Annotated in this window: 46 protein-coding genes and 1 tRNA gene (1 of these 47 only partly in view); 19 read left to right on the top strand and 28 right to left on the bottom strand. The window is 71.7% G+C overall.

Annotation, left to right across the window (positions count from 1 at the left end; genetic code table 11):
* Positions 1-150: 150 nt before the first annotated feature.
* Together AB0K02_RS08650 and AB0K02_RS08645 are read right to left on the bottom strand one after the other, a co-directional pair.
* Complete coding sequence (locus tag AB0K02_RS08650) at positions 151-1212, bottom strand: slipin family protein (protein WP_365991608.1); 1062 nt, start codon at positions 1210-1212, stop codon at positions 151-153.
* A 72-nt stretch (positions 1213-1284) separates the two neighbouring features.
* Positions 1285-1452 (bottom strand): hypothetical protein, encoded by a 168-nt coding sequence (locus tag AB0K02_RS08645; RefSeq protein WP_365991607.1) that lies wholly within the window; start codon positions 1450-1452, stop codon positions 1285-1287.
* A gap of 112 nt (positions 1453-1564) precedes the next feature.
* On the opposite strand from AB0K02_RS08645, the gene AB0K02_RS08640 reads away from it, so the two are divergent.
* Complete coding sequence (locus tag AB0K02_RS08640; protein ID WP_365991606.1) at positions 1565-1822, top strand: DUF6343 family protein; 258 nt, start codon at positions 1565-1567, stop codon at positions 1820-1822.
* Between the two features lie 51 nt (positions 1823-1873).
* Here AB0K02_RS08640 and AB0K02_RS08635 read toward each other — a convergent pair whose 3' ends face one another.
* The 4 genes from AB0K02_RS08635 to rpsA form a co-directional block, all read right to left on the bottom strand.
* Positions 1874-2242, bottom strand: coding sequence for a tetratricopeptide repeat protein (locus AB0K02_RS08635; RefSeq protein ID WP_307716037.1), 369 nt, complete (start codon positions 2240-2242; stop codon positions 1874-1876).
* Positions 2243-2319: 77 nt separating this feature from the next.
* Entirely contained in the window at positions 2320-2925 is a 606-nt protein-coding gene (gene coaE, locus AB0K02_RS08630; protein WP_365991604.1) for a dephospho-CoA kinase, read from the bottom strand.
* A gap of 47 nt (positions 2926-2972) precedes the next feature.
* Positions 2973-3911, bottom strand: a complete 939-nt coding sequence (locus tag AB0K02_RS08625) for a PAC2 family protein (protein WP_365991603.1) — start codon at positions 3909-3911, stop codon at positions 2973-2975.
* Positions 3912-4136: 225 nt separating this feature from the next.
* The gene (rpsA, locus tag AB0K02_RS08620; RefSeq protein ID WP_031072721.1) at positions 4137-5630 is read right to left on the bottom strand and encodes a 30S ribosomal protein S1; all 1494 of its coding nucleotides are present in this window, start codon (positions 5628-5630) and stop codon (positions 4137-4139) included.
* 352 nt (positions 5631-5982) lie between these two features.
* Here rpsA and AB0K02_RS08615 point away from each other — a divergent pair, with 352 nt between their 5' ends.
* Positions 5983-6813, top strand: coding sequence for a methyltransferase domain-containing protein (locus AB0K02_RS08615; RefSeq protein WP_365991602.1), 831 nt, complete (start codon positions 5983-5985; stop codon positions 6811-6813).
* Between the two features lie 287 nt (positions 6814-7100).
* Complete coding sequence (gene hrpB, locus AB0K02_RS08610) at positions 7101-9758, top strand: ATP-dependent helicase HrpB (RefSeq protein WP_365991601.1); 2658 nt, start codon at positions 7101-7103, stop codon at positions 9756-9758.
* A gap of 76 nt (positions 9759-9834) precedes the next feature.
* On the opposite strand, the gene AB0K02_RS08605 is transcribed toward hrpB, so the two are convergent.
* From AB0K02_RS08605 to AB0K02_RS08595, 3 genes are all read right to left on the bottom strand, one after another.
* Positions 9835-10836, bottom strand: a complete 1002-nt coding sequence (locus AB0K02_RS08605; RefSeq protein ID WP_365991600.1) for a DUF3068 domain-containing protein — start codon at positions 10834-10836, stop codon at positions 9835-9837.
* Between the two features lie 10 nt (positions 10837-10846).
* Positions 10847-10984 (bottom strand): SPW_0924 family protein, encoded by a 138-nt coding sequence (locus tag AB0K02_RS08600; RefSeq protein WP_365991599.1) that lies wholly within the window; start codon positions 10982-10984, stop codon positions 10847-10849.
* A 166-nt stretch (positions 10985-11150) separates the two neighbouring features.
* Positions 11151-12857, bottom strand: a complete 1707-nt coding sequence (locus tag AB0K02_RS08595; RefSeq protein ID WP_365991598.1) for a lytic transglycosylase domain-containing protein — start codon at positions 12855-12857, stop codon at positions 11151-11153.
* A gap of 221 nt (positions 12858-13078) precedes the next feature.
* Here AB0K02_RS08595 and AB0K02_RS08590 point away from each other — a divergent pair, with 221 nt between their 5' ends.
* Positions 13079-13882: a DUF4184 family protein gene (locus tag AB0K02_RS08590; protein ID WP_365991597.1), complete on the top strand. Its 804-nt coding sequence runs from the start codon at positions 13079-13081 to the stop codon at positions 13880-13882.
* 45 nt (positions 13883-13927) lie between these two features.
* On the opposite strand, the gene polA is transcribed toward AB0K02_RS08590, so the two are convergent.
* Positions 13928-16636 carry a DNA polymerase I gene (polA, locus tag AB0K02_RS08585; RefSeq protein WP_365991596.1) on the bottom strand — a complete coding sequence of 903 codons (2709 nt, stop codon included), beginning with the start codon at positions 16634-16636 and terminating at the stop codon, positions 13928-13930.
* A gap of 143 nt (positions 16637-16779) precedes the next feature.
* Here polA and AB0K02_RS08580 point away from each other — a divergent pair, with 143 nt between their 5' ends.
* The 8 genes from AB0K02_RS08580 to AB0K02_RS08545 all read left to right on the top strand — a co-directional run bounded on the left by AB0K02_RS08580 (position 16780) and on the right by AB0K02_RS08545 (position 26660).
* Positions 16780-19059, top strand: a complete 2280-nt coding sequence (locus AB0K02_RS08580; RefSeq protein WP_365991595.1) for an FdhF/YdeP family oxidoreductase — start codon at positions 16780-16782, stop codon at positions 19057-19059.
* A gap of 49 nt (positions 19060-19108) precedes the next feature.
* Positions 19109-19567, top strand: coding sequence for a hotdog fold thioesterase (locus tag AB0K02_RS08575; RefSeq protein WP_365991594.1), 459 nt, complete (start codon positions 19109-19111; stop codon positions 19565-19567).
* Positions 19568-19823: 256 nt separating this feature from the next.
* On the top strand, positions 19824-20225 hold the full coding sequence (locus AB0K02_RS08570; protein ID WP_365991593.1) for a hypothetical protein: 402 nt from the start codon (positions 19824-19826) through the stop codon (positions 20223-20225).
* Between the two features lie 525 nt (positions 20226-20750).
* Positions 20751-21986, top strand: a complete 1236-nt coding sequence (locus tag AB0K02_RS08565) for a branched-chain amino acid ABC transporter substrate-binding protein (RefSeq protein ID WP_365991592.1) — start codon at positions 20751-20753, stop codon at positions 21984-21986.
* Positions 21987-22121: 135 nt separating this feature from the next.
* Positions 22122-23054, top strand: coding sequence for a branched-chain amino acid ABC transporter permease (locus tag AB0K02_RS08560; protein WP_365991591.1), 933 nt, complete (start codon positions 22122-22124; stop codon positions 23052-23054).
* Between the two features lie 5 nt (positions 23055-23059).
* Positions 23060-24910 carry a branched-chain amino acid ABC transporter permease gene (locus tag AB0K02_RS08555; protein WP_365991590.1) on the top strand — a complete coding sequence of 617 codons (1851 nt, stop codon included), beginning with the start codon at positions 23060-23062 and terminating at the stop codon, positions 24908-24910.
* A gap of 5 nt (positions 24911-24915) precedes the next feature.
* Entirely contained in the window at positions 24916-25947 is a 1032-nt protein-coding gene (locus AB0K02_RS08550) for an ABC transporter ATP-binding protein (protein WP_365991758.1), read from the top strand.
* Positions 25944-26660, top strand: coding sequence for an ABC transporter ATP-binding protein (locus AB0K02_RS08545; RefSeq protein ID WP_365991589.1), 717 nt, complete (start codon positions 25944-25946; stop codon positions 26658-26660). Before AB0K02_RS08550 ends, AB0K02_RS08545 begins: the two co-directional genes overlap by 4 nt.
* Positions 26661-26722: 62 nt before the next feature.
* Here AB0K02_RS08545 and AB0K02_RS08540 read toward each other — a convergent pair whose 3' ends face one another.
* On the bottom strand, positions 26723-27379 hold the full coding sequence (locus AB0K02_RS08540; protein WP_177148793.1) for a response regulator: 657 nt from the start codon (positions 27377-27379) through the stop codon (positions 26723-26725).
* 99 nt (positions 27380-27478) lie between these two features.
* Here AB0K02_RS08540 and AB0K02_RS08535 point away from each other — a divergent pair.
* A tRNA-Leu gene (locus AB0K02_RS08535) sits at positions 27479-27551 on the top strand.
* 63 nt (positions 27552-27614) lie between these two features.
* Here the strand turns inward: AB0K02_RS08535 and pyk are convergent.
* Both pyk and AB0K02_RS08525 read right to left on the bottom strand, forming a co-directional pair.
* Positions 27615-29042, bottom strand: a complete 1428-nt coding sequence (gene pyk / locus AB0K02_RS08530) for a pyruvate kinase (RefSeq protein ID WP_365991588.1) — start codon at positions 29040-29042, stop codon at positions 27615-27617.
* A gap of 146 nt (positions 29043-29188) precedes the next feature.
* Complete coding sequence (locus AB0K02_RS08525) at positions 29189-29887, bottom strand: SIMPL domain-containing protein (RefSeq protein ID WP_365991587.1); 699 nt, start codon at positions 29885-29887, stop codon at positions 29189-29191.
* Positions 29888-29981: 94 nt separating this feature from the next.
* On the opposite strand from AB0K02_RS08525, the gene AB0K02_RS08520 reads away from it, so the two are divergent.
* Positions 29982-31793 (top strand): 5'-nucleotidase C-terminal domain-containing protein, encoded by a 1812-nt coding sequence (locus AB0K02_RS08520; protein ID WP_365991586.1) that lies wholly within the window; start codon positions 29982-29984, stop codon positions 31791-31793.
* Positions 31794-31826: 33 nt separating this feature from the next.
* Here AB0K02_RS08520 and AB0K02_RS08515 read toward each other — a convergent pair whose 3' ends face one another.
* From AB0K02_RS08515 to AB0K02_RS08495, 5 genes are all read right to left on the bottom strand, one after another.
* A complete protein-coding gene (locus AB0K02_RS08515; RefSeq protein WP_365991585.1) occupies positions 31827-33260 on the bottom strand; it encodes a SidA/IucD/PvdA family monooxygenase in 1434 nt (477 codons plus the stop codon).
* Positions 33257-34630: an aminotransferase class V-fold PLP-dependent enzyme gene (locus tag AB0K02_RS08510; protein WP_365991584.1), complete on the bottom strand. Its 1374-nt coding sequence runs from the start codon at positions 34628-34630 to the stop codon at positions 33257-33259. The genes AB0K02_RS08515 and AB0K02_RS08510 overlap by 4 nt, the downstream gene beginning before the upstream one ends.
* Before the next feature lie 786 nt (positions 34631-35416).
* Positions 35417-37906 (bottom strand): aminopeptidase N, encoded by a 2490-nt coding sequence (gene pepN, locus AB0K02_RS08505; protein WP_365991583.1) that lies wholly within the window; start codon positions 37904-37906, stop codon positions 35417-35419.
* A gap of 115 nt (positions 37907-38021) precedes the next feature.
* Positions 38022-38348, bottom strand: coding sequence for a chorismate mutase (locus AB0K02_RS08500; RefSeq protein ID WP_365991582.1), 327 nt, complete (start codon positions 38346-38348; stop codon positions 38022-38024).
* 11 nt (positions 38349-38359) lie between these two features.
* Positions 38360-39247, bottom strand: a complete 888-nt coding sequence (locus AB0K02_RS08495; RefSeq protein WP_365991581.1) for an AraC family transcriptional regulator — start codon at positions 39245-39247, stop codon at positions 38360-38362.
* Between the two features lie 137 nt (positions 39248-39384).
* Here AB0K02_RS08495 and AB0K02_RS08490 point away from each other — a divergent pair, with 137 nt between their 5' ends.
* A complete protein-coding gene (locus AB0K02_RS08490; RefSeq protein WP_365991580.1) occupies positions 39385-41193 on the top strand; it encodes a beta-galactosidase family protein in 1809 nt (602 codons plus the stop codon).
* 230 nt (positions 41194-41423) lie between these two features.
* Here the strand turns inward: AB0K02_RS08490 and AB0K02_RS08485 are convergent, their stop codons facing one another.
* Positions 41424-42143 (bottom strand): serine protease, encoded by a 720-nt coding sequence (locus AB0K02_RS08485; protein ID WP_365991757.1) that lies wholly within the window; start codon positions 42141-42143, stop codon positions 41424-41426.
* Positions 42144-42404: 261 nt separating this feature from the next.
* On the opposite strand from AB0K02_RS08485, the gene AB0K02_RS08480 reads away from it, so the two are divergent.
* Positions 42405-43313, top strand: a complete 909-nt coding sequence (locus AB0K02_RS08480; protein WP_365991578.1) for a hypothetical protein — start codon at positions 42405-42407, stop codon at positions 43311-43313.
* Between the two features lie 23 nt (positions 43314-43336).
* Positions 43337-44962 carry an ankyrin repeat domain-containing protein gene (locus AB0K02_RS08475; protein ID WP_365991577.1) on the top strand — a complete coding sequence of 542 codons (1626 nt, stop codon included), beginning with the start codon at positions 43337-43339 and terminating at the stop codon, positions 44960-44962.
* A 24-nt stretch (positions 44963-44986) separates the two neighbouring features.
* Here the strand turns inward: AB0K02_RS08475 and AB0K02_RS08470 are convergent, their stop codons facing one another.
* The 4 genes from AB0K02_RS08470 to AB0K02_RS08455 all read right to left on the bottom strand — a co-directional run bounded on the left by AB0K02_RS08470 (position 44987) and on the right by AB0K02_RS08455 (position 48421).
* On the bottom strand, positions 44987-45373 hold the full coding sequence (locus AB0K02_RS08470) for a barstar family protein (protein WP_365991576.1): 387 nt from the start codon (positions 45371-45373) through the stop codon (positions 44987-44989).
* A 50-nt stretch (positions 45374-45423) separates the two neighbouring features.
* Complete coding sequence (locus AB0K02_RS08465) at positions 45424-45816, bottom strand: ribonuclease domain-containing protein (RefSeq protein WP_365991575.1); 393 nt, start codon at positions 45814-45816, stop codon at positions 45424-45426.
* A 684-nt stretch (positions 45817-46500) separates the two neighbouring features.
* Positions 46501-48129, bottom strand: coding sequence for a DEAD/DEAH box helicase (locus AB0K02_RS08460; protein ID WP_365991573.1), 1629 nt, complete (start codon positions 48127-48129; stop codon positions 46501-46503).
* Positions 48130-48217: 88 nt separating this feature from the next.
* On the bottom strand, positions 48218-48421 hold the full coding sequence (locus tag AB0K02_RS08455) for a cold-shock protein (protein ID WP_020871138.1): 204 nt from the start codon (positions 48419-48421) through the stop codon (positions 48218-48220).
* A 214-nt stretch (positions 48422-48635) separates the two neighbouring features.
* Between AB0K02_RS08455 and AB0K02_RS08450 the strand changes: the two genes are divergently transcribed.
* Entirely contained in the window at positions 48636-49478 is an 843-nt protein-coding gene (locus tag AB0K02_RS08450) for a hypothetical protein (protein ID WP_365991571.1), read from the top strand.
* 119 nt (positions 49479-49597) lie between these two features.
* Here the strand turns inward: AB0K02_RS08450 and AB0K02_RS08445 are convergent, their stop codons facing one another.
* From AB0K02_RS08445 to AB0K02_RS08435, 3 genes are all read right to left on the bottom strand, one after another.
* Entirely contained in the window at positions 49598-50071 is a 474-nt protein-coding gene (locus AB0K02_RS08445; RefSeq protein ID WP_365991570.1) for a pyridoxamine 5'-phosphate oxidase family protein, read from the bottom strand.
* 160 nt (positions 50072-50231) lie between these two features.
* Complete coding sequence (locus tag AB0K02_RS08440; protein WP_365991569.1) at positions 50232-50807, bottom strand: HutD family protein; 576 nt, start codon at positions 50805-50807, stop codon at positions 50232-50234.
* Positions 50804-51547 carry a VWA domain-containing protein gene (locus AB0K02_RS08435; protein WP_365991568.1) on the bottom strand — a complete coding sequence of 248 codons (744 nt, stop codon included), beginning with the start codon at positions 51545-51547 and terminating at the stop codon, positions 50804-50806. The genes AB0K02_RS08440 and AB0K02_RS08435 overlap by 4 nt, the downstream gene beginning before the upstream one ends.
* Before the next feature lie 131 nt (positions 51548-51678).
* On the opposite strand from AB0K02_RS08435, the gene AB0K02_RS08430 reads away from it, so the two are divergent.
* Complete coding sequence (locus AB0K02_RS08430) at positions 51679-53247, top strand: MFS transporter (protein WP_365991567.1); 1569 nt, start codon at positions 51679-51681, stop codon at positions 53245-53247.
* A 566-nt stretch (positions 53248-53813) separates the two neighbouring features.
* Here the strand turns inward: AB0K02_RS08430 and AB0K02_RS08425 are convergent.
* Together AB0K02_RS08425 and gltB are read right to left on the bottom strand one after the other, a co-directional pair.
* A complete protein-coding gene (locus AB0K02_RS08425) occupies positions 53814-55274 on the bottom strand; it encodes a glutamate synthase subunit beta (RefSeq protein WP_365991566.1) in 1461 nt (486 codons plus the stop codon).
* Positions 55267-57671, bottom strand: partial view of a glutamate synthase large subunit gene (gene gltB, locus AB0K02_RS08420; protein ID WP_365991565.1) — the 3' portion only. It continues 2155 nt past the right edge of the window; 2405 of the gene's 4560 nt are visible here — the last part of the coding sequence; its start codon lies off the right edge, out of view; the stop codon is at positions 55267-55269. The genes AB0K02_RS08425 and gltB overlap by 8 nt, the downstream gene beginning before the upstream one ends.

Here is a 57671-nt window from a genome sequence, read left to right as displayed (position 1 = left end):
GTCACTGGATCCACGACCTTACGGGTGAGGTCTGACAATCGCGGCCGCTACCGCCCTGACCTGTGCATTCGACCCTACGTCGGCGGCCGTGGGGTGACCGGTCCGCAGCCGGCAACGCGCCCCGCCCCCACCGGAGCACCGTGCCTGCGCTCAGCCGGCAGGGGTGTGCGTCGTGGGCGGTGGGGCCTCGCTGCCGAACGGCTCCTCGGCCGGCGGAGCGCCGCGCTGCTCCTGGACCTGGCCGTCCGCCGGGCCGGACACGTCGGTCGGCTCCTCGGTCACACCGGGCACAGGGAGCCCGCCCGAGACGTCGGGGGCGGCGGAGCGGTCGGAGGCGTCAGAGCCGTCGGCGGCGCCCGGCCCGCTCGCCACGTCCGGTCGGACCGGCTCCGGCCCGGTGCCGCCTGCCGTCACCTCCGGCTGCGGCGCAGCGGCCGGGGCCGCAGCACCGGACTGCTGGGCCCGCTCCAGGAAGCGCAGCAGCTCCACGGGGAACGGCAGAACCAGCGTGGAGTTCTTCTCCGCCGCGACGGCGACCACGGTCTGGAGCAGTCGCAGCTGGAGGGCGGCGGGCTGCTTCGACATCTCCCCCGCGGCCTCGGCCAGCTTCTTCGACGCCTGGAGTTCGGCGTCCGCGTTGATGACCCGGGCCCTGCGCTCGCGGTCGGCCTCGGCCTGCCGCGCCATCGACCGCTTCATGGCCTCGGGCAGCGACACGTCCTTGATCTCCACGCGGTCGATCTGGACGCCCCACCCGACGGCCGGGCTGTCGATCATCAACTCGAGCCCTTGATTGAGCTTTTCGCGGTTGGAGAGCAGATCGTCGAGGTCGCTCTTGCCGATGATCGAACGCAGTGACGTCTGTGCCATCTGTGACACCGCGAAGCGGTAGTCCTCGACCTCGACGACGGCGTTGATCGCGTCGACGACCCGGAAGTAGACAACCGCGTCGACGCGCACGGTCACGTTGTCGCGGGTGATGCCTTCCTGAGCGGGTACGGGCATGGTCACGATCTGCATGTTCACCTTGTGCATCCGGTCGATCGCCGGAACGATCATGGTGAACCCCGGCGCCCGCACTTCCCTGCGCAGCCGCCCGAGCCGGAGGACCACTCCCCGCTCGTACTGCTTGACCACCTTGGCAGCCGCCATCGCATACGCAGCGCATCCGGTCAGGACCGCAACGCCGGCCACCACCAGCTCCTCGACCATGGGGACACCCCCTGCCGTCGGGCCGCAGATTGCATTACCACGGTATGACCGTTATGCCCCGAGGACGAGCCCTCATCCACGGCTGCCGGGCGACGGCCTGCGCAGCAGGGCGGCGACCAGTCGCGCCGTCCGGTCGCGGCGGACGCGCGCCACGATCGCGAGGAGGGCGAGGAGGATCACGGGGGTGATCGCGTACGCGCCGTCGAACACGGTGATCCGTGCGACGAAGGCCCCGATCATGAGGCCCCTCAGGGCTGGCGCGGACTCGTCGGCTTCGCCCCGCGTTCTCGGGCCGTCGCGTTGACACCTGTTCCCCGGGCGGGTGCACGCTGGAGGTGGAGATGCGACTGCCATGCGTACTGGGAATGAACCGATCACCGCACGAAGCCCTCTGCGTCTGCGGCTCTGGCTCGGCATCTGGGGCCTGATCTGGACGGCCTCGGGCACCGCCGCGTTCGCCTGGGCGGGGCGTCCGGGCTGGGCCGCCGCGTGCGGCGCGCTGTTCCTGGTCGTCGCCGTGGACGTGGTGATGATCGTCCGGCACATCCGCCAGGGACCGCACTATCAGCCAGGGCGGGACGTTCCTCCCTACGAACCGGACCACGGCTGACGTACGGCGCCGACGGTGCCGCGGACAGGCGTCGGCGGTCGGGACCGACGGTCAGGAATCGCCGTCGAAGCGCGCGGCCCGGAGGTACTCGGGATTGGGGTCCAGTGCCGCCGCCAGACGGAAATGGCGCTTCGCCTGCTCGGGTCGTCCTGAGCGCTCGAAGGTGCGGGCCAGGGCGAAGTGGGCGAAGGCGTTGTCCGGCTCCCGCTCCAGTACGAGTTCGAATTCAAGCTCGGCGGGCCGCAGTTGCGCAGCGGCGAAGAACGCCCGTGCGCGCAGCAGCCGGGCGGCGGTGTTCTCCGGGTGGGCGGCGATCACCGAGTCGAGGAGCTTCACGGCGCCGCGCGGATCCCGCGCGGCCAGCAACTGCTCGGCCGCGCGATAGTCGATGACGTGCGTCTCCGGGTTGCTGTTGGGCACGCTGCGATCCTTCCCCTTGCTGTCCGCTTCCAACACCGCCTGAGACAGCGGTATTCCGGACAGCGGGCTGCCGGCGCCTACCCCTCGGCGGACGCCCTGCGGGTCAGTTCGTCCCACACCTTGCGGACCTGTGGTTCCAGCTCCTCGATCGGCCCGTCGTTCTCGATCACGAGGTCGGCGATCTCCCGTCGCTGTTCGCGGGTCGCCTGCGCCGCCATCCGCGCCCGCGCATCGGCCTCGCTCATACCCCGCAGCCGTACCAGCCGGTCGAGCTGTGTCTCGGGCGTCGCGTCCACGACGACGACCAGGTCGTACAACGAGGCCAGTCCGTTCTCGGTGAGCAGCGGTACGTCGTGGATCACCACGGCGTCCGGGCCTGCGGCGGCCTCGAGCTCACGGGAGCGTGCGCCGACCAGCGGGTGGACGATCGCGTTCAGGGTGGCGAGCCGCTCGGGGTCGTTGAAGACGATCGCCCCGAGCCTGGGCCGGTCCAGCGTGCCCTCGGGCGTCAGGATCTGCGCCCCGAAGGCGTCGACGACGGCGGCGAGCCCCTCGGTGCCCGGCTCGACCACCTCGCGTGCGATCTTGTCGGCGTCCACGAGCACCGCGCCGTACGAAGCGAGAAGCCGGGACACTTCGCTCTTCCCGGCGCCGATTCCACCGGTGAGGCCCACTTTCAGCATGCGCGCAGCCTACGCGAGCGTCGCGTGCCTGCCCCTCGGGCCCCCGGTTACGCATCCCCCTCCCGCTCGGCGAGGAACCGCTCGAATTCGCGGCCGATCTCGTCGGCGGAGGGCAGCTCGACAGGCTCGGCGACCAGGCTGCCCCTGGTCTCGGCACCGGCCATCGCGTCGTACTGGTGCTCAAGTCCCCGGACGAGTGCCACGAGCTCCTCGTCGCCCTCGCCGATCTGCCTCTCGATCTCCGTCTGGGTGCGGTGCGCCTCGGTCCGAAGCGAGTGCGCGACTCCGGGGAGCACCAGACCGGTCGCGGCGGTGATCGCCTCGAGGGCGGTCAGCGCGGCGTCCGGGTAGGCGGAGCGTGCGACGTAGTGCGGGACGTGGGCTGCGACCCCGAGCACGTCGTGGCCCGCCTCCATGAGGCGGTACTCGATGAGCGACTCGGCGCTGCCCGGCACCTGGGCCTCGTCGAAGGGGCTGCGGTGGCCCGGCATGAGGTCCGTGCGGTTGCCGTGCGGGGTGAGGCCGACGGGACGGGTGTGGGGAACGCCCATGGGGATGCCGTGGAAGTTGACGGAGAGGCGTACGCCGAGCCGTTCGACGATCTGCCCGACCGCCGCCGCGAAACGCTCCCACTCGACGTCCGGCTCGGGCCCGGACAGCAGGAGGAACGGGGCGCCCGTGGCGTCCTGGACGAGCCGCACCTCCAGGGAGGGCGTCTCGTATCCGCTCCAGCGGTCACGGCGGAAGGTCAGCAGCGGGCGGCGGGCGCGGTAGTCCACCAGCCTGTCGTGGTCGAACCGTGCCACCACCTGGTGGGGAAGCGATTCGAGCAGGCTGTCGACGATCTGCTCGCCGGTCTCACCCGCGTCGATGTAGCCGTCGAAGTGGTACAGCATGACCAGGCCGGCCGACTCCTGCGCGAGCGCCACGTCGACGACCGCGAGGCCCTTCGGCTCCCATTCGTACAAACCCTGCGGATCAAGCACGGTTACCGCTCCTCCTCGTGTCCGTGAGGAAGAACGCCTGCCGGTCTCCGGTCATTCCCGCTCCTCCTGTGAACGGTGCGCGGGGAGCGGTCAGTTCACAGCACGTCGAGGGCACCTCCCCCGCACTGGTCTCGTCCGAACCGACCGGTCCCGGAACGCGGTAAGGCCCGCCCCCCATGGGGAGCGGGCCTTACGTCAGCTGTTCAGCAGCGCGGGGTCAGAGCCTCAGCTCTGGCCGCCGGCCAGCTTCTCGCGCAGGGCGGCCAGCGCCTCGTCCGACGCCAGGGCGCCGGAGTTGTCGTCCGACTCCGAGGAGTACGAACCGCCGGTCGGCGCGGCGGCCGGAGCGGCGGCGCCACCCTCGGCAGCAGCGGCCTCGTCGGCCTCGCGGGACTTGATGACCTGAGCCTGGTGCTGCTCGAAGCGCTGCTGCGCCTCGGCGTACTGGGTCTCCCACGCCTCGCGCTGGGCCTCGTAGCCCGGCAGCCAGTCGTTGGTCTCCGGGTCGAAGCCCTCGGGGTAGATGTAGTTGCCCTGGTCGTCGTAGGACGCGGCCATGCCGTACAGGGTCGGGTCGAACTCGACCGAGGCCGGGTCGGCACCGAAGGACTCGTTGGCCTGCTTCAGCGAGAGGCTGATGCGACGACGCTCGAGGTCGATGTCGATGACCTTGACGAAGATCTCGTCGTTGACCTGGACGACCTGCTCCGGGATCTCCACGTGGCGCTCGGCCAGCTCGGAGATGTGGACCAGACCCTCGATGCCCTCGTCGACGCGGACGAACGCACCGAACGGAACGAGCTTGGTGACCTTACCCGGGACGACCTGACCGATCTGGTGGGTCCGGGCGAACTGCTGCCACGGGTCCTCCTGCGTCGCCTTCAGCGACAGGGAGACGCGCTCGCGGTCCATGTCCACGTCGAGAACCTCGACGGTGACCTCCTGGCCGACCTCGACGACCTCGGACGGGTGGTCGATGTGCTTCCAGGACAGCTCGGAGACGTGGACGAGACCGTCGACGCCGCCCAGGTCCACGAAGGCACCGAAGTTGACGATCGAGGAGACGACGCCGGAGCGGACCTGGCCCTTCTGCAGGGTGGTGAGGAAGGTCTGGCGAACCTCGGACTGGGTCTGCTCGAGCCAGGCACGGCGGGACAGGACCACGTTGTTGCGGTTCTTGTCCAGCTCGATGATCTTGGCCTCGAGCTCCTTGCCCACGTAGGGCTGGAGGTCGCGGACACGACGCATCTCGACGAGGGAGGCCGGCAGGAAGCCACGGAGGCCGATGTCGAGGATGAGACCACCCTTGACGACCTCGATGACGGTACCGGTGACGATGCCGTCCTCTTCCTTGATCTTCTCGATGGTGCCCCAGGCACGCTCGTACTGGGCGCGCTTCTTCGAGAGGATCAGGCGGCCTTCCTTGTCCTCCTTCTGGAGAACCAGGGCCTCGATCTCGTCACCGACCTTGACGACCTCGTTCGGGTCGACGTCGTGCTTGATCGAGAGCTCGCGGCTCGGGATGACACCTTCGGTCTTGTAACCGATGTCGAGCAGGACCTCGTCCCGGTCGACCTTCACGATGACGCCGTCGACGATGTCGCCGTCGTTGAAGTACTTGATCGTCTCGTCGATCGCGGCGAGGAAGGCTTCCTCGTTACCGATGTCGTTGACCGCAACCTGCGGGGTGGTGGCGGTGGTCTCGGTGCTGCTCGTCATGTGGGAAAGGGCTCCGGTACGGACATTGAAGTCGTAGGTACTGCTACGCCGAGAGCCCGTATCGCAGCTGCAGAAGACCGGACAGCCTAGGAAGCGCCGACCAGGATTCCGGAGGCGCCTCGTGAACCGAGGGGACATACATACAGATGCGAGCGCGGCCTGCTCCGTCTGAGGCGCGCAGGCCCGCAGCGCAACTTGTAGCATACGGGGGCAGCCGGACACGGTCAATGCGCGAAGCCGCACACCCGGGGCGGAACGCCGCATACCCGGCACAACTAATGTTTGCCGAGGCCACCATGGCCTCGTTCGAGCCCTCCGACGGCGCGATACGCAAACTACAACGACGGTGACGATGAGCCAAGAATTCGAACCGGAAGCCACCCGCCGTGACGCCGGGGACGCGGAGAGCAGCCGGGCAAACCGTGGCTGGTGGGACCGGAACGCCGACGAGTACCAGCAGGACCACGGCGCCTTCCTGGGCGACGACCGCTTCGTCTGGGGGCCCGAGGGACTCGACGAGGCTCAGGCGGGGCTGCTCGGGCCCGCCGGGTCGCTGGAGGGACTCGACGTCCTGGAGATCGGGGCGGGCGCGGCGCAGTGCTCTCGCTGGCTGGCCGCTCAGGGCGCGCGGCCCGTGGCCGTGGACCTCTCCCACCGCCAGCTGCAGCACGCGCTGCGCATCGGAGGGGACGTCCCGCTCGTGCAGGCGGACGCGGGGACGCTCCCCTTCCGGGGCGGCTCGTTCGACCTGGCCTGTTCCGCCTACGGCGCGGTGCCGTTCGTGGCCGACCCGGTACGGGTCTTCCGCGAGGTCAGGCGGGTGCTGCGGCCCGGCGGCCGCTGGGTCTTCTCGGTGACGCACCCGATCCGTTGGGCCTTTCCCGACGAGCCCGGGCCCGAGGGGCTCTCGGTGGCCGCCTCGTACTTCGACCGCACCCCGTACGTCGAGCAGGACGAGGAGGGCCGCGCCGTCTACGTCGAGCACCACCGCACGCTCGGCGACCGGGTGCGTGACGTGGTCGCGGGCGGCTTCCGGCTCGTGGACCTGGTCGAGCCGGAGTGGCCGGCGTGGAACAGCCAGGAATGGGGCGGCTGGTCGCCCCTGCGGGGGAACCTGATCCCGGGAACCGCGATCTTCGTCTGCGAGAGGAACGAGGCGGAGGCCCCGCGGGCTGAGGGCTGAGGGCCGAGGGAGCCGCTGAGCGGCCGGTCACGGCGGTGGTGGGCGCACGGCGGAGCGAGTGATGCGGCTGTGGCCGGCCGACAGCGGCTGCCCCGGTCCGGGGTCGCGGCTCGGGACAGCCGACAGCGGCTGCACCGGTCCGGGGTCGCGGCGGCGTGCCGGTCGGCGGCAGCCGCTGCCGACCGGGCCGCCCGCCCACCGACCCGCGCTTGTCATACGAACGCACACGTGGCGCTGCCTGTGGACGACCCGGAACGGCGCGCGGCGGTCCGTACGAGACTGATGGCGTGATCCGAACCGAAGCTCTCGACCGCCTTCCCGTCCGCCATGCCGTGCCCGAGCTGCTGACCGCGCTCGACGACCGTGGCGTGGCCGTCCTGCACGCCCCGCCGGGCACCGGCAAGACGACGCTCGTGCCGCTGGCGCTCGCCGGGTTCATAGGGGGCGGCCCGCGGCGCCGGGTGCTGGTCGCCGAGCCGCGCAGGATGGCCGTACGGGCCGCGGCGCGCCGTATGGCGTGGCTGCTGGGGCAGGAGCTCGGCGACGGCGTCGGGTTCTCGGTCCGCGGTGAGCGGAGGACCGGCCCCCCCACGCGGATCGAGGTGGTCACCACGGGCGTGCTGCTCCAGCGGTTGCAGCGCGACCCGGAACTGCCGGGCGTCGACGTGGTCCTGCTCGACGAGTGCCACGAGCGGCATCTGGACGCGGACACCGCGCTCGCCTTCCTGGTCGACGTGCGGGCGACGCTGCGCCCGGAGCTGCGTCTGATCGCGGCGTCGGCGACGAGCGACGCGGAGGCGTGGTCCGAGCTGCTGGCCCGGCTCGACGGTTCTCAGCCCGCGCCTGTCGTCCGCAGCGAGGGTCAGGGACACGGGGCGGAGGTCCACTTCGCGCCCCCGCCCGCCGGTGTGCGCCCGGCGCACGGCACGTGGGTCGATCCGCAGCTGCTTCGCCATGTGGCGGCCACCGTGCGGCAGGCGCTCGACCGTCACGAGGGGGACGTCCTCTGCTTCCTGCCGGGCACGGGCGAGATCGCGCGCACGGCCGCGATGCTCGACGGAGTGGGCGCCGAGGTCCTTCAGCTGCACGGACGGGCGCCGGCGGCTGTGCAGGAAGCGGTGCTGCGCGGGGGCGACCGGCGGCGCGTGGTGCTGGCGACTTCGGTCGCCGAGTCCAGCCTGACCGTGCCAGGGGTGCGGATCGTCGTCGACTCGGGCCTGGCCCGGGAGCCGCGGGTCGATCACGCACGGGGACTGGGCTCGTTGGCGACGGTGCCTGTGTCCGCGGCGGGGGCGACGCAGCGGCTCGGCCGGGCGGGCCGGGAGGCGTTCGGCACGGTGTACCGCTGCTGGTCGGAAGCGGACGACGTCCGGCGACCGCGCCACCCCTCCCCCGAGATCAAGATCGCCGACCTCGCGTCCTTCGCGCTCCGGGCGGCCTGTTGGGGCGACCCTGACGCGGGCGGTCTCGCCCTGCTGGACGCGCCTCCCGCAGGCGCGATGGCCGCGGCGCGGTCGGTCCTGCAGGCCATCGGCGCCGTGGACCACAGCGGCCGGGCGACGGAGCGCGGGATACGCATGGCACGGCTCGGCCTCCATCCCCGGCTGGCGCGCGCCCTGCTCGACGGTGCGCCGGAGGTCGGAGCGCGGCGCGCGGCGGAGATCGTGGCGGTGCTGAGCGAGGAGCCGCCGCGCGAGTACGGCGACGATCTCGCGGCGGTGTGGCGTACGGCGCGGCGCGGCGGCGACGCCTACGGCGCACGCTGGCGGGCAGAGGCGGACCGGCTGCTGTCGTCGTTGCCGGCGGCGGACCGCCAGGAGCCGGGGAAAGCGGCCGAAGGGGCCGTCGGCCGGGCGGGCGAGAGGTGGGCGGCGGTGCGGGCCTCCGACGGCCTCGGCACGGCCGGAGGCGGTCCTGCCGACGGAGGCCGCGCCGGAGCCGCGGCCATGGGGCAGGACGCCGCCGCGGGGCTCGTCGCGGCGCTCGCCTTCCCGGAGCGGGTGGCGAAGGCGCGGAGTGAGCGGTCGTTCCTCATGGTCTCCGGCACCGCGGCCGAGGTCGGCGAGGCCTCGGGCCTGCAGCAGGCGCCGTGGCTGGCCGTCGCGGTCGCCGACCGGCCCGCGCACGCGGCCTCCGCGCGGGTGCGGCTGGCGGCGGTCGTCGACGAGGAGGCGGCGCGTGCGGCAGCTTCCCATCTGCTGTCGCAGCAGGAGGAGGTGCACTGGGAGGACGGGGACGTCGTCGCCCGGCGAGTGGAGCGTCTGGGGGCGGTGGAGCTGTCCGTACGGCCGCTGGCGGACGCCGATCCGGGCCTCGTGCGCCAGGCGCTGCTGGACGGACTGAGCGGTGAAGGGCCGGCCCTGCTGCACTGGACCCGCGAGGCGCACGGGCTGCGGGACCGGCTCGCCTTCCTGCACCGCGTGCTGGGCGCGCCGTGGCCCGACGTCTCGGATGCCGCACTGGTGGAACGGGCCGGGGACTGGCTGGAGCCCGAGTTGTCCCGCGCCGCGCGGCGGGCGGACCTCGGCCGCATCCGGGCCGGTGAGGCCCTGCAGCGGCTGCTGCCGTGGGCGACGGGGGACGCGGCGCGGCTGGAGGAGCTGGCACCGGAGCGGATCGAAGTGCCGAGCGGGTCACGGATACGGGTCGAGTACGGCGGGGATCAGCCGGTGCTGGCAGTGAAGCTCCAGGAATTGTTCGGTCTGCGGGAGACGCCGAAGGTCGCGGGTGTGCCCGTGGTGGTGCACCTGCTGTCCCCCGCGGGGCGGCCTGCCGCGGTCACGGCGGACCTGGCCTCGTTCTGGCGGGACGGGTACCGCTCCGTGCGGGCGGAGCTGCGGGGGCGCTATCCCCGGCATCCGTGGCCCGAGGACCCGGCGACGGCCGAGCCCACCCGGCACACGAAGGCCCGGGCGGCGCGCTCGTCGCCCGGGACGGGAATGTGACGCAGGACCGGGCCGGGCGCGGGCCGCCGCTCAGGCCGAGCGGGCGGCCGTGGGCAGGTCGGACGGCCGGAGCGGGTCAGGTGGTGCGGGTGGGTGTCGCGTCCGCTGTCGTGGTCGCCGGCGCGGGGCCGTGCGGCCGGCGGCCCCGGGCCTCGAGGATCAGGGCCAGTGTCAGCAGGCCGGCCCCCAGGGTGAGAAGACCCCACGGAAGCCAGGAGGTCATCAGGAGCACGAGCCGTCGCTGGGAGCTCACGAGCTCGACTGTGTGGTCGATGTAGTCCTCGCGCATCTTCACGTGGCCGGCGAAGGCGGTGACCTTCTCCCGGCCGCCGAGGAGGGTGCCGCCTCGCAGTTCCTCCCTGTGGACCTCCTCGCCGTTGACGGGTGCGCCCGTGACCGGGTCCACCCAGAACATGCGCTTGGTGGTGTACCAGCGGGTGGTGCCGGTCTGCTTCTCCAGGGTGGTGGCTTCCACGCCGGGGATGGGCATCTTCTTGGGGTAGGGCACCTTGGTCCACGGGACGGTCTGCTCGAAGTAGTAGACCTCGAGGCCGCGGAAGGTACGGGTCCCCTCGTAGTGGATGGGGGCGGAGGTCCGGGCCTGGGCGTCGAAGTACGTGTAGTCCCGTTTCTCGGTGAGGAAGGGCCATTTGAACTCGATGCCCTCGCGTCGCACCGCGTCGCCGTCGACGGACTCGCCCGTGGCATGGACGGGTTCCTGGCTGTGGGCGTCGAAGATGTAGCGCTCGGGTATCTGGGAGACCATCTTGCCGTCGGGTCCCTGCACGTAGGAGAGCGAGTCCCAGACCACCACGTCGCGGCCGGCGCTGTGTTCGATCCTCTCGGACTCCTCCACGTTGCCCTTGAGGGTCTGGACGATGGTGACCTTCTCGACCTCCTTGGCCGTGAGGGTGCCGTAGTCGAGGAGGGTCGCCGGCTTCGCCTCGAGCACCATCTCCTGGTACTGCCCGGCGGGGATCTTGACGAGCCGGGGAAAGGCGTACCAGCGCAGCAGGGGGGCGAGGGCGGCGAAGAAGACGGCGAGGGCGAGGAGTGCGAGTCCGGCTCTGCGGCGCATGACCGTCTCCCTACTTCTTGGGGCCGGGGACGGTGGTCAGCAGCGGCTTGGGCGAGGTCTCACCGGCGGGTGCGCCGAGCGCCGTCACGGCGAGGACCAGGGCGAACGCGGCGGCCAGTCCGATGGCGGCGGCGGCGAGGGCGCGCATGCTCGGCCTCCCGGGGCGATCCGGTCTGATGCGTCGTCAGGGAGGGGGCACCGTAGCAACGCGGCCGTGAGATGAGAACAGCCGGTGACAGGAGAACGGGAGGAACACATGCGAGCGCCCCTCTGCCCGAGCGGGCGGAGGGGCGGGGCGGCGACGACCGTCGGGGTCAGCCGGTGGGCGTCGGGGACGGGGAGGGAGACGACGCGGCCGGCGCGACGACCTGCAGTTCGATGTCGAGGGAGCCGCCGCCGGGACTGGTGAGACGCAGGCGGTAGGTGCCCTGATTGACGTCCGCGTAGATCTTCGGGAGCGTCAGCAGCCCGTCGGCGTCGGCCTTCAGGCCGGTGAGAGTGCGAAGGGGGTTGCCCTGGGCGTCCTTGAAGTAGGGGCCCTTGTCGTTCTCGGCCGGGTCGTCGGCGGACCTGATCATGGTGGCGGTCATCTCGACGCCGGCGGCCGCCACGCCCCGGCAGGTGGCCTTGACCTGGATGGCGTGCGCGAACTCGGCGCCAGTCTCGGCCGTCTGGGCCTCGCTGCCGGTCCTCACGATCGTGTCCGCGACCCGCTCGGTCACGGTGGCGATGAAGTCGCGGGGAGCCAGGTCACGTCCCTCGACCGTGGCACGGACGGTGAACGTGCCGGTCTTCTCGCCCGCGCGCAACGCGGGAGCGGTGACCGTGCCGTCCGCGGCGGTGAGCAGGACGACGCTGGTCCCGCCGTCCGGGAACCGGGTGTCGGTGTCACCGATGACGGAGAACCGCACGGCCTCCCGTGCCACGGCCTCGCCCCGGGAGTTCTCCACCCGGACCTTGGCGCGCGCGGTGAAGTCCTGACCGGCTGTCGCCGTCATCCGCCCGGTGCCGGCGTCCTCGATGCGGGAGACGGGCGCGGGGGTGGGGGACGGCGTCGGCGTCGGCGTGGGCGTGCCGCCCGAGCCCCCGCCGGGCGTGCCGGGTCCGGGGGACGGCGTCGTCCCGGGCTTCGAGGGGTTCGGTGTGGGAGCCGGCTTGGGCTGCGGCCTCGGCGTCGGGCTGGGCAGCGGGCCGGCGCTGTCTGGTCCGTCGCCCACGGGCAGCACTCCGGTGCCGTCCGGGACCTCGTGGGTGCCGCGCTTGTAGTACTCGAACCACGACATCACCGTGCGCAGGTACTCCCGCGAGTGGTTGTAGCCGAGGATCGCCTTGTCCAGGTCGTCCTGCACCGTCAGGTCCCGGCCGCCGTGGCACAGGTAGCGGCCGGCGGCGAGCGCGGCGTCGTAGATGTTGTTGGGGTCCTTGCGGCCGTCGCCGTTCGCGTCCTGGCCCCAGGTGGCCCAGGTGGAGGGAATGAACTGCATGGGGCCGACGGCACGGTCGTGCACGGTGTCGCCGTCGAAGGCTCCGTCGTCGGTGTCGGAGATGTTCGCGAAACCGACGCCGTTCAGCACCGGACCCAGAATCGGGGTGAGCGTCGTACCGTTCGCGTCCACCCGCCCGCCGCGCGCCTGACCGGACTCCACCTTGCCGATGGCCGCCAGCAGCTGCCACGGAAGACGGCAGGCGGGATCCGTCTCGGCGAGGGTCTTCTCCGCCCGCTTGTAGGCGGCGAGGACGGTCGCGGGAATGCCGGCCTCACCCGGGCCGGTCACCACCGGGTCGCCCGAAGTTCCCGGAGCGTCAGGGGAGTTCAGGGGAGGCAGGTCCGTGTAGTACGGGGAGTTGCCGGTCACCGGCGTCCCGGGCGGAGGGGTGGCGTCGGACGCCTCCTGGCTTCCGCCCGACGTGGCGGGCGCGACGCCCGGCGCCTGGGAGGCGGAGAGGGCGGCCACCGCGGCCGCGGCGACGGCTGTTGTCGTGGCCCCCCTGCGCAGTCGGCGGCCGAATTGCGCTGCCATACGTCTGGTCCCTCCCCGTCGGCGGCTGCTCGCGCTCCCCCGCGCGAAGTCTCCCGTGACCCTAGTGCAACTCCGGGCGCCGTAAAACCGTCACCTGACCGGTATTCACCAGTTCGACACGTAGGGGTGTTCCGCGCCCCGGATCCGGTGTGCGCCAAGGCGACGCAAGGAACATAATGGGCGGCATTGATCAACAGCGGTCATCACAGGGGACTGACACCATGCCGTTCACCTTGAGCCACGCCGCGGCGGTGCTGCCGGGCATTCGGACGGACGGGACGGCGCGCGGACCGCTGTTCGCATCGGCGCTCGTCCTGGGGTGCCTCGCGCCCGACATGACGTACTTCGCGGCGAGTTTCGTACCGGGCGCGATGATGTACGGGGGCATGACGCACCGGCCCATGGGGGTGCTCACGTTCGACGTCGCCGTCACCGCGGTGCTGCTCGCGGCCTGGCTGCTGGTGCGCGATCCGCTGATCGCGCTCCTGCCGGACAGCCGGCGGACCAGAGTGCACACGGTGCTGCGGGGCCGCGCCTGGGGCGACCGGCCTCCGCTCATCTCCGCGTTCTGGTTCTACGTCTCGGCAGTCATCGGCGCCACGACGCATGCGGTGTGGGACGCCTTCACCCACTACGACCGGTGGGGCGTGCGGTTGGTGCCCGAGCTGAGCGAGGTGGTCGCCGGGTACCCGCTCTACACGTACGCGCAGTACGGGAGTTCGGCCCTGGGGTTTGTCGCGCTGACGTGGTTCCTGGTGTCGGCCCTGCGCCGCGCGGAGCCGGCGCTGCCGCCCGGCCGGGAACTGCCGCGTCTCGGCCGCCACGAGCGCCGCATCGCCGGGGCGGTGCTGGGAATGTGCGTGTTCGCGGGAATCGTGCACCGCTGTATGCGCTGGTACGCGCACTGGGGCCGCGACGGGACACCCTTCGACCTGATCCCCACGGTGTGCTTCGGCGCGGGAGCGGGGCTTGCGGCGGGCCTGCTGCTCTACGGGGCGGCGATCCGCGTCCGCACCCGCGGGTGAGCCACCGCCCCGGGACCCGAAGGCCCCGGGGCGGCACCGGAGAGCTCAGTGGGCGGCGGACTCCCAGTCCGGGCCGACGCCCACCGAGACGTCCAGCGGCGCCCGCAGGGACACCGCCGAGGCCATCTCCCGGCGGACCAGCTCCTCGACCTGCTCCCGCTCGCCCGGCGAGACCTCCAGCACGATTTCGTCGTGGACCTGGAGCAGCAGGCGGGAACTCAGCTTCGCCTCCGTCAGCGCGCGGTCCACGTTGAGCATGGCCACCTTGACGATGTCCGCCGCCGTGCCCTGGATCGGCGCGTTCAGCGCCATCCGCTCGGCCGCCTCCCGGCGCTGCCTGTTGTCGCTGTTCAGGTCGGGCAGATAGCGGCGGCGGCCCAGCATCGTGGCCGTGTACCCCGTCGCCCGGGCCTCGTCCACGACGCGGCGCAGGTAGTCGCGGACCCCGCCGAACCGCTCGAAGTAGGTGTCCATCAGGACACGCGCCTCGGCCGGCTCGATGTTCAGCTGCTGGGAGAGGCCGAACGCCGAGAGACCGTAGGCGAGCCCGTACGACATGGCCTTGATCTTGCGGCGCATCTCCGCGTCGACGGCGGACCGCTCCACCGCGAAGACCTGGGAGGCGACCGTGGTGTGCAGGTCCTCGCCGGAGGTGAACGCCTCGATGAGGCCCTCGTCCTCCGACAGGTGTGCCATCACCCGCAGCTCGATCTGGCTGTAGTCGGCGGTCATCAGGGACTCGAAGCCCTCGCCGACCACGAAACCGCGGCGGATCGCGCGGCCCTCGTCCGTCCGCACCGGCACGTTCTGCAGGTTCGGATCGGTGGACGACAGGCGGCCCGTCGCGGCGACGGTCTGGCTGAAGGTGGTGTGGATGCGACCGTCGGAGGCGATGGTCTTGATCAGACCCTCGACCGTGGACCGCAGCCGGGCCTGCTCGCGGTGGCGCAGCATGATGACCGGCAGTTCGTGGTCGGTCTGCGCGGCGAGCCAGGCCAGCGCGTCCGCGTCGGTGGTGTAACCGGTCTTGGTCTTCTTGGTCTTGGGCAGATTCAGTTCGCCGAAGAAGACCTCCTGGAGCTGCTTGGGCGAGCCGAGGTTGAACTCGTGGCCCACCGCGGCGTGCGCCTCCTTCACCGCCTGCTGCACGGCGCCGGCGAACTGCTGCTCCAGCGCCTCCAGGTGGGCGCGGTCGGCGGCGATGCCGTGCCGCTCCATCCGCGCGAGCAGCAGGGAGGTGGGCAGCTCCACGTCGTGGAGCAGGCCGGCCGCTCCGACCTCCGTCAGCTTCGCGCCGAACGCCTCACCCAGATCGAGAACCGCCCTGGCCTGCGCCATCAGTGCGTCGGCCTCGGCCTGCTCGTCGGCGCCGAAGGCCAGCTGCCCGTCGGCAGCGGCGGGCGCGAGCTCACGGTGCAGGTACTCGACCGACAGGGCGTCCAGTGCGAAGGACCGGCGCCCGGGCTTGACGAGATACGCGGCGAGCGCGGTGTCCATCGTGACGCCGGCGAGCTCCCAGCCGTGCTCCGGGAAGACCCGCAGGGCCTCCTTCGCGTTGTGCATGACCTTGGGGCGGGAGGTGTCGGCGAGCCACGCGGTGAGCGCCTTCTCGTCGGACTCGTCCAGCTGCGTGGTGTCGAACCAGGCCGCCTTGCCCCCGGCGGCGGCCAGGGCGACCTCGCTGACGCTGCCGACGCCCAGCGCCCAGCTGTGGACGGTGGCCACGCCGAGCGGCTGATGACCGTGCTGGTCCAGCCAGTACGCCAGCTCGCCCGTGCCCAGCACGCTGCCGTCGAGCTCCACCCCGGCGGCGGGGGCGGGGGCCTCCTCCGCCTCGGCACCCGGGTCCACGGCGAGCAGCCGCTCGCGCAGGCTCGGGTTGCGGATCTCCAGGACCTCCAGGAAACCCTTGAGCGCGGTGCGGTCGTAGGGAGCGCGCTCCAGGTCGGCGACGGACTTCGGCAGCTCCACGTCGCGCACCAGCTCGGTGAGGTGGCGGTTGAGCTTGACCGACTCCAGGTGGTCGCGCAGCGCCTGGCCGACCTTGCCCTTGACCTCGTCGGCGCGCTCGACCAGCTCGGCGAACGAGCCGAACTGGTTGATCCACTTCGTGGCCGTCTTCTCGCCGACGCCGGGGATGCCGGGCAGGTTGTCCGACGGGTCGCCGCGCAGGGCGGCGAAGTCGGGGTACTGCTGGGGGGTGAGGCCGTACTTCTCCTCGACCTTGGCGGGCGTGAACCGGGTCAGCTCGGAGACGCCCTTGGTCGGGTACAGCACGGTGGTGTGCTCGCTGACCAGCTGGAACGAGTCCCGGTCACCGGTGACGATCAGCACCTCGAAGCCCGCGGCCTCGGCCTGGGTGGCCAGGGTGGCGATGACGTCGTCCGCCTCGAAGCCCTCGACGGCGAAGCGCACCGCGTTCATCGTGTCGAGCAGCTCGCCGATCAGCTCGACCTGCCCCTTGAACTCGTCCGGGGTCGTCGAGCGGTTCGCCTTGTACTCGGGGAAGTCCGCCGAGCGCCAGGTCTTGCGGGACACGTCGAAGGCCACGGCGAAGTGCGTGGGTGCCTCGTCGCGCAGCGTGTTCGCCAGCATCGAGGCGAAGCCGTAGATCGCGTTCGTCGTCTGGCCGCTCGCGGTCGTGAAATTCTCCGCGGGCAGCGCGAAGAACGCCCGGTACGCCAGGGAGTGCCCGTCCATGAGGAGCAGGCGCGGTCGGTTGTCTGCCGTCTTCTTCGATGCTGTCTCAGCCACGGACCCGATCCTGCCACGGACCACTGACATTCCCGACCCGCGGCCGTGGGCACCGGGTCCGCCGGGGTATGGGCCGATGTCGGTGGTACGTGAAAGGATCGCAGCCGTACAGCAGCAGGAGACGACGCTCGAAGGAGAGCGCGATGGCCAGCAAGCCGCCCGCAGGTGACCCGGTCCAGGACGCGCCCGAGGTCGCGGCGCCCCAGCACGCGGCGGCGGGCCTGCCCGCCATCGGGCACACCCTGCGCATCGCCCGGCAGCAGATGGGTGTGCGGCGCACGGCGCAGACGCTGCTGCAGGTCAATCAGAAGGACGGTTTCGACTGCCCCGGCTGCGCGTGGCCCGAGGGCGACAAGCGCCACGTCGCCGAGTTCTGCGAGAACGGGGCGAAGGCCGTCGCCGAGGAGGCGACGCTGCGCCGGGTGACGCCGGACTTCTTCGCCGCGCACACGCTCGCCGATCTCGCGAGCCGCAGTGGTTACTGGCTGGGCCAGCAGGGCCGTATCACCCAGCCCATGTATCTGCCCGAGGGCGCCGACCGGTACGAGGCAGTGACCTGGGAGCGGGCCTTCGCGATCATCGCCGAGGAGCTGGGCGCGCTGTCGTCCCCGGACGAGGCGCTCTTCTACACCTCGGGGCGCACGAGCAACGAGGCGGCGTTCCTGCTGCAGCTGTTCGCCCGCGAATTCGGCACGAACAACCTGCCCGACTGTTCGAACATGTGCCACGAGTCGTCCGGCTCCGCGCTGACCGAGACGATAGGCATCGGCAAGGGCAGCGTCTCGCTGGAGGACCTGCACCAGGCCGATCTGATCGTCGTGGCCGGTCAGAACCCCGGTACGAACCATCCCCGGATGCTCTCCGCCCTGGAGAAGGCCAAGGGCTCGGGCGCGAGGATCATCTCGGTGAACCCGCTGCCCGAGGCGGGCCTGGAGCGGTTCAAGAACCCGCAGACCCCGCGCGGCATGGTCAAGGGCGTCCCCCTGACCGACCTGTTCCTGCAGATCCGCATCGGCGGTGACCAGGCGCTCTTCCGGCTGCTCAACAAGCTGGTCCTGGAGACGGAGGGCGCGGTCGACGAGGAGTTCGTCCGCGAACACACCCAGGGGTACGAGGAGTTCACCGCCGCCGCGCGGGCGGCGGACTGGGCGGAGACCCTCGCCGCGACCGGCCTGGGGCGCGAGGAGATCGAGCGTGCGCTCGCGATGGTGCTGGAGTCGAAGCGCGTCATCGTGTGCTGGGCGATGGGTCTGACCCAGCACAAGCACTCCGTGGCGACCATCCGCGAGGTGGTCAACTTCCTTCTGCTGCGGGGCAACATCGGCCGTCCGGGCGCGGGCGTGTGCCCGGTACGCGGTCATTCGAACGTGCAGGGCGACCGCACGATGGGCATCTTCGAGCGCCCCTCGGAGCAGTTCCTGGACGCGCTGGAGAGGGAGTTCGGTTTCGCGCCGCCGCGCCACCACGGGCTGGACGTCGTCCGCTCGATCGAGGCGCTGCGGGACGGCCGGGCCAAGGTGTTCTTCGCCATGGGCGGCAACTTCGTGGGGGCGACCCCGGACACCGACGTCACCGAGGCGGCGATGCGCCGGGCGCGGCTGACCGTGCACGTGTCGACGAAGCTGAACCGCTCGCACGCCGTCACCGGGCGGCGGGCGCTGATCCTGCCGACACTGGGCCGCACCGACAGGGACGTCCAGGCAGGCGGCCGTCAGGTGGTCACGGTCGAGGACTCGATGGGCATGGTCCACGCCTCGCGCGGGAATCTGCCGCCGGCGAGCCCGCATCTGCTCTCCGAGCCGGCGATCGTCGCCCGGATGGCGCGCGCGGTGCTGGGGCCGGCGTCGACGACGCCCTGGGAGGAGTTCGAGAAGGACTACGGGACGATCCGCGACCGGATCGCCCGGGTCGTTCCCGGCTTCGAGGACTTCAACGAGAAGATCGCCCGGCCGGGCGGTTTCACCCTCCCGCACGGCCCGCGCGACGAGCGCCGCTTCCCGACGGCGACGGGCAAGGCGAACTTCACCGCGGCTCCCGTGGAGTACCCCGAGGTGCCCGAGGGCCGGCTGCTGCTGCAGACCCTGCGCTCGCACGACCAGTACAACACCACCATCTACGGCCTCGACGACCGCTACCGCGGCATCAAGGGCGGACGCCGCGTGGTGCTCGTCCACCCCGAGGACGCGCGGGAGCGGGGACTGGCGGACGGTTCGTACGCCGATCTGGTCGGCGAGTGGAAGGACGGCGTGGAGCGCCGGGCCCGCGGATTCCGGGTGGTCCACTACCCGACGGCGCGCGGTTGCGCCGCCGCGTACTACCCGGAGACGAACGTGCTGGTGCCGCTGGACTCCACGGCGGACACCAGCAACACCCCCGCCAGCAAGTCCGTGATCGTGCGTCTGGAACAATCTCCGTCCGCCTAAGCGTTTGCTCAGGCAGTCAGGAAAGCCGTACGACGATCGGAGCCGGCCCATGGGCGAGCAGACCACCGTGAAGTTCCCGCAAGAGGTCATCGACGAGTACGCGGAGCTCGGCATCGACCTGCCCGCGCTCTTCTCCGCCGGGAGCCTGGGCAACCGCATGGGCGTGCAGATCGTCGAGGCGTCGGCCGAGCGGGTCGTCGGCACGATGCCCGTGGAGGGAAACACCCAGCCGTACGGCCTCCTGCACGGCGGCGCCTCCGCCGTGCTGGCGGAGACCCTGGGGTCGGTGGGCTCGATGCTGCACGGCGGCTCCTCCAAGATCGCCGTGGGCGTCGACCTCAACTGCACGCACCACCGCGGGGTGCGCTCCGGCCAGGTCACGGGTGTGGCGACGCCGGTGCACCGCGGGCGTTCGACGGCCACGTACGAGATCGTGATCACGGACGAGCAGGACAAGCGGGTGTGCACGGCGCGGCTGACCTGCCTCCTGCGCGACACCCAGGGCTGAACCGCCCGGCGACGTCCAGGGCTGAACCGCCCGGCGACACCCAGGGCTGAACCGCCTGGCGACGTCCAGGGCCGGTCGCACCGGCACGAGAGGCGGCCGCCGGCCCGGGCCGCCGCCCTCCCCGTCCCGCCGCCCGGCGGGCACCGCACAGCGCCGGTGCCCGCCTGCGCCGCTTTACGGCCCAAGGTCATGCTTTGCGGACGCATCGGCTTTCCGGACCGTTGTGTCACCGATGGTGACGGCTTAGCGTTTGCCCATGGGCATGAAGCCGCGCAGGCCGACCACGTACACCGCCTGCGCCCTCCTGTTCTCACTGGCAGCGGCCGCCTGTTCGACCGCCCCCTCCTCCGGCCCCCCGCGGAGCTCAACTCCCGCACCACGGACCAGCTCTCCCGCCCAGATATGCGCAAGTCTCGTCTCGTACTGGGCAAAAGAGACGCTCAAGGGCGGCAAATGGGCCGGAATCGACTGGGAGCAGAAGGGGCTCTCCAATGATCAGTACGCCCTCCACGAAAAAATCGTCGCCGCGGCCCGCACCGAGGAAAGGCACCAAGGGCGACGGAAGGCGCTGGAGCTGATCGACCGCCAGGCGGAGCGGTACTGCGCCGAGCAGAACGGAGCGACGGGCAGTTCCGAGAACTGGCGAGCGCCGAGGTGAGCCCCGCGCCGCATTACATGATGAAGCGTCCGGAATTCGGACGGTGGCTGATTACTGAGCGCTGCGATGTCCGGCCGGTTCACGCCCCCGACACGCCGCGGCAACATGATCAACATCCGCATGACCGTCACTGTGAGTAACGAAGATCGTGTCCGGAATTCGGTTTCCCCCTCACGCACCTCCACGACCCCGTTCTCCCGGTAACCCGAGCAAAGTCCCCACGAGTGTCAGCACCAAGAACTATCGAAGCCCCTTAGCGGAACTGCAGATTCTCACCATGTGGGCATTCCGTGCCGTATCCAAAAGCCCGATCTGTCCATACTCCCCCCACACATCTTTGGCCTTGGCATAACAAGAGCGTCACATCCTGAGTTCCCGTCTCCCGGGCCCCCCCACCTCCGCCTAGAGTCACCGCCAGTCACCGCGCCGAAGGGCGCGCCTTCAGAAGGCCGTGGATCCCCCAGTACGGCCCGGCGACGAAACGGCACCTCAGCAGAGGGGGCCGCGCCAGGGAAAGGATTAATCGTGCGACACCGTTCCTTGCTCATCCTCACCACCGTGGTCACCACGGGAGCGCTCACCCTCTCCGCCTGCGGCTCGCGCGACGACAGCAAGGGTGGCGGCAACGAGAGCGGCGGCAAGACCACCGTCGTCATCGGTGTGGATGCGCCGCTCACCGGCTCCCTGTCGGCGCTCGGTCAGGGCATCAAGAACTCCGTGGACCTCGCGGCCAAGACCGCCAACAAGAACAACGAGGTCCCGGGCGTCGAGTTCAAGATCGAGGCCCTCGACGACCAGGCCGTCCCGGCCTCCGGTCAGGCCAACGCCACCAAACTGGTCGGCAACAAGGACGTCCTCGGCGTCGTGGGCCCGCTGAACTCCGGCGTGTCCCAGTCGATGCAGGGTGTGTTCAACTCCGCGAACCTGACCCAGGTCTCCCCGGCCAACACCAACCCGGCGCTGAGCCAGGGCGACAACTGGGGCAAGGGCGAGAAGAAGCGGCCGTTCGCCACCTACTTCCGTACCGCCACCACGGACGTCATCCAGGGCAAGTTCGCCGCCCAGTACCTGTACAACGACGCCAAGAAGAAGAAGGTCTTCGTCGTCGACGACAAGCAGACCTACGGCGCCGGCCTGGCCGCCATCTTCTCCGAGGAGTTCAAGCGCCTCGGCGGCACCATCGCGGGCACCGACCACGTCACGGTGAAGGAGACCGACTTCTCCTCCACCGCCGACAAGGTCAAGGCCTCCGGCGCCGACTCCGTCTACTTCGGCGGCCAGTACCCCGAGGGCGGTCTGCTCTCCGACCAGGTCAAGAAGGCCGGAGCCAAGATCCCGACCATGGGTGGCGACGGCATCTACGACCCGGCGTTCATCGCGGCCTCCGGCACGGCGAACGACGGCGACCTCGCGACCTCCGTGGGCTTCCCGGTCGAGAAGCTCCCGACGGCCAAGAAGTTCATCGAGGACTACAACGCCGGCGGCTACAAGGACCCGTACGCGGCCTACGGCGGCTACTCCTACGACGCCGCGTGGAGCATCATCCAGGCGGTCAAGGCCGTCGTCGCGGCCAACGACGGCAAGGTGCCGGCGGACGCCCGCAAGCAGGTCACCGAGGCCATGTCCAAGGTCTCGTTCGACGGTGTGACCGGCAAGGTCTCGTTCGACGAGTTCGGCGACACCACCAACAAGCAGCTCACCGTCTACTCGGTCAAGGGCGGCAAGTGGACCGACGTCAAGTCCGCGACCTTCGAGGACTGACCGAGTACTGCCCCCCGGGCGGACCGGCAGCGCGCCGCTCCGCCAGCCCCCCACCGAATTGAACACAGCCGCGCGAGGGCGCAAACAGCGCCCTCGCGCGGACTCATATCCGACACGCTCATCGGAGGCCCTGCGGTGAACGAACTGCCGCAACAGCTGGCCAACGGCCTTGCCCTCGGCGCCCTTTATGGTCTGATCGCCATCGGGTACACCATGGTCTACGGCATCGTCCAGCTCATCAACTTCGCCCACGGCGAGATCTTCATGATCGGGGGCTTCGGCGCCCTCACCACCTACATCTGGCTCCCCAGCGGAACGAGCCTGCTGGTGGCGATACCGCTCATGATCATCGGCGGCGCCCTAGCCTCCGTCGCCGTCGCCACGGCCGCGGAGCGCTTCGCCTACCGGCCGCTCCGCAACGCCCCACGGCTCGCCCCCCTCATCACCGCGATCGGCCTGTCGATCGCGCTCCAGCAGCTGATCTGGGGCTTCTACCCGGACGCCAAGGAAGCCCGCAGCTTCCCGGAGTTCACCGGGGAATCCTTCAAGATCTTCGACAACCTCGCCATCCAGCGCGCCGACGCCTTCGTGCTGGTCCTCGCGCCGCTGTGCATGCTCGGCCTCGGCCTCTTCGTCTCCAAGAGCCGCAGCGGACGCGCCATGCAGGCCACCGCCCAGGACCCCGACACGGCGAAGCTGATGGGCATCAACACCGACCGCATCATCGTGATGGCGTTCGCCATCGGCGCCGCGTTCGCCGCGGTGGCGGCGGTCGCCTACGGCCTCGACCGGGGCCAGATCAACTTCGAGATGGGCTTCATCCTCGGTCTCAAGGCGTTCACCGCCGCCGTCCTCGGCGGCATCGGCAACATCTACGGCGCCATGGTGGGCGGCGTGGTGCTCGGCCTCGCCGAGGCGCTGTCGATCGCCTACATCGAGGAAATCCCCGGCATGCAGCAGCTCGGCGGTGGCGCCTGGTCCAACGTCTGGGCTTTCGTACTCCTCATCGTCGTGCTCCTCGTCAGGCCCCAGGGTCTGCTCGGTGAGCGCGTCGCGGATCGGGCGTGAGAGCGATGACCACGAACACCACCACTGAGACGACCCCGGTCATCCCTCTGTCCGCGCCCGTCGCACGCGCGGTCACTGTTGCCGGCGCGGTTGCCACCATCGCCTCCACCTTTCTGGCGTGGACCTGGACCGCCGAGTTCCCCGGCGATCTCACCGTCACTGGATACCCCGGGGGCCTGCAGGTACTGACGCTCGTCAGCGGAATCCTCGCCCTGCTGTTCACCGTCGCCGGTTACGGCGTACGGGGCCTCGGCTGGCTCAATCCGTCGGGTAGCAACAACTCCGTCGCGTTCCTCGCCATCGGCTCACTGGTCACCACCTGGTACACCGTGATCGCGATCGCCGTCGAACTCGGAGGCGTCGTCAACCTGGAACCGGGCGGATATGTCGCCGCGGTCGCCACTCTGATCATGCTCGCCGGCGCGCTTGGCCTTCCGCTCGACCGACGCACCAAGCAGTCGCTCCGCCCGCTGCGCCGACGGACCGTGATCCTCCTCGTCCTCCTCGGCGTCGGGGTCTTGGCCTTGATCTACCAGGTCTACCGCTGGCTGAGGCTGGGCAAGATCGACCGCCCGCTGTCCAAGGCCAAGGAGCTGCCCTCCTGGGCCGAGATCCTGGTCATCGTCGCCGCGTTCGCGGTCGGGCTGTACGTCATCACCTACGGCATCGACACCGAGTACGCCGAGCTCTTCACCGGCTACCTGATCACCGTCGGGTTCGCCGTCGCCGCGCTCTTCAAGGCCGGTCTCGTCGCCCGGCTCTCGGCGATCACGGCCAAGTACCGCCAGGTCACGGTGATCGCCGCCTTCGTCGCCGCCGCGGCCTTCCCCTTCACCCAGAGCACCGACCAGTACACGCTCGTCGCGGTCAACATCCTCATCTTCGCGACCGTGGCGCTCGGACTGAACGTCGTCGTCGGCCTCGCCGGCCTGCTCGACCTCGGATACGTCGCCTTCCTCGGCGTGGGCGCCTACACCGCCGCCCTCGTCTCCGGATCCACGGCCTCCGCCTTCGACGTGCACTTCCCCTTCTGGGCGGCCGTCCTCACCGGCGCCGTCGTGTCGCTGATCTTCGGTGTCGTCATCGGTGCCCCGACCCTGCGGCTGCGCGGCGACTACCTCGCCATCGTGACGCTCGGATTCGGTGAGATCTTCCGCATCGTCATGCTGAACCTCGACGGCACCTCCGGCCCGCAGATCACCAACGGCCCCAACGGCATCCCGAACATCCCGGACCTGGAGTTCTTCGGGTTCAACTTCGGGGAGGCCCACACCGTGTTCGGGTTCGAACTCGGCGCCTACGCCAACTACTACCTGCTGATGCTGCTGGCGACGGTCCTCGTGGTCCTCGTCTTCCGCCGTGCCGGCAGCTCCCGCATCGGCCGTGCCTGGGTCGCCATCCGCGAGGACGAGACCGCCGCCACCGCCATGGGCATCAACGGCTTCCGCGTCAAGCTCATCGCCTTCGCGCTCGGCGCCACGCTCGCCGGCCTCGCCGGCACCGTGCAGGCACACGTCCAGCACACCGTGGTCCCCGAGATGTACCAGTTCGCCGGCCCCGTGCCGCCGAACTCGGCCTTCCTGCTGGCCGCCGTCATCCTCGGCGGCATGGGCACCATCAGCGGACCGCTGCTGGGCGCCACGCTGCTCTACATGATCCCGGCCAAGCTGCAGTTCCTCCAGGACTACCAGCTCCTCGGCTTCGGCATCGCCCTCATCCTGCTGATGCGCTTCCGCCCGGAGGGCCTCATCGCCAACCGGCGCGCCCAGCTCGAGTACCACGAGACCGATCAACTCGACGTCCCGGACAAGGGACTCCCCGACTCCGGCGTCGGCGTCGCCAAGGCGGGGGCGTGAAAGACATGACGACCACCAACACCACCACCACGACGCAGACGGTCCTCGAGGCCAGCGGTGTCACCATGCGCTTCGGCGGCCTCACCGCCGTCAAGTCCGTGGACCTGACCGTCCGTTCGGGCGAGATCGTCGGACTCATCGGCCCCAACGGCGCCGGCAAGACGACGTTCTTCAACTGCCTGACCGGCCTGTACATCCCGACCGAGGGCACGGTCTCCTACAAGGGCACCGTCCTGCCGCCCAAGCCGCACCTGGTCACCAAGGCGGGCATCGCCCGTACCTTCCAGAACATCCGGCTGTTCGCCAACATGACCGTCCTGGAGAACGTCCTGGTCGGCCGGCACACCCGGACCAAGGAGGGTCTCTGGTCCGCCCTCCTGCGCGGACCGGGCTTCAAGAAGGCGGAGGCCGCGTCCCACGCGCGGGCCATGGAGCTCCTGGAGTTCATCGGCCTGGAGCACAAGGCCGACCACCTCGCCCGCAACCTGCCCTACGGCGAGCAGCGCAAGCTGGAGATCGCCCGCGCGCTCGCGAGCGACCCCGGTCTGCTGCTCCTCGACGAGCCCACCGCGGGAATGAACCCCCAGGAGACCCGGGCGGCCGAGGAACTCATCTTCGCCATCCGGGACATGGGCATCGCCGTGCTCGTCATCGAGCACGACATGCGCTTCATCTTCAACCTCTGCGACCGCGTCGCGTGTCTCGTCCAGGGCGAGAAGCTCATCGAGGGCACGCCGGCCGTCGTCCAGGGCGACGAGCGCGTCGTGGCGGCGTACCTCGGTACGCCGTTCGAGGGCGAGCCCGGTGAGGCGGAAGCGGCCGAGGTCGCCGCCGCCGAGGCGGAGGCCAGGCCGGCGGCTGACGCCGCCGCGGCCGATGCGCAGGACGACCCGGAGCCCGCGTCGGACGAACCCGGCACGGACGACACCGCGCCGGACGCGTCCGCCGACGACACGTCCGCCGACGGCGGCGACTCCCCCACCGCTCCCGCGGACGACGAAACACGCACCACCGGCAAGGAAGGAGAGGCGAAGTGACCGCACTCCTCGAAGTCGAGGACCTGAGGGTCGCCTACGGCAAGATCGAGGCCGTCAAGGGCATCTCCTTCTCCGTCGAGACCGGCCAGGTCGTCACTCTCATCGGCACCAACGGCGCCGGCAAGACCACGACCCTGCGCACGCTGTCCGGACTGCTCAAGCCGTCCGGAGGAAAGATCATGTTCGACGGGAAGCCGCTCAGCGGCATCCCCGCGCACAAGATCGTGTCGCTGGGCCTGGCCCACTCCCCCGAGGGGCGGCACATCTTCCCCCGCCTCACCATCGCCGAGAACCTCCACCTCGGAGCGTTCCTGCGGAGCGACAAGGAGGGGATCGAGAGGGACATCCAGCGTGCCTACGATCTCTTCCCGATCCTCGGCGAGCGCCGCAAGCAGGCGGCGGGGACGCTGTCCGGCGGTGAGCAGCAGATGCTCGCCATGGGACGCGCGCTGATGTCGCAGCCCAAGCTGCTCATGCTCGACGAGCCCTCCATGGGCCTCTCCCCGATCATGATGCAGAAGATCATGGCGACCATCTCGGAGCTGAAGGCCCAGGGCACGACGATCCTCCTCGTCGAGCAGAACGCCCAGGCCGCGCTGTCCCTGGCCGACCGGGCCTACGTGATGGAGGTCGGCAAGGTCGTGCTGTCCGGCACCGGTCAGGATCTGCTCCACGACGAGTCGGTACGCAAGGCCTACCTCGGCGAGGACTGACCCCCGGCAGACGGAAGGGCCCGCACCCCGAAGGGGGTGCGGGCCCTTCCCGCGTCCGCGGGCTACTGCCCCTTGGCCGCCTTCTTCTCCTCGGCGTCCTCGATGACCGCCTCCGCGACCTGCTGCATCGACAGGCGCCGGTCCATCGACGTCTTCTGGATCCAGCGGAACGCGGCGGGCTCCGTCAGCCCGTACTGCGTCTGCAGGATGCTCTTGGCCCGGTCGACCAGCTTGCGTGTCTCCAGGCGCTGGGAGAGGTCGGCGACCTCCTTCTCCAGGGCCTTCAGCTCCGTGAAACGGGAGACAGCCATCTCGATCGCCGGCACGACGTCGCTCTTGCTGAACGGCTTGACGAGGTACGCCATGGCACCGGCGTCGCGCGCCCGCTCGACGAGGTCGCGCTGCGAGAAGGCGGTGAGCATCAGGACCGGCGCGATGGACTCCTCCGCGATCTTCTCGGCCGCCGAGATCCCGTCGAGGACCGGCATCTTCACATCGAGGATCACGAGATCCGGGCGGTGCTCCCGGGCCAGCTCGACGGCTCGCTGGCCGTCGCCGGCCTCGCCGACGACCGCGTACCCCTCTTCCTCGAGCATCTCTTTGAGGTCGAGCCGGATGAGGGCCTCGTCCTCGGCGATGACGACGCGGGTCGTCAGCGGCGGTACGTGCGACTTGTCGTCGTCATCGGCGATCGGCTGGGGCGACTCGGGGGCGGTCACGGGACTCCTCGTTCCAAGGCAGGGTGCTCCCCATGAGCCTACCCAGCTCCTGTATGGTTGGGGCACGAAGGGTTTGCGTAATCCTTTATTTCCAAGGGCGCCCCGGTAGCCCAGCGGTAGAGGCAATGGTCTCAAACACCATCCAGCGTCGGTTCGAATCCGACCCGGGGTACTTTCCCTCATATTCCAAGGTCGCAACACGAGGCCCCTCCCCGGAGGGGCCTTCTCCGTCTCGTCACGCCGCGCTGTCGCCGATGTGGTGCACGCGGACCAGGTTCGTCGAGCCCGGGACGCCCGGCGGGGAGCCGGCCGTGATGACCACGATGTCCCCCTTCTGGCAGCGGCCGATCCTCAGCAGCTCCTCGTCCACCTGCGTCACCATCGCGTCGGTCGACTCCACGTGCGGGCCGAGGAACGTCTCCACGCCCCATGTGAGGGTGAGTTGCGAGCGCGTGGAGGGGTCCGGGGTGAACGCGAGGAGCGGGATCGGGGAGCGGTAGCGCGACAGGCGGCGGACCGTGTCGCCGGACTGGGTGAAGGCGACGAGGAACTTGGCGCCGAGGAAGTCGCCCATCTCGGCGGCCGCGCGGGCGACGGCGCCGCCCTGGGTGCGGGGCTTGTTGCGTTCGGTCAGGGGCGACAGGCCCGTGGCGAGGACGTCCTGCTCGGCCGCCTCGACGATCCGGCTCATGGTCCTGACCGTCTCGACGGGGTACTTGCCGACGCTGGTCTCGCCCGAGAGCATCACGGCGTCGGTGCCGTCCATGACGGCGTTGGCGACGTCGGAGGCCTCGGCGCGGGTGGGACGGCTGTTGTCGATCATCGAGTCGAGCATCTGGGTGGCGACGATGACCGGCTTGGCGTTGCGCTTGGCGAGCTTGACGGCCCTCTTCTGGACGATGGGCACCTGCTCCAGCGGCATTTCGACGCCGAGGTCGCCGCGGGCGACCATGATGCCGTCGAAGGCGGCGACGATGTCGTCGATGTTCTCCACGGCCTGGGGCTTCTCGACCTTGGCGATGACCGGGATGCGCCGGCCCTCCTCCGCCATGACGCGGTGGACGTCGTCGATGTCGCGGCCGCTGCGGACGAAGGAGAGGGCGATGACGTCCGCGCCGATGCGCAGGGCCCAGCGCAGGTCCTCGACGTCCTTCTCGGAGAGCGCGGGGACGGAGACGGCGACCCCGGGGAGGTTGAGCCCCTTGTGGTCGGAGACCATGCCGCCTTCGGCGACGACGGTGTGCACGCGGGGGCCGTCGATCCCGGTGACCTCGAGGGCGACCTTGCCGTCGTCGACGAGGATGCGCTCGCCGCGCGTGACGTCCGCGGCCAGTCCTTTGTAGGTGGTTCCGCAGATGTGGCGGTCGCCCTCTACGTCCTCGACGGTGATCGTGAATTCGTCGCCGCGTTCCAGCAGTACGGGGCCTTCCCGGAAACGTCCGAGACGGATCTTCGGACCTTGAAGGTCGGCGAGGACTCCCACGCTGCGGCAGGTCTCGTCGGAGGCCTTTCGTACATGTGCGTAACGTTCTTCGTGGTCCGCGTAGGTGCCGTGACTGAGGTTGAAGCGGGCGACGTCCATTCCGGCTTCGACCAGTGCCTTGATCTGGTCGTACGTGTCGGTGGCGGGCCCCAGGGTACAGACGATCTTTGCTCGGCGCATGGTCCGAGCCTATGACTTACCGACCGGTAGAGAATTGGCCGGGCATGACTGTTCAACAACCTTTGCGTGAAGCCTTGTTGACAAGCGTTGAATTGTGCACAGGGGTGCTCCGATGAGCGCTCGCCACTTCATGAAAACGCGCTCGTCTAGAACTGCGGCGGGGTCATGGTGAAACGCGCGTTCACCTGTGCGATCACCGTCTGGCGCTGCGGTTCGAGATCCAGCGCGGGCGCCATTTCGGTCTCGGCCGACGCGAATGCCGCCCGCATTCCGCCGGGCGCGGCCGGCATGCCGTACGGCGCGGGGTTCTCCGCGCCGATGTCGGCGAGTTCCACCAGGGCGGAGAGCCGGCTGCCGAGCGCCTCTGCGTACTCGCGGGCGCGTCGCACCGCGTCCCGTACCGCCTCGCGGCGGGCCTCGCCGTGGGCGGGCGAGTCGGGGCGCAGCGACCACCAGGGGCCGCTGACCCGGGTGAGCTCCAGATCGGCGAGGCGGGTGGTGAGTTCGCCGAGGGCGGTGAAGTCGGTGAGCGTGGCGGTGATGTACACGCCGCCGAGATAGGCGCGGACCTTCTCGCCGCGGCCGTGCTGGGTGAGTTCGGGGCTGATGGAGAAGGCGCCGGTGGCCAGTTTCTCGACGGCGTCGCCGTAGGACTTGATCAGTTCGAGCACGGCGTTGTTGCGCCGGGTCAGGTCCTCCAGGGCGGCGCGCCGGTCCTTGCCGCGGGCGCTGACCTGGACGCCGATCCTGGCGATCTCGGGGTCGAACTCGAGCCTGGCCTCGCCGCGCACGGCGACCCTCGGCGCCTCGGGTGTGCCGTACGGGACTGCGCTGTCGCCGGTCATGGGGTCCTCCTCACTGTTGTGGTCGAACCCTTTCGCACGGGGCGGTCCTGCGCCAGAATCTACGCGCGTTGTGCACATGATCGAGGGAGACGAAATGCCGCTGAACCGTAGGACGTTCCTGGAGCGGTCGGCCGCCGCCGGGGCCGGTGTGGCGATCGCCGGCAGCGCCGCGGCACCCGCCGCGGCCGACGAGCCGGAAGGTGGGTACGGCCACGGACGTCCGCCGAAGCGGTACTCGTTCACCGTCATGGGGACGACGGACCTGCACGGCAATGTCTTCAACTGGGACTACTTCACCGACAAGGAGTTCGACGACAAGGCGCGCAACGACGTGGGCCTGGCGAAGATCTCGACGCTGGTCAACCGCGTCCGCGAGGAGAGGGGGCGCCGCAACACGCTCCTGATAGACGCCGGCGACACCATTCAGGGCACCCAGTTGTCGTACTACTACGCCAAGGTCGACCCGATCACCGCCGAGAGCGGCCCGGTGCACCCGATGGCGCAGGCGATGAACGCCATCGGCTACGACGCCGCGGCGCTCGGCAACCACGAGTTCAACTACGGCATCCCGGTGCTGCGGAAGTTCGAGGAGCAGTGCGACTTCCCCCTGCTGGGTGCGAACGCGCTGGACGCGAAGACGCTGCGTCCGGCGTTCCCGCCGTACAGCATGCACCGGCTGCGCACCCCGCACGGCCGTGACGTGCGTGTCGCGGTCCTCGGGCTCACCAACCCCGGCATCGCGATCTGGGACAAGCAGAACGTGAGCGGGAAGATGGTCTTCCCCGGCCTGGAGGAGCAGGCGGCGAAGTGGGTGCCGAAGCTCCGGTCGATGGGCGCCGACGTCGTCGTCGTCTCCGCGCACTCGGGCTCCAGCGGCACCTCCTCGTACGGTGACCAGCTGCCGTACATCGAGAACGCGGCGGGTCTGGTCGCCGAGCAGGTGCCGGGCATCGACGCGATCCTGGTCGGTCACGCGCACACGGAGATAGCCGAGCACTTCGTCGCCAACAAGGAGACCGGCAAGCAGGTCGTGCTCTCGGAGCCGCTGAAGTGGGGCCAGCGGCTCACCCTGTTCGACTTCGACCTGGTGTGGGAGAAGGGCCGCTGGACCGTCGAGAAGGTGGGCGCGCAGGTCCTGAACTCGAACACGGTCGACGAGGACGAGGAGATCACCCGGCTGCTCGGTGACGAGCACAAGAAGGTGGTCGCGTACGTCAACCAGGTCATCGGCACGTCCACCGTCGCGATGTCGACGGCCCAGGCGCCCTGGAAGGACGAGCCGATCATCGACCTGATCAACCAGGTGCAGGCCGAGACGGTGAAGGCGGCCCTGGCGGGCGGCGAGTGGGCGGCGCTGCCGGTGCTGTCGCAGGCGTCGTGCTTCTCCCGTACGGCCGCCATCCCGGCCGGGGACGTGACGATCCGGGACGCGGCCGGGCTCTACCCGTTCGAGAACACCCTCGAGGCCAGGTTGATGACGGGTGCGCAGCTGAAGGAGTATCTGGAGTTCTCCGCGCGCTACTACGTGCAGACCCCTGCGGGTGCTCCGGTCGACACGTCGAAGCTGACGAACGCGGGCGGCACGCCGGACTACAACTACGACGCCCTCTCGGGCGTGACGTACGAGATCGACATCGCGAAGCCGGCCGGCTCGCGGATCGTGAACCTGTCCTTCGAGGGCCGTCCGATCGACCCGGCGGCCCGATTCGTCCTGGCCGTCAACAACTACCGGGCGAGCGGCGGCGGCAACTTCCCGCACATCGCCCGCGCCCAGCAGCTGTGGGCGAACTCCGAAGAGATCAGGAACACGATCATCTCCTGGGTGCAGGCGAAGGGCACGGTCGACCCGGCGTCGTTCGCCTCGGTGGGCTGGAGGCTGACGCGGGACGGCGCGCCGGTCTTCTAGCCGCTTCCACACGGGAGGGGAGCCGCGAGGCGCTCAGCGTCCCTGGAACACGGCAGTCGGCTGCGGCTGCTGGCCGGGGATGCCGGGCGCCTCGCGCAGTTCGAGGCCGAAGCTGGTGAAGGCGGTGCGGCGGGGCAGGGGGTAGGGCTCCTTGCCGGTGAGCGAGTTGAGGATGGACGCGCTCCGCCAGGCGGCGAGGCCGAGGTCGGGGGCGCCGACGCCGTGGGTGTGGCGCTCGGCGTTCTGCACGTAGACCGTTCCCGTGACGGAGGGGTCGAGCTTCATCCGGTACTGCTCGTCGACGACGGGGCGGCCGGCGCTGTCGCGGCGCATGTACCGGTCGAGACCGGCGAGCAGCCGGTCCAGCGGCCGTTCGCGGTAGCCGGTGGCAAGGACGACGGCGTCGGTGGTGAGCCGGGAGCGGGTGCCCTGCTGGACGTGCTCCAGATGCAGTTCGATCCTCGTGGCGGCGACCCGGCCGGCGGTGCGGACGGCGACACCGGGCGTCAGGACGGTGTCGGGCCAGCCGCCGTGCAGGGTGCGGCGGTAGAGCTCCTCGTGGACGGCGGCGATGGTGTCGGCGTCGATGCCCTTGTGGAGCTGCCACTGGCGCGGGACGAGGTCGTTGCGGACCTGCTCGGGCAGGGCGTGGAAGTAGCGCGTGTAGTCGGGCGTGAAGTGTTCCAGACCGAGCCTGGAGTACTCCATGGGCGCGAACGCCTCGGTGCGGGCCAGCCAGTGGATCCTCTCGGCACCGGCGGGCCTGGCGCGCAGCAGGTCGAGGAAGACCTCGGCCCCGGACTGGCCCGAGCCGATGACGGTGACGTGCTCGGCGGCGATCAGCGCGTCGCGGTGGTCGAGGTAGTCGGCGGAGTGGATGACGGGCACACCCGGCGCGTCGGCGAGGGGCCGCAGCGGTTCGGGGACGTACGGCTCGGTGCCGATGCCGAGCGCGACGGCACGCGTGTACGCGCGGCCGAGGGCCTCGGCCTCGCCGTCGGCGTCGAGCTGGGTGAAGTCCACCTCGAACAGGCCGCGTCGGGGGTTCCAGCGGACGGCGTCGACCTGGTGGCCGAAGTGGAGTCCGGGCAGGCTGTCGCCGACCCAGCGGCAGTACGCGTCGTACTCGGCGCGCTGGATGTGGAACTTCTCGGCGAAGTAGAACGGGAAGAGCCGCTCGCGTGTGCGCAGGTAGCTGAGGAACGACCAGGGGCTCGCCGGGTCGGCGAGCGTGACCAGGTCGGCGAGGAACGGGACCTGGAGCGTGGCGCCCTCGATGAGCAGGCCGGGGTGCCAGTGGAAGGCGGGCCGCTGCTCGTAGAAGGCGGTGGCGAGGCCGCCGGGTACGCCGTGGGCGAGCGCGGCGAGGGAGAGGTTGAAGGGGCCGATGCCGACGCCCACGAGGTCGTGCGGGCGGTCGAGGGCGGCCGCCGCCGTGGCGGCCTCGGGAGCGGGCGTGACGGTCATCGGGGGGTGCTGCCTTCCACGAGTGCGAGCAGGGCGTGCAGGTGGGCGGGGGTGGCGTGCGGGTTGAGCAGGGTCGCCTTGAGCCAGACGCGGCCGTCGGCGCGGGCCCGGCCGAGGACGGCGCGGCCGCCGGCGAGGAGGGTGCGGCGGATCCCGGCGGTCTGCTCGTCGGTGGCGCCGACGGGGCGGAACAGGACGGTCGACAGGGTGGGCCGCTCGTACAGCTCCAGACCGGGATGTTTCTCGACCAGGTCGGCGAGGTCCTGCGCGGCGGCGCAGACCCGGTCCACGAGTGCGCCGAGCCCGGTGCGCCCGAGGGCCCTGAGAGTGACGGCGATCTTGAGGACGTCGGGGCGCCGGGTGGTGCGCGGGGAGCGGCCGAGGAGATCGGGCAGGCCGGCGTCCGTGTCGTCCTCGGCGTTGAGGTACTCGGCGGTGTGTGCGAGGGGGGCGAGGCGGGCCGTGTCGGACACCGCGACGAGTCCGGCCGCGACGGGCTGCCAGCCGAGTTTGTGCAGGTCGAGGGTGACGGAGTGGGCGCGGTCCAGGCCCGCGAGGAGAGGACGCAGGGTCCGGCTGAACAGCAGGGGCCCGCCGTAGGCCGCGTCGACGTGCAGCTCGGCGCGGTGGCGTGCCGTCACGTCGGCGATCTCCGGGAGCGGGTCGATGCGGCCGGTGTCGGTGGTGCCCGCGGTGGCGACGACCAGGACGGGACCGGGCAGCTCGGTGAGGGCGGCGTCCAGGGCGGCGGTGTCGTGGACGGGGACGGTGAGCGGGCCGGGCAGGCCCAGCAGCCAGGCGGCGCGGCGCACGGAGTGGTGCGTGGAGTCGGCGCAGACGACCCGGACCGGCCTGCTGTGGCGTTCGCGGGCGAGGAGGAGGGCGAGCTGGTTGGACTCGGTGCCGCCGGTGGTGACGAGGGCGTCGGGGGCGGGGGCGTGCGGGTAGACCTCGGCGGCGAGGGCCCGGGTGACGGCGCTCTCCAGCGCGGAGGCGGCCGGTGCCTGGTCCCAGGAGTCCATCGACGGGTTGAGCGCGCAGGCCGCGAGGTCGGCGGCGACGGCGAGCGCGAGGGGCGGGGTGTGGAGGTGGGCCGCGCACAGGGGGTCGGCGGGGTCGGCCGAACCGCGGGCGACGGCGCGGACGAGGGCGTGGAGGGCCTCTTCGGGGCCCCGGCCCTGGTCGGGGAGGGCGTCTTGGAGCGCGTCGCGGACGTGCTCGGCGACGGCGTCCGGACCGCCGCCGGGCAGCGGCCCGCCGCGCGCCTCGGCGCCCTCCCGGAGGGCGGCGAGCACGACGCCGACCAGCGGCCGCAGGGCGTCGGGTCCGGCGGGCCCGCCGGCGAGGGGCGGGAGCGGCGGGGTGGGCATGCGGGGTCCTTCGCGGCGGATCGGGGCGGGTGGGGGCGCGTACTGCCCTTGGGGTCAACGATCCGAAGCGGAAGGGGTATTGGGTGGGGCGGAGGCGGGCGGCGGGGGGCGCCTGCGGGGGGCTGTTCCCCCGCCCGGCCTCCCCCTACGGCCCGGTGTCCATGGGCGGCACCCCCGTCCCGAACCCGGGGGCTCCGCCCCGGACCCCATGGCTCTGCGCCGTGGCGTGCGCGGGTGCTCCGGGGCTCCGCCTCGGACCGGTACCGCGCTTCGCGCGGTGTCCTCGCACGCCCCTACGGCCCGGCGGTCGCGGCTCCGCCCCGGACCCGTCCGCGCTTCGCGCGGTGCTCGCACGCCCCTACGGCACGGCGGCCGTGGCGGCCTCCCGGGCCGGGGACAGGCCCCCGCCCCCGACACCCTCCGCGCTCCGAACCCCGTCCTCACGCCCCCCTACAGCCCGGCGGCCGTCGCGGCCCCCGGACCGGGGACAAGACCCCCGCCCCCGACACCCTCCGCGCTCCGAACCCGTCCTCGCGCTTACGGCCCGGTGACCATGGGCGGCACCCCGCCCGTGGCCAGGGGCAGACCCAGACCTCCGAACCGCGCCACGCGCCGTGCCCGCGCACTCCACCGGCACCCGGCGGCCAATGGACCGCACCCCACCCCGAACCGAGGACGAGCCCCCGAACCTCGCTGCGCGCCGCGCCTTCAACGGGTCCCGTGCGCGGCGGTCGAGCAGAGCTCGTGGCGTGGGAGTCATGGGCCCGGGCGCACCCGGGCCGCCCGTTATGCGCCGCGGATGCGGAGGGCTCGCTTCAGGTCGTCGAGCTGGTCCACCAGCTTGCGGCGGAGCGCCGGGATCGGGGACGCCTCGCGCAGGCAGGCCTCGCCCAGGGCCAGCGCCTCCGCGTCCACCGCGTGGAGCGGGAAGGCGTACCGGCCCGCGGCCTCCGCGATCGCCGGGCCCCGGCGGGCCGCGAGGGCCACCGCGTCGGGGTAGTAGCGGGGGACGTACTCCCTTACGAGTGCGGCCTGTTCGGGCTGCCAGAAGCCCTGGGCCGTCGCTGTGAACAGATAGTTCGACAGGTCGTCCGACGTGAACAGCCGGGACCAGGCCGCCGCCTTCGCCTCCGCCGTCGGCAGGGCCGCGTGGCAGCGGGCCGCACCCTCCTGGCCCGTCGCGCTCGGGTCGCGGTCCAGTTCGGCCGCGATCTCCTTCTCGCCGACCGCGCCGAGGACGGCGAGGCGGGTGAGGATGCGCCAGCGCAGCTCGGGGTCGAGTTCGGGGCCGCCGGGGACGCTGCCGTCGGCGAGCCACTCCTGGATCGACGCGGGCTGGGACGCGGCGTCGATGAAGTGGCGCACGGCGGTCAGGCGCAGGCCGGGGTCGCTGCCGTCCTCGGTGTGGCGCAGCAGGGCCCGGCAGGTGTCGGTGAGCGTGGCGAGCGCGGCGGGGCGCTGCTCCGCGGGCAGGTAGCAGTCGGCGATCTGCCCGGCGGCGAAGGCCAGCACGCCCTGGACGACGGCGAGGTCGGTCTCCCGGGGGAGGTGGGCGCGGGCGGCCTCCAGGTAGGCGGTGGGCGCCAGTTCGCCGTCGCGGACCATGTCGCGTGCCGCGTTCCACACGACGGCGCGGGTGAGCGGGTCGGGGATGCCGGAGAGGGAGCGGAGCGCGGTGGCCCAGGACGCGGTGTCGAGGCGGACCTTGGCGTAGGCGGTGTCGCCGTCGTTGAGGACGACGAGCGAGGGCCGGCGCCCGGGGCGGACGTCGTGCTCGGTGAGCGGTACGTCCACGTCGAAGCGGTCCCGCAGGACCAGGCGGCCCGGCTCGATCGGGTCGGAGTCGAAGGCGCCGACGGTGATGCGGTGGGGGCGGCTGCCGTCGCGGTCGATGCCGAGCGTCCAGCCGCCCGTGGTCTCGGTGACGGACGGGGTGAGCGTGTCGACGCCGGTGGTCCGCAGCCACACGTCGGCCCAGGCGTGCACGTCCCGGTCGGTGGCCTGCGCGAGGGAGTCGATGAAGTCGGCGAGGGTGGCGTTGCCGAACCTGTGCCGCTTGAAGTGGATGTTGATGCCGGCGAGGAACTCCTTCTCCCCCAGCCAGGCCACGAGCTGGCGCAGCGCGGAGGCCCCCTTGGCGTAGGAGATGCCGTCGAAGTTCAGCATCGCGGACGCGGTGTCGGGCACGGCGTCCGGATCGGGGGCGACGGGGTGGGTGGAGGGCCGCTGGTCGGCGTCGTAGCCCCATGCCTTGCGGGCGATGCCGAAGTCGACCCAGGTGTCCGTGAAGCGGGTGGCCTCGGTGAGCGTCTGGTAGCCCATGTACTCGGCGAAGGACTCGTTGAGCCAGATGTCGTCCCACCACCTGAGGGTGACGAGGTCGCCGAACCACATGTGGGCCATCTCGTGGGCGACGACCATGGCGCGGGTCTGGCGCTGGGTGTCGGTGACGGCGGAGCGGTAGACGAACTCGTCACGGAAGGTGACGAGACCGGGGTTCTCCATGGCGCCCGCGTTGAACTCGGGTACGAAGGCCTGGTCGTACGAGTCGAAGGGGTACGGCTCCTCGAACTTCTCGTGGTACCGGTCGTAGCACTGACGGGTGATCTCGAACAGCTCGTCCGCGTCGGCGTCGAGGTAGGCGCCGAGCGAGCGGCGCACATGGAGGCCGAAGGGCAGCCCGGCGTGCTCGGTGCGGACCGAGTGCCAGGGGCCCGCGGCCACCGCGACGAGGTAGGTGGACAGCGGGGGTGTGGGGGCACAGGTCCACCGGCCGTTGCCGTCGTGGGTCGCGATGCCGTTGCCGAGGACGGTCCAGCCCTCGGGCGCGGTGACGGTGAGGGCGAAGACGGCCTTCAGGTCGGGCTGGTCGAAGGCGGCGAAGACGCGCTGGACGTCCTCCATGAACAGCTGCGTGTAGACGTACCGCTCGCCGTCGGTGGGGTCGGTGAAGCGGTGCATGCCTTCGCCGGTGCGTGAGTAGCGCATGCTCGCCTCGACGCGCAGTTCGTGGTCCCCCGCGGCGAGCGCGGTCAGCGCGTAGCGGTTGCCGTCGAGCGCCGCGGGGTCGAGCGGCTGTCCGTCGAGGGTGAGGGAGCGCAGCTCCGCGGGCTTGAGCTCGACGAAGGTGTCCCCGGCCGCGCGCGCGGTGAAGTGGATGACGGTGCGGGAGTCGAAGGTCTCCTCGCCGGTCGTCAGATCGAGGTCGATCGTGTAGCGGTGTACGTCGATCAGCTGGGCTCGGGTCTGCGCTTCGTCGCGCGTCAGTACGGACATGGGGGCCATGCTGCCCGATGGCCCCCGGAGGGCACAGGGGGGCGTGTTCCGCTGTCAGCGCACACTGTGCGCCCCGTGCGCCGGAACACCGCGCGTCCGGGGGCGGCCCCGGGTCCTACTCCTCCTGCGCCGGCGGGGGCCCGCCCGCGATGGTCTCGTGGTGGCGGATCACTTCGGCGATGATGAAATTCAACAGTTTCTCGGCGAACGCGGGGTCCAGCTTCGCGCTCTCCGCGAGCTGGCGCAGCCGCTCGATCTGGCGGGCCTCGCGGGCCGGGTCGGCGGGCGGCAGATGGTGCTGGGCCTTGAGGTGGCCGACCTGCTGGGTGCACTTGAAGCGTTCGGCGAGCATGTGCACGACCGCCGCGTCGATGTTGTCGATGCTCTCGCGCAGGCGGGTCAGTTCGGCGCGCACGTTCTCGTCGATGTCCTTCGTGGTCATGGTCATGGAGCTTACGTCCAGGTGCCGACGATGGTCGGGGGGTGTTCAGGGTCCGGGACGCGGTTGCTCCAGCCGCCGGGGACATCGCGTCCCTGCTGTTCGCGGAAGCGGACGGGTGCGAGGCCGACCCGGCGCGTGAACAGCCGGGAGAAGTACGCCGGGTCCTCGTAGCCGACCCGGCGGGACACGGCCGCCACGGGCAGGTCGGTGGTCGCGAGGAGTTCCTTGGCGTGGCCGAGGCGGATGCCGAGGAGGTAGTCCTTCGGGCTGCATCCGGCGCTGCGGCGGACGGCGGTGCGCAGCTCGGCGGGGGTCATGCCGTGGCGGGCGGCGTGCTCGGCGACGGACAGGGGCTGGAAGGCGTCGCGGGCGAGCGCGGTGAGGACGGGGTCGCCGTCGGCGTTGGTGTCGGCGCGGGCGCGGCGCAGGGCGACGAGGAGTTCGTGGACGGCCGCTCCGGTCTCGACCTCCAGGAGCGGGTTGCCGCGGCGGGCCGCGCGGGTGATGCGCCCGACGGCGGCGCGGGCGCCCGCGACGTCGGCCAGGGGCACGACCGGCCGGTCGGGTTCGATGTAGCCGAGCTCGGTGTAGGTGGCGGTGGCGGGCCCGGTGAAGTCGACGAAGCTCTCGTCCCAGCCGGCGACGGGGTCGGGACCGTAATGGTGGGGGACGCCGGGCGTGAGCCAGATCAGGGCGGGCGCGGTGACGCCGGTGCGCCGCCCGTCGGCGTCGCGGTACCAGCCGCTGCCGGCGCTGATCACGACGGCGACGTGGTGATCGAGGGTGCGCGGGCCCACGGTGGGCAGCTGCCCGTGCTGGAGGCCGACGCCGAGGCACACGAGGCCCAGCCGGTGATGGACCGGCCTCGGGGTGAAATATCGCATCCAGGTGTGGTACATGCCGCTTTCCGCTCCCTCCCCCAGGACCCTTCCGCCGGGTCGGCCCGATCGGGACGGCGCGCCGTCCCGGCCCCAGTCCAAGACAGGCCGATCTTTGTCCATGGACCGGCCGCACGCCAGACGGCGATCGTTCCGGGATGAACGAGCGAAGGACGAACGGGAGCCCGGCGCCCGGCTTCACGGTGGGTGAGAGGGACTTCCTGCTGGACGGCCGGCCGGTGCGGCTGCTGTCGGGAGCGATGCACTACTTCCGGGTGCACGAGGGGCAGTGGGGGCACCGGCTGGCGATGCTGCGCGCGATGGGCCTCAACTGCGTCGAGACCTATGTCCCGTGGAACCTGCACGAACCGGAGCCGGGCCGCTGTGCGGACGAGGGTGCGCTCGGGCGGTTCCTGGACGCGGCCCGGGCGGCGGGCCTGTGGGCGATCGTCCGCCCCGGGCCGTACATCTGCGCCGAGTGGGAGAACGGCGGGCTGCCGCACTGGCTGACCGGGCGGCTGGGGCGCCGGGTGCGCACGTCGGACGCCGAGTACGAGCGTCATGTGGAGCGCTGGTTCACCCGGCTGCTGCCGCAGGTCGTGCAGCGCCAGCTCCCCGACGGCGGCCCCGTGGTGATGGTGCAGGTCGAGAACGAGTACGGCAGCTACGGCTCGGACGGCGACCACCTGCGGTTCCTGGTGGAACTGCTGCGCGGCCGCGGTGTGACGGTCCCGCTGTTCACGTCCGACGGTCCCGGGGACCACATGCTGACGGGCGGGTCGGTGCCGGGCGTGCTCGCGACGGTGAACTTCGGGTCGGGGGCGGCCGAGGCGTTCGCGGCACTGCGCCGCCACCGGCCGAGCGGCCCGCTGATGTGCATGGAGTTCTGGTGCGGCTGGTTCGACCACTGGGGCGAGGAGCATGTCGCCCGGGACGCCGAGGACGCGGCGGAGGCCCTGCGGGAGATCCTGGAGGCCGGCGCATCGGTGAACGTGTACATGGCGCACGGCGGGACGAACTTCGGTGGCTGGGCCGGTGCGAACCGTTCGGGACCGATGCACGACGGGGCGCTCCAGCCGACGGTGACGTCGTACGACTACGACGCACCGGTCGACGAGGCGGGCCGGCCGACGGAGAAGTTCTGGCGCTTCCGCGAGGTGCTGGCCGCGTACCACGACGGCCCGCTGCCCGACGTACCGCCGCCGCCCGCCTCCCTCGGCGCGCCCGCGCGTGCGGTCCTCGGCACGTGGGCCTCGCCCGACGACGTGCTGGACGCGCTCGGCGGCCCGGAGTGGTCGGGCCCGCTGCCGCCGACGTTCGAGGAGCTGGACGTGGACCGCGGACTGGTGCGCTACCGGTTCGACGTGCCCGGGCCGCGCGGGCCGTATCCGCTGCGGGTGTCGGGGCTGCGGGACCGCGCCGTGGCGTTGATCGACGGGGAGCCGGCCGGAGTGCTGGACGGGGAGGAGGCCCAACTGCCCGAGCCGGTGCCGGGTCCGGCCGCGGTCGAGCTGTGGGTCGAGTCCTGGGGCCGGGTGAACTACGGGCCGCGGACCGGCGAGCCGAAGGGCATCACGGGCGGGGTGCTGCACGAGCGGCAGTATCTGCACGGGGTGCGGGCACGGGGTCTGCGCCTGGACGCCTTCGAGGCGGCGGACGCGGTCGAGCGGCTGCCGTGGCGGGACGCTCCCCCAGGGCTTCGCCCGGGGGCATCCCCGGGTGAGGGGGCGAGAGGGTTGTTCCGGGGCGTCGCCGAGGTGGCGTCGCCGGGTGACGCCTGGCTCGAACTGCCCGGCTGGACAAGCGGGTTCGTGTGGGTCAACGGGTTCGGCCTCGGCCGTTACCGGTCCGGCGGTCCGCAGCAGGCGCTGCACGTCCCCGGCCCGGTGCTGCGGGAGGGCGGGAACGAGGTGTGGGTGCTGGAGCTCGAGGGCTGCGCGGCCGGCCGCGAGGTGGTGCTGCGCTGACGGCCCCGCGCCGCGGGCCGGACCCGGTCCCGGGGCACGGCCCGGGGTATGGCCGGGGCACGGCCCGGGGTACGGACGGGACGCGAGGGACGGACGGCGGCGAAGTGGGGCGGGCCCGCCGACCCGCCCCTTTCCGTGCGCTGTGCGCGATGCGCGATGCGCGTGTGCGCGAGTGCGCGATGCGCGTGTGCGCGAGTGCGCGTGTGCGCGTGTGCGCGTGTGCGGTGGGCCTACAGCGAGGCGGCCGCGGACTTGATGGCCGAGGCGAAGGTCGACACCTCGGTGTAGACACCCGGGTAGCCGGCCCTGGCGCAGCCGTAGCCCCAGCTCACGATGCCGACCTGGATCCAGGCGCCCGCGTTGTCCCGGCGGAACATCGGGCCGCCGGAGTCACCCTGGCAGGTGTCGACACCGCCCTCGTTGTAGCCGGCGCAGATCTCCTCGCCCGGGATCAGTTCGTCGTACGCCTGGCCGCACTCGGCGTCGGAGACGAACGGGACCTGCGCCTTGAGCAGGTAGCGCTGCTGCGGGCCGCCCTCGCGGGCCGCGCCCCAGCCGGCGACGGTGAACGTGCCGCTGTTGTACGCCGTCGTCTCGGCGATCTTCAGGGTCGGCAGGTTGATCGGCCGGGCGAGCTTGATCAGCGCCCAGTCCTTGCCGGAGCCGTTGTAGCCGGGGGCCTGCAGGACCTTGGTGGAGCGGACCTTGATGGCGTTGGGGCTCTGCAGGTCCACCACTCCCGCGGTCGCGGTGATGCTGGTGTTGTTGCCCGAGCCGCTCACGCAGTGGGCGGCGGTCAGGACGATGTCCTGGGTGTAGAGGGCACCGCCGCAGCCCATGGAGAGCCGGACCATGAACGGGAACTCGCCCTGCGCGGCACGGGTGCCGCCGACTACGGGCGGGGTGGCGGCGGAGGCGGAGGTGGGCTGGAGGCTGATGGCGGCGAGCATGACGGCGCCGGCGGCGGCGCATCTCTTGAGCACGCTCAGAAGCTTCAACTTACTGCCTTCCGTGGGGGGTTGGGTGTGCGCCCTGGGTCCGAGCACATGCGGCAGTACGGGGAAATGACATGCGCCCGACAAGGCGTGACCGGATTATGGGCACCGGACAGCGGGCCCCACAAGGAGTGCATTCCGGCCATTGATCCGGCCCTGGGCCCCGGGTGCGGACCCTGCCCCCGCCGTAGAGTTGAAGGCGGCCGACTGTCGTGCATGGGGGTACGGGACGTGGCGAACGGCAGCGAGGTGGTGCACGGTTTCCCGCACCTCGACACGGTGCGGTCGGCGGTCAACGCCCTGTACCGTCGGCTCTCACCCGAGGGCGTGCACTCCTACGCCCCGAGCGTGCTGCCGGCCGACGTGGCCTTCGACGACCGGGACGACCTGCATCTGGGCGCCCAGCGGGTCGCCGGCGCCCTGGTGCGGCACCTGCGGCTCCCCGATGCCCGCATGATCGTGAGCTTCCGCGAGATGCACCACGCGGCGAGCGTCGAACTGGCCGCCGGGCCCGAGTACTTCATCGAGCTGAACGACCGCTTCCGCACGCACCGGCGCGACATCGGCGCCGCCCTCGCCCACGAGATCACCCATGTGCTGCTGCACCGGCTCGGGCTCTCCTTCCCGGGGATGCGCGACAACGAGATCCTCACCGACACGGTGACCACGTACCTCGGCGCCGGCTGGCTGCTGCTGGACGCGTTCCGCGAGGACGGCGTGTCCAGCCAGAAGCTCGGCTATCTCACCCCGGAGGAGTTCGGGTACGTGCTCGCCGGCCGGGCCCTGGCGTTCGGCGAGGACCCCTCGCCGTGGTTCACCAGCGCACAGGGCTACCGCGCCTACACCGCCGGACGGGCGGAGGCCGTGCGCGACGCCCGCCGCCCGCCGCTCACCACGGCCGGCCGCCTCGCCCGCCACCGCTACGCGAAGGACCGCCGCCACGCCCTGGACGACCCTTCGCGACAGCACGCCGGAGAGGGCGGTTACATCTTCGAGCCGGCCCCCGGCGGGCTGCGGGTCTCCTTCCCGTGCACCACGTGCCACCAGCGCATCCGGGTGCCCGTCCGGGGGCGGGTACGCGCCAGGTGCGGCCTGTGCCGGACGATTCTCGAATGCGACACCTGACCCGCCCTCCGTAGGGTCGTGGTATGGACGAGAGTCACGTGGACGAGGGCCGCACGGGTGAGGCAACGGCGGACGCGAGCCGGACGGCGGACGCGCACTCCCTCTTCGCGGCGGTGTACGACGGTGCCGACGACGACGTGGTGCGCCTGCTGCGCGCCGGCGCACCGGCCGAGACCGTGGACGAGGACGGGCAGACGCCGCTGTATCTCGCGGCCGTGGAGGGCGACGCGGGCATCGTCCGGCTGCTGCTCGCGGCGGGTGCCGACCCCGACCGGGCGAGCGGCCCCGAGAGCGACGACCTGCCGCTGTGCGGGGCGGCGGTCGGCGGGCACACCGAGGTGGTGCGGGCCCTGCTGGCCGCGGGTGCCACGCCGGACCGGCGGGAACTGCTCGGCTTCACCGCGCTGATCTGGGCGGTGGCCCAGGGGCACGCCGGGACGGCGGAGGCGCTGCTCGAGCACGGCGCCGACCCCGATCTGGCCGGTCCGAGCGGTGAGCCGCCCCTGGTGGTGGCGGCCCGGCGGGGGTCGCCGTCCACGGTGCGGGCACTGCTGCGGCACGGCGCGAGCGCCCGGGCCGAGGCGCTGGCGGAGGCCCGCCGGTGGCTGACGCTGGACGTGGAGCAGCGTCTGCGGGAGGGGCTGCTGGCCCACGATCCGGGAGCGGAGACCGTCTCGCGGCGGGTCGCCGAGGACGGCGGGGCGACGGTCGTGGTGGAGGTGCTGCGCGACGGCAGGCCGGCGGCGGGTAACGAGCAGCAGACCGGGCACGGGGCCATCGCCACCGTCCTGGAGGAGGAACTCGGCATCCTCACCCCGTACGCGAGTCTCGCCGAACGGGCGCTGCGCGAGGGCGACCCGGACCGGGACGACTGGATCGAGTCGGTGACGGCGCTGTGGCGGCGCGGCGACGAGGAGACGTTCCAGGCCGCGGCCGCGTGGTGCGGGAGCGACGATCCGCTGCACCAGGCGTTCGCCGCGGACGTGCTGGGCCAGCTGGGATTCGCGTACACCGGTACGGACGGAGCCGGCGCCGGCGCTCGGGAGGACGGCGGCGACACACCCCGCTCCGGGGGCGCCCGGCAGGCGGACGGTGTCGTACGGCCGTTCGCGGCGCGGGCGTTGCCTCTGCTGCGCGAGCTGTCGCGGGAGGCGCGCGACCCCGAGCTGATCCAGGCAGCGGTCACGGCGCTCGGGCACCACGCCGACCCGTCGGCGCTGGACGACATCCTGCGGCACGCCGGGCACCCGGACGCGGCGGTGCGCCACCGGGTGGCGCTGGCGCTGTGCGGGCTGGTTCCCGGCGACCACGCCGAGGCGGTCGCGACGCTGATCGCGCTCAGCCGGGACGCGGCCCGTGAGGTCAGGGACTGGTCCACGACGGCGCTGGCCGAGCTGGACGCCGACACCCCGGAGATCCGCGAGGCACTGGCCGACCGCATCGACGACCCCGACGCGGACACCGCGGCCGAGGCGGCACACGGGCTGGCGATCCGTCAGGATCCGCGCGCAGAGGGTGCGCTGGTGAGGCTGCTGGCCGACGGGGACCCGGAGAGCGCCGCGCACGGTACGGCGGCGGACGCGGTGCGCCACATCAGGGACGACCGGCTGCGGCGGCGCCTGGAGGCGACGGTGCCACGGCGGCCGTAGGGCCTGTCGGACGCCCGCGCGGGCTCACAGCAGTCGGAGTCTGCCCGGCGCGCGTTCCTCGAAGACGTCGACGATCCAGTCGAAGACGGTGGGGCCCGCTCCGGCGCGGGCGCGCGCGAGCTGGTCGAGGATCTCGGCGCGGTTGCCGGGATGCGCGCGTCTGGCGCGCAGTCCCAGCTGCCGTACGGTCTCCTCGCGGCCCAGCGCCCGACGGGACAGCTCGTGGTTGTGCCACTCGACGACGAAGTCGCCGTCGTCGGGGGTGCCCATGCCGCCGCCGAGGCAGTCGGCGAGGGCGTCCAGGCTGCGGCCGAAGTATCCGCCGGGACCGTTCACGGCTTCGCCGATCACCGTCCAGAAGCTCTCCAGGTCGGTGACCTCCGCCCCGTCGATCACGTAAGTCGTCGTCACGGGGCGGAGGATACCGGTGGCGGGGTGACGCTCAGCGGTTCAGCAGCGGTTCAGCAGCCGTGATCGACGAGGTCGAAGGACTCGTAGTGGTCGGCGGTGTAGTAGTCCTCCTGTTCCGCCTCTCCGGTGACGATCCGTCGCGCGCCGCGTGTGGGGGAACCCGGCGTGACGACGGTGTACTCGTGGTAGTAGCCGGACGACTGCGACGGCAGGATGCCCTCGCGGTTCTGGAAGACGGTGCCGTCCTGCTCGTGGGGGAACGGCCCGCCCCGCTCGATCAGGTCGAGCGTGTCGTGCGCCTGCGCGGGCAGGGCGGAGTAGCAGACCTCGCCGACCGCCGCAGGGGATGCGGGGGCGGCGGTGGCTGCCTGGCCGCCGAGGAGAAGGGTTGAGACGAGGGCGGCGACACCGCCGGCCGCGGCTATTCGTGGGGGGATTCGCATGGCAACCATTGATGCGCGTAGACCCGGTCGCGTCAACGCCAACTGGACTGAATTTCCCGGTAGTTGACCGCTGTAGACCGTCGTGCCGACACCCTTCACGCGGCGTCCGCGAGCCGGTCGCGAACCCCGCACAGCATCACCGCGCCCTGTGCACCGGCCCCGGTCGGCTGCCTCGGCGAGCGGCTTCCGTACCGCTCCGCCGCCTCGTCCGGTGTCCACCCGGCGCCGCGGTCGGCGGTCGGACCGTGCCGCCGGCCTCCACGACGGTGATGCGCCCCGTCTCGGGGGCCGCGTGGTTGCCCCGGTCGGCGCCATCGGACAACCCGCCGCCGGAGCCGGCGCTGACCACCCTGGCGGTCCGGGGGTGCCGGGCCTTCGCCTCGGCCACGCGCGCGCGTGGCGCCGCGGGTCGGCCTCTTCCCGCAGCCGGCACGGTCTGCCGCCCGCGTCGGTGACGAGAGTGCTTCTCGCGCGCCTGCGTGCCCGTCGGGCTCCGTCCCGGACCCGCGCCGCACGACGTGGGCGAGGCTGGATATTCCAGCCCCTCCGGTACTCCCCCAACGGCCGCCGGACTCATGGGGGTTCGAGGCACACGCGTGAACCGCGGTTCAGGAGCCCCCGTTCGGGACGGCTCCTCCCACCGTCGCAAGGCCGTAGCAGAGGGCGGTGGGGGAAACCGCTCCGTCAGGCTCCCGTGCCGCCGCCTCCGCGACGCGCACGGCCACGCCCGCCCCCCTCGCCCTGCGCACGCGCACGGCCACGGCCACGCGGCTCGCCCTGGGAACGCGCGCGCCCGCGGGCGCCCGGCTCGGCCTGCGCAGGTCCGCGGCCGCGTGCCCGTGTCGTCGGGGAGTCGTCGCGCGACGTGTGCGCGGCGTCCGTGCGGCGGCGCGGAGCGGAGCGGCGTCGACGGGACGCCGACGCCGGCTTCGCGGCCGGCGCGGGCGGCTGCGGGACCTCGATCGTGACCGGCACACCCGACGGCTCCCGCGCCCCCGTGAGGCGCGCCAGCTCCTCGTCACTGGACTTGATCCTGGCCGTCCGCGGCTGTATGCCCGCGTCCGCCATCAGCCGCGTCATCTCGCGGCGCTGCTCGGGCAGCACCAGCGTCACGACACTGCCGGACTCACCCGCACGGGCGGTGCGACCGCCGCGGTGCAGATAGTCCTTGTGGTCGACGGGCGGGTCCACGTTGACGACGAGGTCGAGGTCGTCGACGTGGATGCCCCGCGCCGCCACGTTCGTCGCGACCAGCGCGGTGACCTGCCCGTTCTTGAACTGGTCCAGCGTGCGGTTGCGCTGCGGCTGCGAACGGCCGCCGTGCAGGGCCGCCGCCGGCACGCCGCTGGCCAGCAGCCGCTTGGCGAACCGGTCGGCGGTGCGCTTGGTGTCGACGAAGAGGATCACCCGGCCGTCGCGGGCCGCGATGCGTACGGCGACGGCCTTCTTGTCGGTCTCGTCGGCGACGTGCAGCACGTGGTGCTCCATCGTCGTCACCGCACCGGCGGACGGGTCGACGGAGTGCACGACGGGATCGCTGAGGTACAGCCGCACCAGCCGGTCGATGTTCTTGTCCAGCGTGGCGGAGAACAGCATCCGCTGGCCGTCCGGCTCGACCTGCTTCATCAGCGCCGTGACCTGCGGCATGAAGCCCATGTCGGCCATCTGGTCGGCCTCGTCGAGGACCGTGACGGACACCTGGTCGAGGCGGCAGTCGCCGCGTTCGACGAGGTCGATCAGCCGACCGGGCGTCGCCACGAGCACCTCGGCGCCGCGCCTCAGCGATCCCGCCTGCTTGTTGATCGACAGCCCGCCGACCACCGTGGCGAGCCGCAGCTGCACGGAGGTCGCGTACGGGCCGAGCGCGTCGGTGACCTGCTGCGCCAGTTCACGCGTCGGCACCAGGACGAGCGCCAGCGGCGCCTTCGGCTCGGCGCGCCGGCCCGCGGTGCGGGCGAGCAGCGCGAGGCCGAAGGCGAGCGTCTTGCCCGAGCCGGTGCGGCCGCGGCCGAGGACGTCCCGTCCGGCCAGGGAGTTCGGCAGGGTCGCCGCCTGGATGGGGAAGGGGGTGGTGACGCCCTGTGCGTCCAGGGTCTTGAGCAGGGCGGCCGGCATGTCCAGCTCACCGAACGCCTCGACGGCCGGCAGCGCCGGGGTGACGGTTTCCGGCAGCGTGAATTCCTGCGGCGCGACCGGCCGGCGGGCGGCGGACTTCGCGGCGCCCTTCGAGGCGCCCTTCGCCGGGGCCTTGGCACGCGAGGTGGCGCGGGTGCCTGCCGGTCGCTGTCGTACCGGACGTTCGGAGCGGTTCATGGGCAGTGCCTTCCTGGTCCCTGTGGACAGAACGAGCCGGGGCCCGCACCGTGCGGTGCGGGCCCCGGCCGAGGTGTACGTCCAGCGATCAGGCCGGGACGATGTTCTCCGCCTGCGGGCCCTTCTGGCCCTGCGTGACGTCGAAGGTGACCTTCTGGCCTTCCTGGAGCTCACGGAAGCCCGAGGTGGCGATGTTGGAGTAGTGGGCGAAGACGTCGGCGCCGCCGCCGTCCTGCTCGATGAAGCCGAAGCCCTTTTCCGCGTTGAACCACTTCACGGTGCCAGTTGCCATGTCATTCTCCTAAAACGGGGCAAGCCGAGAATCCACACTGCGCGGATTCCCTGTCGCCGCATTGACCCCATCCGGAGAGACCGGAAACAAAACGTGCGCCTGAGGAAGCATTCCCGTCAGGCGCACACAAAGTTCATGGGTACCAAAACTGCAACGTCGTCACCGTAGCACGAATCGACGGCAAAGGTCGGGATTCCTCGGGCAGAATCCCCTCATGGACATGGACACGACCAAGAACACCGCCCGTACGCTCTGGTCCCTGATCGAACCGGTCCACGCCGTCACCTACTTCGCGCCCGAGTCCCACGCCGCCTTCGAGGAGGCCGGGCTGCGCGGATTCTGGCGCGGATATTTCGCCGGGCGCGCCGCGCCGCTGGGGCCGGTCGGCCCGGGGCCGGTGGTGGCGGCGTTCTTCTCGTTCGCCCCTGCGATGGTGGCTCGCGCGCTGCCGTCCGTGTGGGACCTGGTCTCCCCCGGGGACGCGCTCGCCGCGCGCCGCTCGGGCGCGCGGGCGGCGCTGCGCCGCCTGCTCGTGGGCCTGGAGACGGAGACCGCCCGGGCCGTGGAGCTGCTGACCCCGTACGCCCGGGACCTCGGCGTCGCGGGCCGTCCGCTGGCCGCGGCGAACGCCGGCCTGCCCTGGCCCGACGATCCGGTCGACCGGCTGTGGCACTGCGCCACGCTCCTGCGTGAGCACCGCGGGGACGGGCATGTGGCGGCGCTGGTGGCAGCGGGGCTCGACGGCTGCGAGGTCCTGGTACTGCGGGCGGGTATCGACCTGCCGCGCTCCGAACTCCAGCCGCACCGAGGGTGGTCGGACGAGCAGTGGTCGGCGGCCTGCCAACGCCTCACCGATCGCGGGCTGTTGAATCCTGACGGTACGGCGACGGACGCCGGCCGGGAGGTCCACCGCGCGGTGGAGGCGGCGACGGACGGGGCGGCAGTGGCGGCAGGGGCGGCCGACGAGCTGCTGAAGACGCTGACGCCGCTGTCGCGGGCGTGCGCGGGTGCGCTGCGCTTCCCGAACCCGATGGGCCTGCCGGCGGCGGGGGCCTAGGCCGCCGGGACGCGGCGGCGACGGGGACCATCGGCATGCTCCGCGTACCGCCCGCGACCACGAGGTCCCGCGTGCCCGAGAGCACGGCTCGAACACCGGGGCCTGGACGGCATCGCCGGTCAGCGACGCCTCACCGTCCTGACCTTCGCGCCCGGGCGCCAGGTCCGCACGACCAGTTCGTCGTCCTCGACACAGGTGCGCACCACCTCGCCGATCTCCACCCGGAAGAGGTGGAAGGGCTCGGGCGGCTCGGCCTCGGCGACGAAGCGCGCCACCTCCTCGGGGTCGGTCACCTCGACCGCGCGCCCGGAGATGCGCACGTCACCGCCGTCCATGGAGTCGTCGGCTCCTGGATTGGCGTGCAGGGCGAAACGCGGATCGCGCTGGAGATCCTGCGCCTTGCGGGAGCAGGGCATCATGCCGAGCCACAGTTCACCGAAGCGGAAGTCCACCTCCAGGCCGGTCAGGCGGGGTGATCCGTCCTTGCGCAGAGTGGCGAGCACATGGTGTCGGTAACGCTCGAAGCGGTGTCGGACGGTCTCGGCGAAGGCGGGCTCGGCGGTCCGGAAGGCGGACCAGGGGACGAAGGTCATGGCCTCATCCCATCAGGGAAACCGGACGTCCGCTGTCGGGTTTTAGCCGCGGCGTCCAGGCGTGGCCGAGCGCCTGGGCGACGGACGGCAGGCGTCCTCCCAGCCCGGTGTTCAGGGTGGGTCCTTGACGCCGGACGGGCAGCGGTCCGCCCGGCGGGGCTCAGGCGGCCGTGACGCGGATCGTGACCACCGCCGCGTCGCCGTCCGCCCGCAGGACGCCCGCATGGCCGTCCACCACGGCCGCGTCGTACCGGTCGAGCGTGACACGCCCGGGAAGCCCGGCCTCCAGCACTGTCGTCCCCCGCAGGGCCACGACCACGGCGACCGAACCGTCCGGGACGACGACGGGCAGGCTGCCCCGCACGACCGCGGTGACGACCTCGGCGCGGTCGCGTCGGTGCATGACGTTGAAGTTGACCACCGGGCCGCCGAGGAGCCGGCCGTCGGTGGCGCGGTCGCCGGGGAAGTCCCGGGGCACGAACCGCTCGTCGACGAGCAGCCTCTCACCGCCGACGGAGAGGTCCATGCCCGGGCCCTCCACCACGGTGAGGGTGCGGTCCACCCCGGGGAACGCGGAGAAGGGGCCGTCCGCCGCGACCTCGGCGAGGCTGATCCGCCAGTCGAAGGCGTCCATCGGCGCGCCCTCGGGCGAGGCGGCGATCTCCCTGGTCACCCCGCCGCCGTTCTTCCACGGCACGGCGGTGCGGCCCGCGGCACGCAGTACGCGCACGGTCATCGGACGATGCCCTGGGCACGGGCGGCGGCGAGCCACCGCGGGAACTCCCCCACCAGCCGGTCGTACAGCTCGGCGTCCGGCACCTGGCGCGGGTCGGACCCGGCGTGGAAGAAACCGGCGTTGTCGACGGAACGCCTGGCGGGGACGGCGAGTTCGTCGAGCCTGCGCAGGAAGTCGAACTGCGAACTGCGCTTGTTGCCGAAGCCGATGAACTGCCAGAACAGCGGCAGCCGTGCCGCCTTGCACAGGTAGCGTTCGGCGGCGAGCTTGTTGATCGGACCGCCGTCGGTCTGGAAGACCACCAGCGCCGGGGCGGTGGCGCCGCTGTCGATGTAGTGGTCGATCACGGCGTCCATGGCCAGGTGGTAGCTGGTCCTGCCCATGTGTCCGAGGCCGGCGACGATCTCCGCGACCCGGCCGTGGTGGCGGTCGAGGGCGATGTCGGTGACGGCGTCGACGTCCGTGGAGAAGAACACGACGGGGACGCGGCCGTCGTCGTCGAGGTTGGCGGAGAGCCCGAGGACGCGGTCGGCGAGCGCCTGGACGCTGCCGTCCCCGTAGTACTCCTTCATGGACCCGGAGTAGTCGAGGACCAGATAGACGGCGGCGCGCTGCCCGTGCAGACCGTGCTTGTGGAGGCTGACGCCGGCCGACTTGTAGAGGCTCACGAGCGCGGGAGCACGCTCCTCGACCTTGCGGAGGCTGATGGCCGGGCCCGGGGTGGTGCCGGCGAGGGCCATGCGGCGCTCCGTTCGTCGTGCCGTGCGGGGTGCGCAGGTGCGCGGGGGGATCGTGCCGAGGGTACCTTCCCGGCGTCCGCGCCCCCAATGCCCTTGACCTCAAGCAAGGTTGAGGGATCAGGGTGAGGCGCATGACCACTCCACGCCGTCCATCCCGTCCCACTGCAGGCCGTCCTTCCCGTCCCGTACTCGCCCTCCTCGTCGTCCTTCTCGGCTATCTCGTCCTGCCGATGGCCATGACGGGCACGTCGATCGCGCTCCCGGAGATCGGCCGCGACCTCGACGCGTCAGGGGCGGCCCTGCAATGGGTCGTCACCGGATACATCCTGGCGGCCTCCTCCGTGATGCTTGTCTCCGGTTCGCTGGGCGACCTGTTCGGACGGCGGCGGATGTACGCGACCGGGGCTGCGCTCTACGCGGCGGGCACGCTCACCGCCGCCACGGCCGACGACGTCCTCGTGCTCGACGTGGCCAGAACGCTCGCGGGTGTGGGCGGGGCTGCGGTGATGGCAGGCGGCTCCGCGATCCTCGCGACGGTCTTCGAAGGCCCGGCCCGCACAAGGGTGTTCGCTGCCATGGGCACCGTTGCGGGCATGGGCATCGCGGTGGGCCCGACGCTGTCCGGGCGGCTGGTGGGCGCCTTCGGGTGGCGGGCCACGTTCCTCGCCTTCGGCGTCGCCGGACTGCTGATCCTCCTCGGGACGCGTCTGATGCCGGAGTCCAGGTCGGCGACGAGGCCGCGGGTGGATCTACCGGGCGCCGCGACGTTCATCGCCGGTCTCTCTCTGCTGATGTTCGCGCTCACCCAGGGCGCCGACGCCGGCTGGGGCAGCGTACGGGTGCTCGGGCCCATGGCGGCCGGTGCCGTGCTGTTGGCGGTGTTCGTCGTCGTGGAACGGCGCAGCGGCCATCCCCTGCTGGACCTGTCCCTGGTACGCGATCCGCGTTTCATGGGCTGGACACTCGGGGCGATGTTCGTCGCGGGCGGGGCGACCGGCGTACTGGTCTTCCTGCCGACGTACCTCCAGGGTGCGAGCGGCCTGACGGCCGAGGACGCGGGGCTGGTCATGCTGATGGCGACCGCGCCGGTGTTCCTGCTCCCCTCGTTCGGGGGACGTCTGGTGAGCCGGGGCGTGGTGCCGCCGCAGCGGCTGATCGTCGGTGCGCTGCTTCTGTCGGCGGCGGGCAACGGCTGGCTGGCCGTCGCACTCACGCCGGACGCCGGGCCGCTCGCCCTCGCGGGCCCGCTGCTCCTCATCGGCACGGGGAACGGGCTGGCCATGGGCCAGATCGACGCGCAGGCCATGAGCATCGTCGAGCCGGACCGGATCGGTATGGCGTCCGGTCTGCTCAACACGGCCCGCAGCGGCATGGGGGCCTTGGTGCTGGCCGGTTTCGGCGCGGCGCTGACGAGTCTGGTGGAGGGCCGCATAGGCGACCGCGCGCTCGCCGCGGAGGTGGTCGCGGGCAGGCACCCGGCACTGGCGCCCGATTTCACGGCGGCGTGGCGGGTGACGGAGCTGACCGTGACGCTCGTGCTGCTGGCGTCGGCGCTCCTAGTCCACCACCTGCTGAGGACCGGCCGCAGCCCCGCCGCGCCGCCCGCGTCCCTGCGAACCTCCCGGACCGACAACCACCCGGCCCGCATCGGCCCCACGGCGGGCAACCGGCCGATACAGACCAGCCCGGCCGCCGATTGAGGCGCTCCCACCGGCTCCGGCCGCGCCGTGCGCGGCGGACAGAGCCCTCTGACCCGGCAGCCGAGAACGGGCCGACAACCAGCCCCGCCGGCGACGGACGCGCACCCACCGGCCCACCGCGCCGTGCGCCGCAAGCAGAGCCGCCTCGCACGGCGGGCCCACAACGAGCCACAACCAGCCCCGCCCACGATGGACGCGCACCCGCCGGGCACCCACCGCGCCGTGCGCCGCAAGCAGAGCCCCCTGACCCGGCAGCCCACAACGAGCCGACAACCAGCCCCGCCGGCGATTGAGGCGCGGGGTCCGGGGCAGAGCCCCGGCAGGCGCGCCGCGCACACAGGCCCGCCGGCACCTGGGCCCTGGCAGAACCCGGCCGGTACGGCTGGGGCAGCACTCCCCCGAGGCGGCGCCCGCAAAGAGGTGGCCCGCAAGGGGACCGCGCAGGGGCCCGGGGCCACCGCCCCGGGCCCGGACGCACCGCGGCGCCTGCCCGTCCGGTCGGGGACAGGGGCAGGCGCCGCGATCAGTTCCGCACGCCGTTGTACGGGACGATCAAGGGATCCGCGTCAGACCGTCAGCGCTCGGTCCGTCGGGCGGATCGGGGCGGGCAGTTCGCTCGCCCCCGTCAGGTAGCGGTCCACTCCGCGCGCCGCGGAGCGGCCCTCGGCGATGGCCCACACGATCAGCGACTGGCCGCGGCCCGCGTCGCCCGCCACGAACACACCGTCGACGTTCGTCGCGAAGTCGGCGTCCCGCGCGATGTTGCCGCGCTCGTCGAGCTCCAGGCCGAACTGCTCGACCAGGCCGTTGGCCCGGTCCGTGCCGGTGAAGCCCATGGCGAGGGTGACCAGCTGCGCGGGGATCTTCCGCTCCGTCCCCGGCTTCTGCTCCAGCTTGCCGTCGACGAACTCGACCTCGACGAGGTGGAGGAACTGGACGTTGCCGTCCTCGTCGCCCTCGAAGTGGGTGGTCGAGACCGAGTAGACCCGCTCGCCGCCCTCCTCGTGCGCCGAGGTGACCTTGTAGAGCATGGGGAAGGTCGGCCACGGCTGCCCCGCCGAGCGCTCCTCGCCCGGCTTCGGCATGATCTCCAGCTGCGTGACGGACGCCGCGCCCTGCCGGTGGGCCGTGCCGACGCAGTCCGCGCCGGTGTCGCCACCGCCGATGACGACGACGTGCTTGCCCTCGGCGGTGATCGGGGGAGCGACGAAGTCGCCCTCCTGCACCTTGTTGGCGAGCGGCAGGTACTCCATCGCGAAGTGGATGCCGCGCAGCTCACGGCCCGGGACGGGCAGGTCGCGGGAGACCGTGGCGCCGGCCGCGATGACGACCGCGTCGTACCGCTGCCGCAGCTTCGCGGCGTCGATGTCGCGGCCGATCTCGATCTCGGTGCGGAACTTGGTGCCCTCCGCGCGCATCTGCTCGATGCGCCGGTTGATGTGCACCTTCTCCATCTTGAACTCGGGGATGCCGTACCGCAGCAGGCCGCCGATGCGGTCGGCGCGCTCGTACACGGCGACCGTGTGGCCCGCCCGGGTCAGCTGCTGGGCGGCGGCCAGGCCCGCCGGGCCCGAGCCGATGACCGCGACGGTCTTGCCGGACAGGCGCTCCGGCGGCTGCGGGGTCACGTCACCGGAGTCCCACGCCTTGTCGATGATGGAGACCTCGACGTTCTTGATGGTGACGGCGGGCTGGTTGATGCCCAGCACGCACGCCGCCTCGCAGGGAGCGGGGCACAGACGACCGGTGAACTCCGGGAAGTTGTTGGTCGCGTGCAGCCGCTCGGACGCGGCGGACCAGTCCTCGCGGTAGGCGTAGTCGTTCCACTCGGGGATGAGGTTCCCGAGCGGACAGCCGTTGTGGCAGAACGGGATGCCGCAGTCCATGCAGCGGCCGGCCTGCTTGCTGATGATCGGCAGCAGGGAGCCGGGGACGTAGACCTCGTTCCAGTCCTTGACGCGCTCCTCGACGGGGCGGGTCTTGGCGACCTCGCGCCCGGTGGTCAGGAAGCCCTTGGGGTCAGCCATTGGTCGCCGCCTCCATCATCTTCTCGGTGGTCTCCTGCTCGGAGAGACCGGCGAGCTCAGCGGCGTCCTTGGCGGCGAGCACTGCCTTGTACGTGGTCGGGATGATCTTGCTGAACCGGTCCGCGTTCGCGGTCCAGTCGGCGAGGAGCTTCTCGGCGACGGTCGATCCGGTCTCCTCGTGGTGGCGGCGCACGACGTCGTGCAGCCACTGCTTGTCGGCCTCGGACAGGGCCTCGACCGCCTCCAGGTTCCCGGAGTTGACGTTGTCCCGGTCCAGGTCGATCACGTACGCGGTGCCGCCTGACATACCGGCCGCGAAGTTGCGGCCCGTCTCGCCGAGCACCACCGCGTGGCCGCCGGTCATGTACTCGCAGCCGTGGTCGCCCACGCCCTCGGAGACGACGGTCGCGCCCGAGTTGCGGACGCAGAACCGCTCGCCGGTGCGGCCGCGCAGGAAGATCTCGCCGCTGGTCGCGCCGTACGCGATGGTGTTGCCGGCGATGGTCGAGTACTCGGCGAGGTGGTCGGCGCCGCGGTCCGGGCGCACGACGATCCGGCCGCCGGACAGGCCCTTGCCGACGTAGTCGTTGGCGTCGCCCTCCAGGCGCAGCGTGATGCCGCGCGGCACGAAGGCGCCGAAGGACTGGCCCGCGGAGCCCGTGAACGTGATGTCGACGGTGTCGTCGGGCAGACCCGCGCCGCCGAACCTCTTCGTCACCTCGTGGCCGAGCATGGTGCCGACGGTGCGGTTGATGTTGCGGATCGCGACCTGTGCGCGCACCGGCTGGGCGTCCTCGGCGCTCGCCGCGTTCAGAGCGTCGGCGGCCAGCTCGATGAGCTCGTTGTCCAGGGCCTTCTCCAGGCCGTGGTCCTGCTCGATCAGCTGGTGGCGCACGGCGCCCTCGGGCAGCTCGGGCACGTGGAAGAGCGGGGCGAGGTCGAGGCCCTGCGCCTTCCAGTGGTTCACGGCACGCGTGGTGTCGAGCAGCTCGGCGTGGCCGACGGCCTCCTCGACGCTGCGGAAGCCCAGCTCGGCGAGGATCTCGCGGACCTCTTCGGCGATGAACTGGAAGAAGTTCACGACGAACTCGGCCTTGCCGGAGAACCGCTCGCGCAGCACCGGGTTCTGCGTGGCGATGCCGACCGGGCAGGTGTCCAGGTGGCAGACGCGCATCATGACGCAGCCGGAGACGACGAGGGGCGCGGTTGCGAAACCGAACTCCTCGGCGCCGAGCAGCGCGGCGATGACGACGTCGCGGCCGGTCTTCAGCTGGCCGTCGGTCTGCACGACGATGCGGTCGCGCAGGCCGTTGAGCAGCAGCGTCTGCTGGGTCTCGGCGAGGCCGAGCTCCCAGGGGCCGCCCGCGTGCTTCAGCGAGGTGAGCGGGGAGGCGCCCGTACCGCCGTCGTGGCCGGAGATGAGGACGACGTCCGCGTGTGCCTTGGAGACACCCGCGGCGACCGTGCCGACACCGACCTCGGAGACCAGCTTCACGTGGATGCGGGCGGCCGGGTTGGCGTTCTTGAGGTCGTGGATCAGCTGCGCCAGGTCCTCGATGGAGTAGATGTCGTGGTGCGGCGGCGGCGAGATCAGACCGACACCCGGGGTGGAGTGCCGGGTCTTGGCGACCCACGGGTAGACCTTGTGGCCGGGCAGCTGGCCGCCCTCGCCGGGCTTGGCGCCCTGGGCCATCTTGATCTGGATGTCGTCCGCGTTGACGAGGTACTCGCTGGTGACACCGAAGCGGCCGGAGGCGACCTGCTTGATCGACGAGCGGCGCTCGGGGTCGTACAGGCGCTCCGGGTCCTCGCCGCCCTCACCGGTGTTGGACTTGCCGCCCAGCTGGTTCATGGCGATGGCCAGGGTCTCGTGCGCCTCCTTGGAGATGGAGCCGTACGACATGGCGCCGGTGGAGAAGCGCTTGACGATCTCGCTGACCGGCTCGACCTCGTCGATGGAGATCGGCTCGCGGTCGCTCTTGAAGCCGAACAGGCCGCGCAGCGTCATGAGCCGCTCGGACTGCTCGTTCACGCGGTCCGTGTACTTCTTGAAGATGTCGTACCGCTTGTTGCGCGTGGCGTGCTGCAGGCGGAAGACCGTCTCCGGGTCGAACAGGTGCGGCTCGCCCTCGCGGCGCCACTGGTACTCGCCGCCGATCTCCAGCGCGCGGTGCGCGGAGGGGACGCCGGAGGCCGGGTACGCCTTGGCGTGGCGGGCGGCGACCTCCTTGGCGACGACGTCGAGACCGGCGCCGCCGATCTTGGTGGCGGTGCCGTTGAAGTACTTCTCGACGAACGCCTCGTCCAGGCCGACGGCCTCGAAGACCTGCGCGCCGCGGTAGGAGGCGACCGTGGAGATGCCCATCTTGGACATGACCTTGAGGACGCCCTTGCCGA

The sequence above is a fragment of the Streptomyces sp. NPDC049597 genome, from assembly GCF_040675505.1.
GTDB lineage: Bacteria > Actinomycetota > Actinomycetes > Streptomycetales > Streptomycetaceae > Streptomyces.
This window is presented reverse-complemented; position numbering and strand designations above follow the sequence as displayed.

Bases quoted from the DNA above. Each gene is read 5' to 3' on its own strand.
- AB0K02_RS08650 (WP_365991608.1), bottom strand. From the start codon at position 1,212: ATGGTCGAGGAGCTGGTGGTGGCCGGCGTTGCGGTCCTGACCGGATGC.
- AB0K02_RS08645 (WP_365991607.1), bottom strand. From the start codon at position 1,452: ATGATCGGGGCCTTCGTCGCACGGATCACCGTGTTCGACGGCGCGTAC.
- AB0K02_RS08640 (WP_365991606.1), top strand. From the start codon at position 1,565: ATGCGTACTGGGAATGAACCGATCACCGCACGAAGCCCTCTGCGTCTG.
- coaE (WP_365991604.1), bottom strand. From the start codon at position 2,925: ATGCTGAAAGTGGGCCTCACCGGTGGAATCGGCGCCGGGAAGAGCGAA.
- rpsA (WP_031072721.1), bottom strand. From the start codon at position 5,630: ATGACGAGCAGCACCGAGACCACCGCCACCACCCCGCAGGTTGCGGTC.
- AB0K02_RS08615 (WP_365991602.1), top strand. From the start codon at position 5,983: ATGAGCCAAGAATTCGAACCGGAAGCCACCCGCCGTGACGCCGGGGAC.
- AB0K02_RS08605 (WP_365991600.1), bottom strand. From the start codon at position 10,836: ATGCGCCGCAGAGCCGGACTCGCACTCCTCGCCCTCGCCGTCTTCTTC.
- AB0K02_RS08600 (WP_365991599.1), bottom strand. From the start codon at position 10,984: ATGCGCGCCCTCGCCGCCGCCGCCATCGGACTGGCCGCCGCGTTCGCC.
- AB0K02_RS08595 (WP_365991598.1), bottom strand. From the start codon at position 12,857: ATGGCAGCGCAATTCGGCCGCCGACTGCGCAGGGGGGCCACGACAACA.
- AB0K02_RS08590 (WP_365991597.1), top strand. From the start codon at position 13,079: ATGCCGTTCACCTTGAGCCACGCCGCGGCGGTGCTGCCGGGCATTCGG.
- AB0K02_RS08580 (WP_365991595.1), top strand. From the start codon at position 16,780: ATGGCCAGCAAGCCGCCCGCAGGTGACCCGGTCCAGGACGCGCCCGAG.
- AB0K02_RS08575 (WP_365991594.1), top strand. From the start codon at position 19,109: ATGGGCGAGCAGACCACCGTGAAGTTCCCGCAAGAGGTCATCGACGAG.
- AB0K02_RS08570 (WP_365991593.1), top strand. From the start codon at position 19,824: ATGGGCATGAAGCCGCGCAGGCCGACCACGTACACCGCCTGCGCCCTC.
- AB0K02_RS08555 (WP_365991590.1), top strand. From the start codon at position 23,060: ATGACCACGAACACCACCACTGAGACGACCCCGGTCATCCCTCTGTCC.
- AB0K02_RS08550 (WP_365991758.1), top strand. From the start codon at position 24,916: ATGACGACCACCAACACCACCACCACGACGCAGACGGTCCTCGAGGCC.
- pyk (WP_365991588.1), bottom strand. From the start codon at position 29,042: ATGCGCCGAGCAAAGATCGTCTGTACCCTGGGGCCCGCCACCGACACG.
- AB0K02_RS08525 (WP_365991587.1), bottom strand. From the start codon at position 29,887: ATGACCGGCGACAGCGCAGTCCCGTACGGCACACCCGAGGCGCCGAGG.
- AB0K02_RS08520 (WP_365991586.1), top strand. From the start codon at position 29,982: ATGCCGCTGAACCGTAGGACGTTCCTGGAGCGGTCGGCCGCCGCCGGG.
- AB0K02_RS08515 (WP_365991585.1), bottom strand. From the start codon at position 33,260: ATGACCGTCACGCCCGCTCCCGAGGCCGCCACGGCGGCGGCCGCCCTC.
- AB0K02_RS08510 (WP_365991584.1), bottom strand. From the start codon at position 34,630: ATGCCCACCCCGCCGCTCCCGCCCCTCGCCGGCGGGCCCGCCGGACCC.
- pepN (WP_365991583.1), bottom strand. From the start codon at position 37,906: ATGTCCGTACTGACGCGCGACGAAGCGCAGACCCGAGCCCAGCTGATC.
- AB0K02_RS08500 (WP_365991582.1), bottom strand. From the start codon at position 38,348: ATGACCACGAAGGACATCGACGAGAACGTGCGCGCCGAACTGACCCGC.
- AB0K02_RS08495 (WP_365991581.1), bottom strand. From the start codon at position 39,247: ATGTACCACACCTGGATGCGATATTTCACCCCGAGGCCGGTCCATCAC.
- AB0K02_RS08490 (WP_365991580.1), top strand. From the start codon at position 39,385: ATGAACGAGCGAAGGACGAACGGGAGCCCGGCGCCCGGCTTCACGGTG.
- AB0K02_RS08485 (WP_365991757.1), bottom strand. From the start codon at position 42,143: ATGCTCGCCGCCATCAGCCTCCAGCCCACCTCCGCCTCCGCCGCCACC.
- AB0K02_RS08480 (WP_365991578.1), top strand. From the start codon at position 42,405: ATGGGGGTACGGGACGTGGCGAACGGCAGCGAGGTGGTGCACGGTTTC.
- AB0K02_RS08475 (WP_365991577.1), top strand. From the start codon at position 43,337: ATGGACGAGAGTCACGTGGACGAGGGCCGCACGGGTGAGGCAACGGCG.
- AB0K02_RS08465 (WP_365991575.1), bottom strand. From the start codon at position 45,816: ATGCGAATCCCCCCACGAATAGCCGCGGCCGGCGGTGTCGCCGCCCTC.
- AB0K02_RS08460 (WP_365991573.1), bottom strand. From the start codon at position 48,129: ATGAACCGCTCCGAACGTCCGGTACGACAGCGACCGGCAGGCACCCGC.
- AB0K02_RS08455 (WP_020871138.1), bottom strand. From the start codon at position 48,421: ATGGCAACTGGCACCGTGAAGTGGTTCAACGCGGAAAAGGGCTTCGGC.
- AB0K02_RS08450 (WP_365991571.1), top strand. From the start codon at position 48,636: ATGGACATGGACACGACCAAGAACACCGCCCGTACGCTCTGGTCCCTG.
- AB0K02_RS08445 (WP_365991570.1), bottom strand. From the start codon at position 50,071: ATGACCTTCGTCCCCTGGTCCGCCTTCCGGACCGCCGAGCCCGCCTTC.
- AB0K02_RS08440 (WP_365991569.1), bottom strand. From the start codon at position 50,807: ATGACCGTGCGCGTACTGCGTGCCGCGGGCCGCACCGCCGTGCCGTGG.
- AB0K02_RS08435 (WP_365991568.1), bottom strand. From the start codon at position 51,547: ATGGCCCTCGCCGGCACCACCCCGGGCCCGGCCATCAGCCTCCGCAAG.
- AB0K02_RS08430 (WP_365991567.1), top strand. From the start codon at position 51,679: ATGACCACTCCACGCCGTCCATCCCGTCCCACTGCAGGCCGTCCTTCC.
- AB0K02_RS08425 (WP_365991566.1), bottom strand. From the start codon at position 55,274: ATGGCTGACCCCAAGGGCTTCCTGACCACCGGGCGCGAGGTCGCCAAG.